This is a genomic window from Streptococcus sp. A22, from assembly GCF_043674215.1.
GTDB lineage: Bacteria > Bacillota > Bacilli > Lactobacillales > Streptococcaceae > Streptococcus > Streptococcus suis_V.
Map to the genome: position 1 here is coordinate 1 of NZ_JBIMJQ010000015.1, position 49264 is coordinate 49264.

Annotated in this window: 48 protein-coding genes and 5 pseudogenes; 8 read left to right on the forward strand and 45 right to left on the reverse strand. The window is 40.7% G+C overall.

Annotated elements, in window-relative coordinates:
• Positions 1-456: 456 nt before the first annotated feature.
• The 16 genes and pseudogenes from ACHBHN_RS07055 to aroA form a co-directional block, all read right to left on the reverse strand.
• On the reverse strand, positions 457-1335 hold the full coding sequence (locus tag ACHBHN_RS07055) for an AraC family transcriptional regulator (RefSeq protein ID WP_024411461.1): 879 nt from the start codon (positions 1333-1335) through the stop codon (positions 457-459).
• 365 nt (positions 1336-1700) lie between these two features.
• Complete coding sequence (locus ACHBHN_RS07060) at positions 1701-2195, reverse strand: nucleotidyltransferase domain-containing protein (RefSeq protein ID WP_024411462.1); 495 nt, start codon at positions 2193-2195, stop codon at positions 1701-1703.
• Positions 2196-2393: 198 nt separating this feature from the next.
• A complete protein-coding gene (locus ACHBHN_RS07065) occupies positions 2394-3032 on the reverse strand; it encodes a Vat family streptogramin A O-acetyltransferase (RefSeq protein WP_024411463.1) in 639 nt (212 codons plus the stop codon).
• A gap of 26 nt (positions 3033-3058) precedes the next feature.
• Positions 3059-3280: pseudogene (locus ACHBHN_RS07070) on the reverse strand (topoisomerase DNA-binding C4 zinc finger domain-containing protein); the annotation flags it as partial.
• 200 nt (positions 3281-3480) lie between these two features.
• Positions 3481-3618 (reverse strand): annotated as a pseudogene (locus ACHBHN_RS07075) (recombinase family protein); the annotation flags it as partial.
• Between the two features lie 23 nt (positions 3619-3641).
• On the reverse strand, positions 3642-4082 hold the full coding sequence (locus tag ACHBHN_RS07080) for an SRPBCC domain-containing protein (protein ID WP_044678192.1): 441 nt from the start codon (positions 4080-4082) through the stop codon (positions 3642-3644).
• 256 nt (positions 4083-4338) lie between these two features.
• Positions 4339-4491, reverse strand: a complete 153-nt coding sequence (locus ACHBHN_RS07085) for a transposon-encoded TnpW family protein (protein WP_079394206.1) — start codon at positions 4489-4491, stop codon at positions 4339-4341.
• Positions 4460-4786 (reverse strand): annotated as a pseudogene (locus ACHBHN_RS07090) (23S rRNA (uracil-5-)-methyltransferase RumA); the annotation flags it as partial. The gene ACHBHN_RS07085 and the pseudogene ACHBHN_RS07090, both read right to left, overlap by 32 nt.
• A gap of 166 nt (positions 4787-4952) precedes the next feature.
• Complete coding sequence (ant(9), locus tag ACHBHN_RS07095; protein WP_027622104.1) at positions 4953-5741, reverse strand: aminoglycoside nucleotidyltransferase ANT(9); 789 nt, start codon at positions 5739-5741, stop codon at positions 4953-4955.
• 131 nt (positions 5742-5872) lie between these two features.
• The gene (locus ACHBHN_RS07100; RefSeq protein ID WP_002294507.1) at positions 5873-6400 is read right to left on the reverse strand and encodes a phosphoribosyltransferase family protein; all 528 of its coding nucleotides are present in this window, start codon (positions 6398-6400) and stop codon (positions 5873-5875) included.
• Between the two features lie 43 nt (positions 6401-6443).
• On the reverse strand, positions 6444-7307 hold the full coding sequence (gene ant(6) / locus ACHBHN_RS07105; protein WP_394733848.1) for an aminoglycoside 6-adenylyltransferase: 864 nt from the start codon (positions 7305-7307) through the stop codon (positions 6444-6446).
• A gap of 24 nt (positions 7308-7331) precedes the next feature.
• A complete protein-coding gene (gene rlmD / locus ACHBHN_RS07110; protein WP_394733849.1) occupies positions 7332-8777 on the reverse strand; it encodes a 23S rRNA (uracil(1939)-C(5))-methyltransferase RlmD in 1446 nt (481 codons plus the stop codon).
• A gap of 86 nt (positions 8778-8863) precedes the next feature.
• On the reverse strand, positions 8864-10171 hold the full coding sequence (locus ACHBHN_RS07115) for an LCP family protein (RefSeq protein WP_394733237.1): 1308 nt from the start codon (positions 10169-10171) through the stop codon (positions 8864-8866).
• A 21-nt stretch (positions 10172-10192) separates the two neighbouring features.
• Positions 10193-11017 carry a prephenate dehydratase gene (gene pheA, locus ACHBHN_RS07120; RefSeq protein WP_105122515.1) on the reverse strand — a complete coding sequence of 275 codons (825 nt, stop codon included), beginning with the start codon at positions 11015-11017 and terminating at the stop codon, positions 10193-10195.
• Positions 11008-11499 carry a shikimate kinase gene (locus ACHBHN_RS07125; protein WP_394731315.1) on the reverse strand — a complete coding sequence of 164 codons (492 nt, stop codon included), beginning with the start codon at positions 11497-11499 and terminating at the stop codon, positions 11008-11010. The genes pheA and ACHBHN_RS07125 overlap by 10 nt, the downstream gene beginning before the upstream one ends.
• A gap of 21 nt (positions 11500-11520) precedes the next feature.
• Complete coding sequence (aroA, locus tag ACHBHN_RS07130; protein ID WP_394733850.1) at positions 11521-12801, reverse strand: 3-phosphoshikimate 1-carboxyvinyltransferase; 1281 nt, start codon at positions 12799-12801, stop codon at positions 11521-11523.
• Between the two features lie 208 nt (positions 12802-13009).
• Here aroA and ACHBHN_RS07135 point away from each other — a divergent pair, with 208 nt between their 5' ends.
• The 5 genes and pseudogenes from ACHBHN_RS07135 to ACHBHN_RS07155 all read left to right on the forward strand — a co-directional run.
• Positions 13010-14029, forward strand: a complete 1020-nt coding sequence (locus ACHBHN_RS07135; protein ID WP_394733851.1) for a 3-deoxy-7-phosphoheptulonate synthase — start codon at positions 13010-13012, stop codon at positions 14027-14029.
• 18 nt (positions 14030-14047) lie between these two features.
• Positions 14048-15073: a 3-deoxy-7-phosphoheptulonate synthase gene (locus ACHBHN_RS07140; protein ID WP_394733852.1), complete on the forward strand. Its 1026-nt coding sequence runs from the start codon at positions 14048-14050 to the stop codon at positions 15071-15073.
• A 27-nt stretch (positions 15074-15100) separates the two neighbouring features.
• Positions 15101-15970: a shikimate dehydrogenase gene (locus ACHBHN_RS07145; protein WP_394733853.1), complete on the forward strand. Its 870-nt coding sequence runs from the start codon at positions 15101-15103 to the stop codon at positions 15968-15970.
• 12 nt (positions 15971-15982) lie between these two features.
• Positions 15983-17050: a 3-dehydroquinate synthase gene (gene aroB, locus ACHBHN_RS07150; RefSeq protein WP_394733854.1), complete on the forward strand. Its 1068-nt coding sequence runs from the start codon at positions 15983-15985 to the stop codon at positions 17048-17050.
• A gap of 131 nt (positions 17051-17181) precedes the next feature.
• A pseudogene (locus ACHBHN_RS07155) lies at positions 17182-17870 on the forward strand (transposase); the annotation flags it as partial.
• Positions 17871-18199: 329 nt separating this feature from the next.
• Here ACHBHN_RS07155 and ACHBHN_RS07160 read toward each other — a convergent pair.
• From ACHBHN_RS07160 to uvrC, 17 genes and pseudogenes are all read right to left on the reverse strand, one after another.
• Positions 18200-18703: a transporter gene (locus ACHBHN_RS07160; RefSeq protein ID WP_105110848.1), complete on the reverse strand. Its 504-nt coding sequence runs from the start codon at positions 18701-18703 to the stop codon at positions 18200-18202.
• Positions 18700-19065 (reverse strand): metalloprotease family protein, encoded by a 366-nt coding sequence (locus ACHBHN_RS07165; RefSeq protein ID WP_105137509.1) that lies wholly within the window; start codon positions 19063-19065, stop codon positions 18700-18702. Before ACHBHN_RS07165 ends, ACHBHN_RS07160 begins: the two co-directional genes overlap by 4 nt.
• Positions 19062-19340, reverse strand: coding sequence for a hypothetical protein (locus ACHBHN_RS07170; RefSeq protein WP_105110846.1), 279 nt, complete (start codon positions 19338-19340; stop codon positions 19062-19064). Before ACHBHN_RS07170 ends, ACHBHN_RS07165 begins: the two co-directional genes overlap by 4 nt.
• 1 nt (position 19341) lies before the next feature.
• Complete coding sequence (locus ACHBHN_RS07175; protein WP_249339006.1) at positions 19342-20769, reverse strand: hypothetical protein; 1428 nt, start codon at positions 20767-20769, stop codon at positions 19342-19344.
• Complete coding sequence (locus tag ACHBHN_RS07180) at positions 20696-21403, reverse strand: ABC transporter ATP-binding protein (RefSeq protein WP_002940085.1); 708 nt, start codon at positions 21401-21403, stop codon at positions 20696-20698. The genes ACHBHN_RS07175 and ACHBHN_RS07180 overlap by 74 nt, the downstream gene beginning before the upstream one ends.
• Positions 21404-21664: 261 nt before the next feature.
• On the reverse strand, positions 21665-21844 hold the full coding sequence (locus ACHBHN_RS07185; RefSeq protein WP_153047868.1) for a hypothetical protein: 180 nt from the start codon (positions 21842-21844) through the stop codon (positions 21665-21667).
• A gap of 169 nt (positions 21845-22013) precedes the next feature.
• Positions 22014-22883, reverse strand: coding sequence for a helix-turn-helix domain-containing protein (locus ACHBHN_RS07190; protein ID WP_105110843.1), 870 nt, complete (start codon positions 22881-22883; stop codon positions 22014-22016).
• Between the two features lie 247 nt (positions 22884-23130).
• A pseudogene (gene tnpA / locus ACHBHN_RS07195) lies at positions 23131-23623 on the reverse strand (IS200/IS605 family transposase).
• A 196-nt stretch (positions 23624-23819) separates the two neighbouring features.
• Positions 23820-24620, reverse strand: a complete 801-nt coding sequence (locus ACHBHN_RS07200; protein WP_105137511.1) for an ABC transporter ATP-binding protein — start codon at positions 24618-24620, stop codon at positions 23820-23822.
• Positions 24621-24629: 9 nt separating this feature from the next.
• Positions 24630-25523: an ABC transporter permease gene (locus ACHBHN_RS07205; protein WP_105137512.1), complete on the reverse strand. Its 894-nt coding sequence runs from the start codon at positions 25521-25523 to the stop codon at positions 24630-24632.
• Positions 25524-25761: 238 nt separating this feature from the next.
• Positions 25762-26736: an ABC transporter substrate binding protein gene (locus ACHBHN_RS07210; RefSeq protein ID WP_394733855.1), complete on the reverse strand. Its 975-nt coding sequence runs from the start codon at positions 26734-26736 to the stop codon at positions 25762-25764.
• A gap of 25 nt (positions 26737-26761) precedes the next feature.
• Positions 26762-27721 (reverse strand): ABC transporter substrate-binding protein, encoded by a 960-nt coding sequence (locus ACHBHN_RS07215; RefSeq protein ID WP_394733856.1) that lies wholly within the window; start codon positions 27719-27721, stop codon positions 26762-26764.
• 438 nt (positions 27722-28159) lie between these two features.
• Positions 28160-28309, reverse strand: coding sequence for a hypothetical protein (locus tag ACHBHN_RS07220; RefSeq protein ID WP_161497988.1), 150 nt, complete (start codon positions 28307-28309; stop codon positions 28160-28162).
• A 177-nt stretch (positions 28310-28486) separates the two neighbouring features.
• Positions 28487-28651, reverse strand: a complete 165-nt coding sequence (locus tag ACHBHN_RS07225; protein ID WP_105101249.1) for a hypothetical protein — start codon at positions 28649-28651, stop codon at positions 28487-28489.
• 142 nt (positions 28652-28793) lie between these two features.
• Entirely contained in the window at positions 28794-30107 is a 1314-nt protein-coding gene (gene obgE, locus ACHBHN_RS07230; protein ID WP_394733857.1) for a GTPase ObgE, read from the reverse strand.
• A gap of 44 nt (positions 30108-30151) precedes the next feature.
• Positions 30152-30280: a DUF4044 domain-containing protein gene (locus tag ACHBHN_RS07235; RefSeq protein ID WP_105137515.1), complete on the reverse strand. Its 129-nt coding sequence runs from the start codon at positions 30278-30280 to the stop codon at positions 30152-30154.
• A gap of 55 nt (positions 30281-30335) precedes the next feature.
• The gene (gene uvrC / locus ACHBHN_RS07240) at positions 30336-32114 is read right to left on the reverse strand and encodes an excinuclease ABC subunit UvrC (protein WP_174852788.1); all 1779 of its coding nucleotides are present in this window, start codon (positions 32112-32114) and stop codon (positions 30336-30338) included.
• 143 nt (positions 32115-32257) lie between these two features.
• Here uvrC and ACHBHN_RS07245 point away from each other — a divergent pair, with 143 nt between their 5' ends.
• Entirely contained in the window at positions 32258-33001 is a 744-nt protein-coding gene (locus tag ACHBHN_RS07245; protein ID WP_174852789.1) for an ABC transporter ATP-binding protein, read from the forward strand.
• Entirely contained in the window at positions 32998-34602 is a 1605-nt protein-coding gene (locus tag ACHBHN_RS07250) for a permease (protein WP_394733858.1), read from the forward strand. Before ACHBHN_RS07245 ends, ACHBHN_RS07250 begins: the two co-directional genes overlap by 4 nt.
• A gap of 48 nt (positions 34603-34650) precedes the next feature.
• On the opposite strand, the gene ACHBHN_RS07255 is transcribed toward ACHBHN_RS07250, so the two are convergent.
• The 8 genes from ACHBHN_RS07255 to ACHBHN_RS07290 form a co-directional block, all read right to left on the reverse strand.
• Positions 34651-35439: an enoyl-CoA hydratase/isomerase family protein gene (locus ACHBHN_RS07255; RefSeq protein WP_105110832.1), complete on the reverse strand. Its 789-nt coding sequence runs from the start codon at positions 35437-35439 to the stop codon at positions 34651-34653.
• 161 nt (positions 35440-35600) lie between these two features.
• Entirely contained in the window at positions 35601-36806 is a 1206-nt protein-coding gene (locus tag ACHBHN_RS07260) for an acyl-CoA dehydrogenase family protein (RefSeq protein WP_105161304.1), read from the reverse strand.
• Between the two features lie 14 nt (positions 36807-36820).
• Positions 36821-37606 (reverse strand): enoyl-CoA hydratase/isomerase family protein, encoded by a 786-nt coding sequence (locus ACHBHN_RS07265; RefSeq protein ID WP_105110830.1) that lies wholly within the window; start codon positions 37604-37606, stop codon positions 36821-36823.
• A 13-nt stretch (positions 37607-37619) separates the two neighbouring features.
• Positions 37620-38846 (reverse strand): CaiB/BaiF CoA transferase family protein, encoded by a 1227-nt coding sequence (locus ACHBHN_RS07270; RefSeq protein WP_394733859.1) that lies wholly within the window; start codon positions 38844-38846, stop codon positions 37620-37622.
• Between the two features lie 102 nt (positions 38847-38948).
• Complete coding sequence (locus tag ACHBHN_RS07275; protein WP_394733860.1) at positions 38949-40256, reverse strand: hypothetical protein; 1308 nt, start codon at positions 40254-40256, stop codon at positions 38949-38951.
• A 21-nt stretch (positions 40257-40277) separates the two neighbouring features.
• Entirely contained in the window at positions 40278-41453 is a 1176-nt protein-coding gene (locus ACHBHN_RS07280) for a thiolase family protein (RefSeq protein WP_105161301.1), read from the reverse strand.
• A 39-nt stretch (positions 41454-41492) separates the two neighbouring features.
• Positions 41493-42353, reverse strand: a complete 861-nt coding sequence (locus ACHBHN_RS07285; protein ID WP_202850082.1) for a 3-hydroxyacyl-CoA dehydrogenase family protein — start codon at positions 42351-42353, stop codon at positions 41493-41495.
• Between the two features lie 79 nt (positions 42354-42432).
• Positions 42433-43590, reverse strand: a complete 1158-nt coding sequence (locus ACHBHN_RS07290; protein WP_105161300.1) for a GntP family permease — start codon at positions 43588-43590, stop codon at positions 42433-42435.
• A 383-nt stretch (positions 43591-43973) separates the two neighbouring features.
• On the opposite strand from ACHBHN_RS07290, the gene ACHBHN_RS07295 reads away from it, so the two are divergent.
• On the forward strand, positions 43974-44912 hold the full coding sequence (locus tag ACHBHN_RS07295; RefSeq protein WP_105161299.1) for a LysR family transcriptional regulator: 939 nt from the start codon (positions 43974-43976) through the stop codon (positions 44910-44912).
• A gap of 59 nt (positions 44913-44971) precedes the next feature.
• Here ACHBHN_RS07295 and ACHBHN_RS07300 read toward each other — a convergent pair whose 3' ends face one another.
• From ACHBHN_RS07300 to ACHBHN_RS07315, 4 genes are all read right to left on the reverse strand, one after another.
• Positions 44972-45421, reverse strand: a complete 450-nt coding sequence (locus ACHBHN_RS07300) for a VOC family protein (protein ID WP_105137519.1) — start codon at positions 45419-45421, stop codon at positions 44972-44974.
• A gap of 229 nt (positions 45422-45650) precedes the next feature.
• Positions 45651-46430 (reverse strand): LD-carboxypeptidase LdcB/DacB, encoded by a 780-nt coding sequence (gene ldcB / locus ACHBHN_RS07305; RefSeq protein WP_394733861.1) that lies wholly within the window; start codon positions 46428-46430, stop codon positions 45651-45653.
• Between the two features lie 11 nt (positions 46431-46441).
• Positions 46442-48028 (reverse strand): hypothetical protein, encoded by a 1587-nt coding sequence (locus ACHBHN_RS07310; RefSeq protein WP_174852792.1) that lies wholly within the window; start codon positions 48026-48028, stop codon positions 46442-46444.
• A gap of 18 nt (positions 48029-48046) precedes the next feature.
• The gene (locus ACHBHN_RS07315; RefSeq protein ID WP_394733862.1) at positions 48047-48949 is read right to left on the reverse strand and encodes a DUF6574 domain-containing protein; all 903 of its coding nucleotides are present in this window, start codon (positions 48947-48949) and stop codon (positions 48047-48049) included.
• Positions 48950-49264: the final 315 nt, after the last annotated feature.

The window sequence follows — 49264 nt, forward strand, 5'->3', positions numbered from 1 at the left end:
CACATCACGATTTGGCGTGATGATTGTTCATACTTTTGCATGAATTCCTCCTGAAAATAAAAAAACGAGAACACTTAGTAAAATGTTCTCGCTGAACTATTATTTTTTATGACGTATCTATTTTTTGTCTACGCAGTCGACATCCAAACAGACATTCACATCAATGTACTTTTTTTGAACCTTTTTTATGTCAAAATCACTCTTTTCAATAAAGACAAAATGCTTGAAAAAGTGCTTAAAATAAAGGATTTTTACCCGTTGCTTCGTTGTAGCAACACTACGCACTCCACATGGCTCGAGAGGACAGAATGAATGTCATATAAGTGTGTCCGTTCTCGGAAACATATCCACTGCGTTTTTGGCACTATCGGTAGACGGGAACATATCCACCAATCGTACCGTTTACGAAAAGGGCACTCTTACTAGGAGCGCCCTCAATAATAAACATTAATGTAATCAATAGTCTTTTTTCTTTACTGGAATCCAGATTTCGCTTCGATACTTTGGATTTCCAGTGTCTGGACTCTCATTCCATAAAATTTCAGGACCTTCAACCGCCTCGTATCCTGAAGATGGAAACCACTCTGAGTATATCCTACCCCACACATTTTGAAGTGTTTCCGGAAATGGTCCAATCGATTCAAATACAGCCCAGGTACTAGCATCAATTTTTAATACATCAAAATCTGCAGTTTCATTACTTGATGTTGCTACCCCGATGTAATGATCTAATTCTCCTTTCTCTTCCATTCTACCTTCTGAAAAATTAGTGGAAGCACTAATAATACCTGTAGGTTCTACATTTGAAATTGCTTTTAATTGATTAATAACATCCATGGTTAAAAGTTCAGTCATTTTTGCAATCTCTGGATTGACACCTTCAAAAATAATTGGAACTCTCTTCTTAAATCCTACTAACTTAAAAGGTCCTTTCTCAACAATACGATAGTTCATTTCGCATCCTCCTTTAATTGATAATTGAAAGGTCATTCGAGGATAAGCTTTTAATTGTGTATTCTCACTCCTTGCCTCAGAAGGGAGAATGCCATGCAGAGAATGAAAAGCACGGGAAAATGAATCAGCCGAATTATAGCCATATTTGACGGCTACATCAATTATTCTCAAATCCCTATCTTTCAAATCAAGTGCAGCCAACGTCAGTCTTCTTCTCCGAATATATTCTGATAAACTTATGCCTGCTAAAAAAGAAAACATCCGCTTGAAATGATACTCTGAACAATATGCGATTTTAGATACTTCAATATAATCAATTTCCTCTGTTAAGTGCTCTTCAATATACTCCAATGCATTATTCATACTTCTTAAAGAATCCATCAAACAACCTCCTTTCATCATCAATATTATCAGAGGATGCATTTATCCATCCGACAATCTGTGCACAGTATTGTCGATTCCCTTACATGTAATTAGTATCGTTAAACTAAATTTATCTTTGGGATGTTTACAACAGGAATCCTTTACTTTTCTTCAGTGTATCTTTCTTGCTGCAAAAATTCCTTTGCTTCGCTAAGGCATAAATCCCAATGACTCTTTCTTCAAAGTCAGCTTCATCTAGCCTTGCATTGCTATCTTCTCTTATTCGTTCCAACAGTTCACTTCCAAATCCAGAAAGGGAATCTTTAATAGAACGTGCCGTATCTTTTCCTCCTCTAAATTCTAATTAAATCGGAATTTGTCAGTTACTTGTATTCACTCGGTACAGGAATATTAAATCTCTCGCACAATAGTTTTACATCATGCATATCATTTTCATCATGCTCATAGCCCAGATGAAATAACACTTGATTTTCAGCATCGATACATCTTACCGTTTTATCGCCTATTTTCCCAATGCCGCTAAAGACTTCTGGAGGATATGCTTCTCCCTCAAAAACAATGTATCCTTGTTCGTTGAATTTAAATATATGAAGATCAATTATCCTACCTTTACTATCCTTATAAACCGTATGAGATGTGGTGGTATATGCTTCGATAACTTCAGCAAAGCCATATTCTTTTAATATTTCAATAAACTTTTTACCATTACTTTCTTCCACAAATAAATCAATATCGTTGTGTACTCTTGTTTCTTCTTCTAATAGAGCATCTACTCCCCAACCACCATCTATCCAAATGTTAATATCATTTTCTTCAGCATATGTTATTATCTCAATGGCATCAGTTTTACTTACCATGTAATCCCTCCGTTCAAATTAAATCTATAAGTGATAAATCTCAAAGCTATTTCTCCTAATAATATAATGTCTATTGTTCCAATCAAAGCTAAAGATGAAGCTTGCCTTCTTTAGCTCGCAATAATTAGAGCTAAATCGAGATTCCAGCACCCCCTAGATTTAAGTTCCCTTTTGTGCCGTGGTAGAAAGGCCCCAAGTCTAGGAATTTTTCATGAATTGCTCTAACCCTGCTTTGGATGTTAACATTTCAAGATTATTAAATATTTCCTCTTCGCTCCAGTTCCACCATTGTAGCTTTAGCAAGAATTCAATCTTTTCGTCACTAAAGCGTTTTTTGATAAACTTAGCTGGATTCCCACCATATATTGTATATGGCTCAACACTTTTCACTACTGTTGAATTAGCGGCAATAATCGCACCATCACCAATTTTAATACCCGGCATAATGGTAACATTTTGACCTATCCATACATCATTGCCAATCACTGTATCTCCCTTAAAAGGAAGTTGTTCAATTGTAGGAGTCACCTTTTCCCATCCATGGCCAAAGATATTAAAGGGATAGGTTGTAATTCCATCCATTCTATGATTTGCACCATTCATAATAAACTTAACACCCTCTGCAATTGCACAGAACTTTCCTATTATAAGTTTATCCCCTAGAAATTCGTAATGGTGCTCTATATTATCATAAAATTTCTCCGGTGTTTTTTTATTATCGCTATAATAGGTATATTCCCCAATCTCCACATTGGGTCTTTTAGGTAGATTGCTTATAAAACAAACCGTCTTTATATTTTCATTTGGATAAAGTTTTTTCTTATCTGGTCCTATCATAAAATATTAGCTCCTTTAATCTTTAATTACTTCATTACCTTGGCATTGTAGGACTTTCTATCTTTCGTTTTGATTCCTTTTACCAGGGTTTCTTTTCCCTCTAGTAATTCTTTTACATTTGTTTTGGTGAGTTTTTTCTTTCTAAAATGTTCAGCTAAAGTGAAGGTACATTCAGGATAATTTGAACAACCATAAAACGATTTTTTTAATACAATATTGTTGCCACACTTAGGACATTTTCCTACAAGGGGTCCCGAGCGCTTAGTGGGAATTTGTACCCCTTATCGATACAAATTCCCCGTAGGCGCTAGGGACCTCTTTAGCTCCTTGGAAGCTGTCAGTAGTATACCTAATAATTTATCTACATTCCCTTTAGTAACGTGTAACTTTCCAAATTTACAAAAGCGACTCATAGAATTATTTCCTCCCGTTAAATAATAGATAACTATTAAAAATAGACAATATTTAAATCTTCATCGATGATAGGAAGTTTAAATGTAATTGATTTTAGCCATTGTCCATTCGGTTGCTTTTCTTCGTAAATTTGAATTTCAGAAATCAAAGCTGTAATTAACTGTCTACGCTCTAATTTATCAATATACGCTTATATTAAAACAAATTTTCCAGTCTTAAAAATGACTGTTTCCAAACCTTTTCAAACCATAAACGTGCCTGTTCCCATTTTTCTCCCTCTCCCCAACCACTATGAATCAAATGAATTTCCGTCTTATTTTCTTTTTCTGCAAAGAATGTAATACATACATGAGTCAGTGGTTTTGCAACATTCATTACATCCGCATATTGTACCGGACCTTTCCAATTGAAGCATAATAGTTTATTCAATTCAAATGCTGTTACTTTGCACCCTAAAGTACTATTATTTTCATTATCATTTTTATCCCAAAAAAGTTCATATTTCCCACCAACCCAAGGTTCTATTTCTGATTTTTCTGTTAGCCAAGTTATAATCTCTTCATTCTTAGTGAATAAACAAAATGCTCTTTCTGATGAACAGTTTAAGAGTGCCTTGCAATGGATTATTTTATTCATAATTTCTCCTTTCGCTTATATTCATTTTAATCTTTCCACCCACAATTATCCCACGCAATAAAAGTATATATCTCAAATGATTGCCCTCCTTAAATTTTACATTGCTTTCGTCTTAATTCTAATTTTTCTCTCTGAATAATCAACAACATTATACCATTTTTAAGCCATTTTTTCTATTGTCAAATTTCCTATTTTCTCCCACATGCAGCACGGATAAAAAGGAACCTAAATGATATATACAAAATTTCTGTTTTCACTATTTCCGTTCCGCTTTCACTACCTTAAACAATTTATCTTGAAATGTATCTTTGCTCTTTTTGTCAAAATATATCTCTGTTATAAAGGTTTTTCCGTTTATCTTTTTTGTTATAACACCATCAGGCTTTTGATGTTGTTCTTTCTGTAAAATGCCTTAACGCATCCATGATAGCTTCTTCTTTCTCAGGTGTACATTGTGGAATAACTTGTTTTTCTTTTTTTGACTTATTATAATTTTCTCTCAACTCTATTCCACATTTCTTTTTAATCTGGGCAATATAGAGTGCTGAAACTTTCAAACCAAATTTTTCTAATATATATTCCTTAATCTGAGCATAAGTAGCTTTGCTCTCCGCACTTGTCAAATCAAGTTCATCTAGCTCTACTTCAACACTTATATGCTTATCGACATTAAGTTTGGACAATAATGCTACCGTCTCCACGTGGCTCGAGTTGATGGCATTGATGTCATATTACTTTGCCCGTCTGTGGAAACATATCAGCAGCATTTTTGGAACTATCGGTAGACGGGAACATATCCAGCGGTTTTTGACCATTTTAAGAAATTTCGGTATGAGAGAACCTATCAATGGAATTCTCAACACCAGCCTTTTAGAGATTAAGGGAAGACTCTATAGACTTCTTCATATTATTAACGAGTTCAGTCACCTCAGAATCCATTCCTTTCCACTTATCAATATACCCTCCTAGATAAGCCTTTCTTGCTTTGTCAAGTAAAATGGCATGCTCATAAGGTAATTGAGGTATTGCCCATTCAGCTGCCAGATCTTTTGATCTGATTTCACCAGTAGATGCTGTCACCCACATTCTGGCTAAAGTTAAAATCACATTGCGTTCGTCACCTTTAATGCTAGTTATCAACCCGGGCAAAGATTCTTTAATTGCTTTTCGAATATCTGTCATTGGCACAGGCTCAATTACTTCTGTTGCCTTTGGTCCCAAAAGGTTAATACTATTTTTTCTTAGTTGTGCTAAAAGTATTGCTAAATCCGGATCATAAGTCGACTCAGGAATTTCTCCCTTTTCAAACTGCTCTCTTAGCCACTCGCCATACATAAATTCATATTTGGGGGGGAAATGCCAAGGGACAATATCCTTTTGATTTATGACCGTAACTTCAAGAGGCCTCATATCTTTTATGTTTCCTATTTTCCCAGATATAAGCATTAACCTATTTGTAAGATTCCTTCGAGTTTTTTCAGATAAACTTTGATTTGTTATTACCAAAATATCTACATCGCTATTCATACGTAAACCACCCATTACTGCCGAACCATACAAATACACCCCAATTAACATATTATCAAGTAGTTCCGCTATAGTTTTTAATGCTTGAATTGCTTCTTTCGGAATTTTTTTGTTACTTAAATCTATACTCAACTTCGATCTCCTTTCGTCTGAAAACTGTTTTTTAACGCCTCTTAAAATTTATAAAAAAAGAGTAAACATCTTTCGTTGTATTGTAAATTAACGCCATCCAAAATTTTGATTCAAGATTTTCTTTCGGTTTATTATATGTTTGAGCCAATATAAGCTACAAAACTGCTGTCTATCCATTTTTGAGTAACCTCATTTATATCAATCCCAATAGTAGCCAACCCAATAATGCTGCAATCCAATTTCTCTAACAAAGCTATTAAAGCCTTCATTTGAGAACCTGTCTCTATCCAATCATCTACAATCAAAACTCTTTTGTTCCTCACAATAGAACTCTTAGATATTTCAAAGCTTTTATCTTGACCTGAATAGTCGGTAAAATGTGTCGAAATAATCTCTTCTTTTGCGTATGGCAGCTTATCACCTTTTCTTACTCCAATAAACCCCACTCCAAGTTCTTTGGCTATGGCAGTGCCTAGTATCCATCCAATTGCTTCTGGGGCAGCCACATAATCTACTTTATTTTGAAAATCCAATGATAGTACTTTTACAATTTTATCAAAAACGGTTTTATGTGTAAAAATAGTTAGTAAATCATATTTTCCAATTGAGTTACGAGGTAATATACCTCTAATCTCATTTATAACATCAGTACTTTCCATACATTTACACCCCTTGCTTATGGTTAATAATCTTTGCTAATCTTTAAAAATAGTCATTTTCAACATATTTTTTATACATGTCCTCGGTATATCTTGTTATGTTCTTACCATACTCTGGATAATCAAACCCCAGTAGTTCTGCTACCTCTTTGGACACTTCCCTGAACAATTGGTGGCATATAAATAATGACTTCCAAATATTTTCATAGGAATCCATCCGGTAGGTGGACAAAAGTTTCTCCCACAAATCCTCGGATATATACCTTTCAATAAACTTATAGTTCTTGCCTACACTTAATTTAAAGCCTGTTTCGATGCCGACCTTCCATGATATCATTCTCAGCAGCTCATGGCGAACAATCTGATTAAAATGATCAATAGCAAATAAAATTTCCTTACGGCACAATCCTTTAATAACATAAGGTGTTACATTCCAAAATTCATTGCAGCAATCATCATACTCCCTTGCGCTTGGCTTTCTTACATGATAATCTATATCAGTCGGAACTATGTCCCTTTTAATTCTACAATCTTTATCAATTAGAACCTTTATTAATTTATCGCCCTTTAGGTAATTATCTAACTCTTCCAAGGGCAATAAGGTAAGATCAATTTTATTGTAATCATCAAATAGCATAAGATAGGAAAATCCCTTTTCTTCAGGTGGGAATAATTCCATATCCTCCGGCTTTTGCATCATTATTATATTCCCAAATTGATTAAGCCAGTCATCATTAGATATAAACGGTTCTATATCACTTACAAAATATGTAATATCATAATCCTGAAATTCATCTTTATGTATATTAATATTTGCGCGTGACCCCTCAAGGGTCACAATTCGAATACGTTCATCCTGTTCTGCTAAAGAAAGTACTAAATCCATCATTTCTTTTTCTGATCTCATTTACATACTCCTCGTTTATTTTTTCTATATTATCTCTGGATATGTTGCGTCTTTTTTTATATTAATGGAACTAAAATCTTCCTCATCAATTTCAATGTTAATATGATGCTCAGCATCAAGTTTGGACAATAGTGCAACAGTCTCGACGTGATGTGTGGTTGGAAAAAGATCTACTGGCCGCACCTTGGTCAATCTATAGCCCAATTCCTCATAAAGCTTAATATCACGCGCCATAGTTGCCGCATTACAAGAGATGTAAACGATTTTCTCTGGAGCTACCGAGCTACTTGCCCTGATGAAGCTTTCTGTCAAACCTTTTCTCGGCGGATCGACAAAGATGACTGTCGGTTTAATACCATCTGCCACCCATTTTTTCATTGCAGATTCGGCACTATCACAGACATAGGTCGCATTGTCAATCCCATTTCGAGCAGCATTTTTCTGACTATCAAGGACAGCCTTTTCCACGACTTCTACACCATAAACATGCTTAACTTGTTTGGCGAAAGACAGGCCGATAGTCCCAATACCTGAATAAGCATCAATGACAATATCATCTGCCGACAATTCTGCGAAATCAATAGCTGTCTGATAGAGTTTTTCCGCCATTTCTGTATTGACTTGATAGAATGACGGAGCTGAAATCTCAAATTCATTACCCAACATGGTGTCGACAATGGTTTCACTGCCATGCAACAGACGAAATTCTTGTCCAAAAATCGCATTGGTATTCTGGTCATTGATATTCTGGATGATAGAAACCAGATTTGGAAACTGGCTTGTCAAACGCTCAATAAGGGTTTCAACACGGAAAATCTTTGGTCTAGTTGTGACCAAAATCAACATCAACTGACCCGAATAATGACCACGACGAACGACGATATTGCGGATCAGTCCTGTCTGTTCTTTCTCATCGTAAGGCTTCAAATCTAACTTTCTGAATAGGTCACGAGTCGCAAGAATCAAGGCATCGATTTCCTTATGCTGGATATAAAAATCTTCAATCGGAACCAAATCATGCGAATTCTTACGGAAAAAACCAGTTTCCAATTGGCCATTAACTCGACGAACAGGAACTGCCGCCTTGTTTCGATAGGCAAGAGGACTGTCCATACCAAGAGTATGTTCTACTTCTATTTCTGAAATGCCCGCAATCTTGCGTAGACTATTTTCAACTTGCTTTTTCTTAAATTCAAGCTGGGCTGGGTAATTCAAATGCCCCAAATCTGCAATACCCGTTCTCAGATAGGTCAAATCCAGGTCTTGATTACGGTCTGGTGAGAAGCTCTGCCATTCTTCCACCTTACCAAAACCTATATTCTTTTTTAGCTTTAGAACTTTCATCTTGATACGCTCACCTGGTAGGGCATTATCCACGAAAAAGACAAATCCATCTAGCTTGGCAACTCCTTGCCCCTCGTGGGTCAGGTCCACAATTTCCACTTCAACAATTTGATTTTTTTCTAACATTGTTCTACTTTCTAAATGAGGTCACGAAAAAAGTGACCGAAGTCACTTTTAAGTATAGCACATTTCACAAGAAAACTGGCGCATTCTTACCTTAGACCCAGTTCTCTCAGCACTTCTTGGTATTTATAGAAGTCAATTTTTAGTCCCATACCACCATAATTATCATACTCATCAATCCAATCGTGGTTTTCTGGTATGGTTACTCGTTCAATTCCATTAGGTGCATCCAGCAAAATACCTGGACCACGAAGCAACGGAAATGCTAGTGGGACATTGGTAGAGGTCATAGAGTAAATTTTTCCAAGCGCCTCAGCACCAGAGAAGAGCTTTGTGGGATCTTGTGCCTGCTGAATAATTGCATCCAAAACCTCTTGTTGCCGCCTTGTCCGACCGAAGTCTCCTTCGTCATCCGAACGAAAACGAGCATAGTTGAGCAAGGTTTTCCCGTCCATCTGCTGTGGACCGACCTGAATGGTTTGATAAGCTGGTGCATTTTCCTCCAGACGCAGGTCGTTGGGTGCATCAACAGAAGACACCGTTTCACCATCAATCGTTGAAAATTGAGCATCAATGGCCACACCTGATGGAAAGAGCGTATCAATAGCAGATGCAAAACTCGCAAAATCAACAAGGGCATAGTATTGAATATCAATATCAAAATTTTCCTTCAAAACCTGCCGAACATTTTCAGCCCCAAGACCACCATTTTGCTCACCAAAAGTGTAGGCAGAATTGAGTTTGTAGTCACCTTCTCCACCGATAGTAACCAGCGTATCCCGCATAAAGCTGACTAGTTTTATCTTATTGCTACTATTATTGACATTCAGGACTATAACAGTATCCGTTCGAGTTTCACCGGTACTTTGTCCAACTCGACCATCTGTTCCTAAGATTAAAATATTGATGCCATCCTGTGTCGCCTGACCAGCAAATTGTTCGGTAGCAGGCTTGTTATCCACGCTAATCATCCCTTTGACAAACATAGCGCCCAAGGCAAGCAGCAATATCAGTAATCCCCAGAAGACAAAACTTAAAAGTCGTTTGAAAAAAGGTTTCTTGGGTGGCTGACTACTACTATCTTCAGTTACTGAAGTCGCCTTATTTTTCTTAGATTTTTTTAACCTTTCTTTTCGACTCAAGGTCGGATAGGCTGGTAAGAGCTCCTCTTCCTCTACAAGGGGCACAACCTCTCTCCAAGAATCCTCAAGTGAAAACTCTGGAAGATTAGAAGCCTCCTCCTCAAGTGGCGAAGGCGCAATAACTTGCTCCTCACCCTTTTTAAGATACTCTAAGTAATCCAGCTCCGTCTTTTCCTTCTCGTTTAAGTAGTGAATATTTTTACGCAGGTAGTCCAAGCGTAGCTCTTCATGATGTGATAAGGGATGTTTCGCCATATTCACTCCTTTCTAAGGTTATTACACACTATAAACCTTATAATTTCCTAAAATCTTATAAAAAATCCCTAAACTTTTCAATTCCTCCAAAGAATAGCCAACTAATTCATCTGAATTATTCTCAATATCTAAGATAAAGAAATACTCACCCAGCGCCGTTTTCAGCGGCCGACTTTCAATCTTGGTCAAACCGATTCCTCTCCACGAAAAGACCGACATAGCCTTATAGAGGGCACCTGGCAGATTATCTGGTAGCGTCAGGGCCAAAGAAACCTTCCGATCTGTTTTCCGCAATCCCAATTCAGGCGCAGTATGTCCCAAAATCCAAAAACGAGTGAAATTCTCCGCGATTTCTTGGATGTCTTGGGCAATGACCTGCAGGCCGTACTCTTCAGCCGCAGCGTGCGGTGCAATAGCCGCAAAAGGCTGATCCGCATGCTCCGCTACAAATCGGGCTGCGTAGGCCGTGCTTGCTGTCAACTCCAAACGAGCCTTCGGAAAATGCTCCTGAACATATTTTTTCCCCTGCGCAATGGCCTGCGGATGAGAATAGATGACCTCGATTTCCTTATGAGGCGTCGTCGCTAGCAATTGCTGGGCGATGGGCTGAACCACTTCTGCCACCGCATGGATTTCCGCCTGATGAAAAAGGTAGTCAATGGTCTCGTGAACACTACCTTCAATCGAATTCTCAACCGGAATAACCGAATAGGTCACCAAGCCAGTCTCATAGGCCTTGACGACCTCCGTAATGGTACCAAAAGCCTGCAAATCCGCCTCCGGAAAGGCCTGCTGGGCAACTTGGTGAGTAAAGGACCCCCGCGGGCCCAAATAAGCTACTTGCATAGAATCTTCCTTGCTACTTGTTCCGGACTGAGTTGGTCTGTGTCAATGACCAGGTCAGCTAGTCCTTCATATAAAGCCATTCGTTCTTGGTAAATGGCCTCAAACTCCTCTCGGCTGTGCTGTAAAAATAAGGGACGTTGCGACTGATGATCTTGATTAATCCGCTCATATGCCACTGGAAAGGAGGCAGTCAAAAGAACATTATTGGGTTTATTTTTGAGCAAAATCTCCCTGTTTTTGGCGGATTTGACCACACCACCGCCCGTTGAAACCAAGTAATCATTGGGCAAGTCCATCAACTCTTCCAAGACTTGGGTTTCCAACTGGCGAAAGGCATCTTCACCCTCTGATTGGAAGAAATCCGCAATGGACATGCCAATCCGTTCTTCCATGATTTGGTCCATGTCATAGAGTGGCATATCCAAGAGTTTAGCAGTCGTGGTCTTTCCAACTCCCATAAAACCAAGTAATACGATTGGCATTCTCTCTCCTCCTTACTGAGCTTATTTTTCTAGACTTTCAAGATGGTCAAAGAAGGCTGGGTAGCTGGTATTAATGGCCTCAGCGCGCTCAAGAACAACCTCGCCATCTTGTGCCAAGAGGGCTGCGATAGCTGTCATCATACCAATACGGTGGTCGCCAAAGGTATTAACCGTCGCACCGTGCAAAGGCGTTGGGCCCTCGATAATCATACCATCAGCAGTCGGCTCAATCTTAGCTCCCATGCTATTCAAGGCATCTGCCACCACTTGAATACGGTCTGTTTCCTTAACCTTCAACTCCTCAGCATCGCGAATAATAGTTGTGCCATTGGCTTGCGTCGCCAAGAGAGCAATAATCGGCAATTCGTCAATTAAGCGCGGAATCAAATCACCAGCAATCTCCGTTCCCTGCAAGCTAGAATACTCAACCGTAATGGTCGCTGATTTGGCAATCTCATCCACATTGGACAAGGTCATCTTGCCACCCATAGCCTTGATGACGTCCAAAATCCCCGTCCGTGTTTCATTGACGCCGACGTTTTCAAGGGTAATTTTTGAACCAGGCACAACTAGTCCAGCCACCAACCAGAAGGCCGCACTGGAAATATCTCCAGGGACAACAATTTCTTGCGCTGTAAATTCCTGCCCACCTGTGATACGGATCTCCTTGCCATCAACAGACAAATGACCCCCAAATTGGACAATCATATCCTCCGTGTGGTTACGAGTGATTTCTTTTTCGATAATAACAGACTCACCTTCTGCCTGCAAAGCTGCAAATAAGAGAGCAGATTTTACCTGAGCAGATGCTACTGGCAATTGATAGGAAATCGGCTTGAGGGACTTGGTACCTTTGATGGTCAAAGGTGGCAAATCACGGTCTGTCTGACCAGAAACGGTTACACCCATTTGGCTGAGCGGCACCGTCACACGATCCATAGGACGCTTTGACAGCGAATCATCGCCAAACATGGTCGCTTCAAACTCTTGACCAGCCAAGACACCTGAAATCAAACGAATAGATGTCCCTGAATTCCCCATATCAAGGGCATTTTTAGGAGCCTGCAAGCCATCAAAGCCAACACCGTGAACCTCAACCACATCCCCATTATCCTCAATCGTCACGCCTAAATCACGAAAAACCTGCATGGTCGAGAGGACATCCTCACCACGCAAAATATCATGAACACGAGTTACGCCTTTTGCCAAGGATCCAAAAATAATGGAACGGTGGCTGATGGATTTATCACCCGGAACGCGTATCGTACCTTCTAAGGCTCTTGCATTTGTTCTTAATTTCATTTCCATACCTCACATAGTTTCCCTTTCATTCTACCACATTTGCAGAATATTTTCAGATTTTTATGCCATTTTATCTTTGAAAATACCTATATTTGATAAAATTTTCAGAATTTACTGTAAATTTTTCGAAAAACATAGATATGGTTTTAATAATAGCTGCTTTCATGGTATAATAAAAAGAAATTTTATCAATCAAGGAGATTATCTAGTGTTTACACCAATTAGCGAAAAAATTGATATTCAGGATGTAAGAGACCATTCAAAATTATCCCCAGAAACCTTAGCCAAAAAAGGAGCGCGCGACCGTGAGTTAGAGGCTATTTTAAAAGGCGAAGACGACCGTCTGCTCTTGGTCATCGGACCTTGCTCTTCTGACAATGAAGAGGCTGTTTTAGACTATGCTTATCGTTTAGCCAAGCTTCAAGAAGAAGTCAAGGACAAAATCTTTATGGTCATGCGTGTCTACACGGCTAAGCCCCGTACCAATGGCGACGGCTACAAGGGTCTCATGCACCAGCCCAAGACCGATGCAGCACCTAGTCTCATCAACGGTATCAAGGCTGTCCGCAACCTCCACTACCGTGTCATTACCGAGACTGGTTTGACGACGGCCGACGAGATGCTTTATCCTGAAAACCTGCCACTTGTTGATGATTTGGTATCTTATATTGCCGTTGGTGCCCGTTCGGTTGAAAATCAGCAACACCGTTTTGTGGCGTCTGGAATTGATGTGCCAACTGGCTTGAAAAACCCTACATCTGGTAACCTCAAGGTCATGTTTAACGGTATTTTCGCGGCTCAGAAAAAGCAGTCCTTCCTCTTCAACAACACAGAGGTTGAAACATCTGGAAATCCGCTGGCTCACGTTATCCTGCGTGGTGCAGTGACAGAAAGTGGCAAATACCTGCCAAACTACTACTACGATAATCTCTTGGAAACCATTGACCTCTACAAACAATTCGGTTTGGCTAATCCATTTATTATCATTGATACCAACCACGATAATTCTGGTAAAAATTATTTGGAACAAATCCGCATTGTTCGTCAAACCCTGATTAACCGCGATTGGAATCAAGAAATCCGTGACTACGTCCGCGGCTTCATGATTGAGTCCTATCTGGAAGATGGACGTCAGGACAACGCCGAAGTTTACGGAAAATCCATTACCGACCCTTGCCTTGGTTGGGACAAAACTGAGGAACTCATTCGAGAAATTTACAACAGATAAACAGATAGGAAACAAGCTATGGGAATTCATCAGCGCAGCACACGCATCAACATTGAACAAGTCAAAGAATTATCTAAACTAGAAGGAGACTTCCTAGTTGCTAAAGAAAAGCGTGACGAGGAACTAAAAAAAGTCATCCGCGGTGAGGATGACCGCCTCTTATTGGTCATCGGCCCATGTTCTTCGGATAACGAAGAGGCCGTTTTGGAATATGCCCGCCGTCTGTCTAAATTGCAAGACGAGGTCAAAGATAAGATTTTCATGGTCATGCGGGTTTATACGGCTAAGCCCCGTACCAATGGCGAAGGCTACAAGGGGCTGGTTCACCAGCCAGATACCTCAAAATTGCCTGATTTGATTAACGGTATTGCGGCCGTACGCAATTTGCACTACCGTGTCATCACAGAAACAGGCTTGACCACTGCAGATGAAATGCTTTACTCGGCTAACTTCCCCTTGGTGGAAGACTTGGTGTCCTACCATGCTATCGGTGCCCGTTCGGTCGAAGATCAGGAACACCGCTTTGTGGCCTCTGGTATTGACATGCCGACTGGAATGAAAAATCCTACTTCTGGCAATTTGACTGTCATGTTCAATGCCATTTACGCTGCGCAAAACAAGCAGAATTTCATCTACCGTGATGCGGAAGTCGATACAGATGGCAATCCGCTGGCTCATGCTATTCTTCGTGGTGCTAGTACAGAACAAGGCATCAACGAACCCAACTACTACTACGATATTCTCTTAAAAACTATCAAGCAATACCAGAACTTTGGTTTCAAAAATCCTTTCATCGTCATCGACACCAACCATGATAATTCTGGCAAAAATTATCTGGAACAAATCCGCATTGTCCGTCAAACCCTGATTAACCGCGATTGGAACGACGATATTCGCAAGTATGTTCGTGGCTTTATGATTGAATCTTACTTAGAAGATGGTCGTCAGGATAGCCCAGAAACCTTTGGTAAATCCATTACCGACCCTTGCCTTGGTTGGGATAAAACTGAAGCACTGATTCGTGAAATCCACGAAACCATCTAATCTGCTGATACATTTGAGAGGTCTCACATGACGATTGACGGCTATACGCGCCTGGCTGCTGTGGTAGCCAAACCCATTAAACACTCCATTTCTCCCTTCATTCACAATCTTGCCTTTGAAGAGACTGGGGTCAATGGGGTCTACGTGGCTTGGGAAATAGCAGAGCAAGACCTACCAGTCACACTTGACAACATTAAGCGCTACGACATGTTTGGTATCAATCTCTCCATGCCCTACAAGCAGGCGGTTATTCCCTACCTAGACGAATTGACAGAGTCTGCTCGCTTAATCGGCGCGGTCAATACGGTCATTCACCGCCATGGCCAATTGATTGGGCACAATACAGACGGCATCGGATTTTTTAAGAGTTTGGAAAAACAACTGAACTTCCATGTAGCAGATAAAAGACTGACCATTCTGGGCGGAGGCGGTGCTGCTACAGCTATCATTGCCCAGGCTGCTTTGGATGGTGCCAAGGGAATCACAATTTTCTGTCGCCAACAAAGTCTGGACAGAACGCAGGCTACTGCTAACCGTATTGCCCAAGCAACCGGTCGCTCCATTCTGGTATTACCGATTGACAATCAGGACTTGGTTCAGGAGCATGTTACAAAGTCTGACTTGCTCGTCAATGGAACCAGCGTCGGCATGGATGGTCAGTCTCTGCCAATTCAGAAAACTATTGTATTTCCAAATAACAGTTTAGTGGCTGACGTGATTTACCAACCTTTTGAGACGCCCTTGCTCAAACTAGCCAAGGAACAAGGTATTCCAAGCATCAATGGTCTAGGTATGCTACTCTTTCAAGCTGCTGAGGCTTTTGAGGCTTGGACAGGCAAAGAAATGCCGACGGACTTGATTTGGAAACAATTAGTCGAAAAATATGACATCAACTAGAGAGGACACAGCATGAAACTAACTGTCAATCTTCCCCAAAATCCCTATGATATTCTTATCGAAAAAGGAAGCTTAGCGCAGGTCGGTGCTTGGGCAAGCTCGCTCTGGAAGCCACAAAAAATTGCGATTATTACGGATGACCATGTTGCCTCACTCTATCTGGAAACGGCCAGAGCTAGTCTTGAAACAGCTGGTTTTGAAACCATCGCATTTGCCTTTCCAGAAGGTGAAGCATCCAAAAATCTGGATACGGTCAATCAAGCCTATGAATTTCTTGTTCAAGGAGGCATGACCCGAAGTGACGGCATCTTGGCCCTTGGTGGCGGTGTGGTCGGTGATTTGGCTGGCTTTGTGGCTTCAACCTATATGCGGGGCATTCATTTCCTCCAAGTCCCAACTAGCCTGACCGCTCAGGTTGATTCGTCTATCGGTGGAAAAACTGGGGTCAACACGCCCTTTGCCAAAAACATGGTCGGCACCTTCTGCCAACCTGATGGTGTTCTCATTGACCCTAACACCCTCGAAACCCTGGGCACACGCGAATTGATTGAGGGCATGGGTGAGGTTATCAAATACGGTTTGATTGATGATGTCGAACTCTGGGATCTCTTGTCAGACATGGATGCTTCTACTGAGAGTATTTTGGCCCATGCTGAAACCATCATCTATCGCTCTTGTGACGTTAAGCGCAAGGTCGTTGTCGAGGATGAATTGGATAATGGCGTCCGACTCTATTTGAACTTTGGTCATACCATTGGTCACGCTATCGAGGCGACTGCTGGTTACGGTCAAGTTATGCACGGCGAGGCTGTTGCTATCGGAATGGTCCAGCTATCGCGCGTTGCTGAAGAAAAAGGCCTCATGTCTGCTGGCATTACCGACCTAATTATCGCTATGTGCCAAAAATTTGGACTGCCGACCAGCCATCAACCTTGGAATAGTGAGGAGCTCTACGCAGCCTTGACTCGCGACAAGAAAGCTCGTGGCAAATCCATCAAGCTGGTTATTGTCCCAACATTAGGACAGGCAGCTATTCACCAAATTCCGATGGAAGAAATGCTAGAATTTTTACAACCATAAGAAAAAAGACTACTGACTTGCATGAAATCAGTAGTCTATTTTTGGCTCTATAATTTCTGTAGTGGCTAAACCCTTCGCTCTCCAATTTCTAGGCTCAGGCCGAAACAGTCTATTCCCAGACTGTTTCACTCCCAAATGCCAAGATAGTACTTGACCGCTTTCATATCGTGCAACACCTTAGTCGTGCTATAAACCGCTTCGCATTCAAATCATGAATCAACTCGATAGAAAATCGCAGGAATACCGAGCCTTGAAACGCTACTGGAAACCTCGCTTTCTTATTTCTAGGCTCAGGCTAAATCAGTCCACCGGACTGATTTACTTCAACAAGATAGCCGTAAACTCAGCGATAAACGATTTTATCACCCTATGTTTCGCATGCATTTGACTAACAAGGAAATACTGGAAAAACTCCTGTCTTACTCCGAGGAACTCTGACAGCACCATGAACTCTATCAATTTCTCTTATTCCATTTCCAAGAGAAAAACTCAGTTCATTTCTTTGACCTTATCGAACAGGAAATAGCCAATGTTAATCCTATTTTCCAGACTGTATTTAAGACATTTCTAAAGGATAAAGACAAGGTTTTAAACGCCATGGAATTGCCATATTCCAACGCCAAACTGGAAGCTACCAATAATCTCATCAAAGTCATTAAAAGAAATGCCTTTGGTTTCAGGAAGATGAAAACTTTAAAAAATAGATTTTGATCGCTTTGAACAGTGAAAAGGGCTGGGAAGAGCCCTTTTCAGCCTATCTCCTAAAAACAAGAAAGAGATAAAGAAAGAGAGAACGAAGTTCGTCCTCTCTAGGTGTTAGCTGACATCAACCCACTACAGTGACAAAGAGCCCAAAAATACATCGAGCATGACCTCAATGTATTTTTTCTTATATTTTAGTGAACTCCATGCTGAATCATTGAGTCAGACAAGTTCTAAAATCCTGAAATTCAAACTAATGCCACGTCACCGTCTCGTCTTTAAAACAATGTGGGATAGGGACAGTTTTCTTATGAAATGGATGGTTTTGTATATCATAGGCGTTTTCCTACAATTCCAGTAATCTTTTTAATGCTTTTCGTCATAACAAAGTCTTCATTTCATTTTATACTAAAATTAACAATTGCAACATGATAATCAAATATACGTTCATTGAAGCATGCCCACTAATAATTGTTTTAACTCCTTTTTCTGCCCGTCCGTTAGTTTTTCCTTGTGAGCATCATGGTTTTCTACTGTTCCTACGTGTGTTTGAACTGAACCATCCTCTGCAATAACTACTAAAAATGGGACAGATAGTTCATCATCATGATGTTTCTCATATACTTTTTTCAATCGACTACGAAGAGTATCTGTGAAACCTTTACTCCTTGTATCTACAACATAAGCCTTCTGATTAGTTGTCACCAACGCATCATCTAGAATCGGAATTAATTCTACGCACCAAGGACATGCTGCAAAACCAAAGTAATAAATCCCTTCTTCTCCATCTTCGATTTTATTGATTACACTCTCTGGTTCTTCATGAATAAATTGTGCTGTATTCGTATTATATTCAGGAGCCTTATCAGCACCTATAGCCCATTGATATCCTACTATGAAGCACACTAACACTGCAACACCAACTAGCATAATTTTAAAGAATCTCTTCATGCCTTTCCTCCTTTTCTCACTATATTCAGTAATGATAATAGAATAACTTGCCCATCTGTACAAAACGGAAAAATGTGTAAAACATTCAAGAAACAAACTATTCTTGCTAAAGCCAAAAAAGCATTATTATCTGGTATTAGAAGTCCAATCAGTACCATACCAACAGGAGCAACTAATGCTATCATAAAATTATCAATATCTCTGCCCTTATTTAAAAACTTCACTGAGGGAACAAGAAATTTTTCAAATTCAAATTTAGGATTATATCCAAGAAAATACGCAGTCAAGTAGTGTAATAGCTCATGAACGACCACGGTTAGTAAAACTAGTGGAAGTTGTACTATGATTTCCCAAACTGTCATACTGGATTCTCTCTTAATTTTCTTTTATTTAAGAGATAGCCTGTTAGTAAGAATACTGCCATAGTCACAATATAGGAGATAATCAATCTATGGTGTAGTAAAAAAGTCGTATTTAATTCACTTGGAGTAATTCTACTAATAATTTTTACTCCAAAAAGTGTCAAAACTGTTCCACTTTCATTAATTTGAAAAAGTTCTACAATTAAATCAATAGCCACTAAAAATAGATAAGCGATATTTCCCCATTTGAAGTAATTGAGTAATTTTTTGTTCATTTCAATACCTTCTTTCTTTTGCTAGAAATACACTCAGTATGAGTAATAACACTACTAATATAGCCGATGAAAGATAAACATTATCATTCCTTAAAACAAGATAGAGTACTATGGATAGAAAGACTGTGGTAGTTGTTGATGCTGTCTCGTTAAGATTACCCTGAGTAGTTGGAAAAAGAAGCCCCGCTATCAAAGCGCATAAATAAATTGCCATGGACATGAAAAATGGTAACATCGATCCTTTCAGGTAAACTGCGATAACTAAAGGCGCCGCAGATAGTATTATTCCTCCCAACACCAATGAAATTACTTCTTCAATCAGACCAACCCTATAAAAATCATAGTATTTTCTAATTCTAGCTGTTGCATCCGCATAGCTTATAGCAGAGAATACCAGAAGGGAATTTAAATTAGCGAGTGTCTCTAATCCGCTTCTTAAACCTAATTGGTAAGTAATAATAAGTGAAAAAATTGTGATTAATGTTAATGAATGAATAAAACTTTTATGTCGATAAATAGCTGGAAAAGTTGTACTCAAATTAAGTTTAATCATTGGCAATCTAATCAAACCATAGGACAACTTCTTATACTCTTGAATATTTAAAGTAAATTTATAACTCAAAAACATCACAATAATGAGAATAATAAGAGCTATTAAAAGCATGATCACAATTAGATCTGTAAGGGCAATTGAGATTCTTCCTACATATGTGTCTATACCTATTTTGAAATATACCAGATATGTTGCACAAAATAATGTAAAAAATATGTCTAAAACAAATAACACTGAAGCAACTGAAAATTTAGCGAATTTTGTCGCTACCTTTGCAAAAATAGCATACAATGCATCCATTATTGAAAAAATAGCTACAAAAATACTATGAAACAATAATAGCAACATCAATTGATCACTTACTTTGATAATAGGTAATTGTCCAAATAGTGGGAATACTAAGAGCAAAATCGACTCATAACCTACTAGTGCTACTCCTATTTTGAATAATTTTTGAGCAACTAATATCTCTCTTCTACTGTAAGGGAGTATATTCGTTATATAGACTGAGCTTTTAGTTAATGTTATGATTGAATTTACAAAAACAAACAGAGCAACTGATAGAATGATGCACATATTGACATAACTCATAATTGTTATACGAGTTAGTTCTGTAAATGTTTCTAAATCCAACCCTCTAGCACCCTCACCTAAACGTCCAATCTCACGGACATTAGATAAGAAATACCAAAAATATAGGACAAAACCAATAATGGCTACGAGGAATTGATTTCTCTTTTTTTTGAAAAATGGCCTGTTCAAAAAACCTTTTAAAGCATCATTATAATAAAATGACACCAGATCAAATGAGTTCTTTAATTTTTTGAAGTTTTTCAGCAATTTTCCCTTGCTGATAGATGTATTCAGAAAGTTCATCTGCTGTACCCTTAAACTCCGTTAGTTTCCCTTTCCTCATTAATAAGATATCATTGGAAAATTGGTTTATAATATTCCGCTCATGAGAAACGAGCAAGACCTTGTGTTTCTTGGCATACAGTCCAAATAACTCTTGGGTAAGAATAACTGTTTCTAAATCTAGTCCACTAAAAACTTCATCAGCAAGAAGATACCCCACATTCAATGAAAGTCCCAAAGCAATTTGAAGTTTCTTTTTCATACCAAATGAGTAAGACTCTATTGCTTTTTCCAACGCTTCAGTCATATCTAAAAGGCAAGATATCTCAGAAAAGATGGACTTACTTGAGTTTTCATATCGTGACTGGACAAAATCTGCATATTCATTGCCAGTTAAATATTCTGGTAGATAGGAGTCAGAAGGAATGTAAAAAATGTTCTTTTTGAAAGTATCACTTCCATTAGAATTACCATCCAATAACACCTCACCACTATCGTACTGAATAATTCCTGATACCGAATTTAGAAAAACAGTCTTTCCAGAGCCATTTAAACCTACAATAACTGTGATACCTGTTTTTCCAAATGTTATCGATAGGCTATCTAAAACACAATGGCTACCAAATGATTTACATAATTCTTTTACTTCAAGCATACTACCTCCAAAAATGATGACTAACAATTTGAAGAATTAGAACTGGACTCTCTAAAAGTTAAAAGCGGATAAACTATATTCTTCTCTAGAACATAGTTTATCCGCCTCACTGTCTAATTAAACTACAATCTAGAAAATCAAACATCAAGATTTATTTGTAGCAACCAATACTAACACCACCATTAAAGAAGTTAGCCATTCCAGAGAATGTATAGCCTCGACTAGTGCAGTAAAATGCATATGCATTGTACAATCCTTATTTTAAATATTTACAGTATATAATTCACCTGGATCAAAGCCTAAAGGGGCTGGAGTGGTATTACCAGATGGTTTACCAACAATAACCAATAAACCCACCAATAAAACTGCGACAATAAACTTTTTAGTTGCCTTTTTCATAATCTGCAACCCCTTTCCTTTTTCTTGATTATATTTTATCATTTGAATATATTATTCGTCAACTATTTTTATAAATATTTTTATATTTTCTGTTTTTTATTTTTAAACGAATAAAATATGATTGAATTAAAAGGTGTTATACCCTATAATGACTGTACAAGAAAAGCAACCCGTTGAACACTGAGTTGCTTGGACAATTTTATTTTATATATCATTGAAAGGTCTCGCTAATGAATCGTTCAATTTCTAAAGCCATCTTATCATTTCTCTCAAGCTGATATATATTTTGAGCGGTCACAAAGTATTCTTTTACTTTATCAGTCCTTGAAAAACCTTCACTAACATTTCCAAGTAAGCAGTAAAGATTAGCTAAACAATAGAAACTATTGTTCTTGAGACAAATATCAATTGTTTCAAGTGTTTCACTTATCGCTCTCTCTGCTTGTTTGTTTAACCATAGGTATCGACAAAAGTTATACCGACATTTAATCAATATCTCTAACTGCTCAATCGTTCGGGCCTTAACACTTTTAAAAAGTGAAGTCATATGACTATAAACTTCTTCAAATTTTGAGTTATTGGCTGTTTTGAAGTAGAAATGCAACAAACTATTTGAAATATTCAAGTATTCCCAATCATATTCACTGTATTTCGACAAGATAGTTTCAAGTTTTTTTATGGCTTCATCCTGCTTGTGATCATAATTAAACAGAACAATAGCTTCAATCCATTGAAGATATAACTGATCTGAGAGCGGTAGTTTCACCATCTTTGCAGTTTCCAACTCATAGATATATTTTAACGACTCAAAATCTCGTCTCTCTAAAAACTTTTTAGACACGCTACGAAATTGAGTCAAAAAGTCTGACTCAACATGAATTTCCTCATCAAAAAAGTAATCCATTGTTACATTCAACTTTTTAGCTAGGGCATATACCACATCAGCTCCAGGACTATAGTCTATGTCGCGTTCGATTTTACTAATCTGTCCCTGCTCACAAATTCCGGAAGCCAACTCAACCTGAGATAAGCCTAACTCTTTTCTCCGACTACGCATTCGAGTTGCTAATAATTTACCCATATTGATTCCCCTACTCTAAATAAAGTCTATTCTCATACCCCAAATTATATCACTACGATTATTTATTTTCAATTATTAATATTTTGATATTTATTCACATTTATAAAAAGTCATAACCACCCGTGAGAACGGGTGGCTTGTACACCGGCTATAAGCTGTTTCTCTCCAGCGACGTCTAAAGACGTTCGCTGAACTTCGTTCAGGTTAGTGCTATAATTACTTGACTAATGCCCGTAACAACGGGCTTTTATCTTGTTCTAAAACTGCCATCTGAAAATGGAGCTTCATACTCTTTGACACTCAAGAATCAAGTGCAATGTCATTGAACAACTAATCTCCCAGATTAGTTGTTTGCTCGCGAATGTATTTCGCAACTGTCTTTTCGTTCAGCCCAACCGTACTAACATAGTAGCCTCTAGCCCAAAACTTACGATTCCCGTACTTATATTTCAAATTAGCGTGTTTATCAAATACCATTAGAGCACTTTTACTTTTCAAATATCCCATAAAATCGGAAATTGCAAGTTTTGGGGGTATCAAGACAAGCATATGAACATGGTCTGGCATCAGATGACCTTCGATAATTTCAACACCTTTATAACTACACAATCGTCGAAATATCTCTCCAAGACTACTTCGATATTGATTGTAGATAATTTTTCGTCTATACTTAGGGGTGAAGACAATGTGGTAGAACATAGCCACTTTGTATGTGATAAACTATGTGCCTTCTGCGCCATATTTTTCTCCTTTCGCTTTACAATAGGCTTGAACACCTTTATTGTATCGCGTTTGGAGTTTTTTGGTATAACCTTCGTCGCGCACCCGCATAGCGGGTGGTTTATTTGTCACGTACCTTACGGAGCGTGACGGACTAAAAGTCATATAATCAGAAAAATGAGGTTGGACTTTATGCCCAACCTCATTTTTCTGTCTTTACAAAATCATTTCGTCGTCAGCAATCTTTTCACCGCTGTTTTTATAGAAGAGGTCCATGAGGTGCTGCACGGTCAGGGTCTTCTTCTCCTCACCTTGGACATCGACAACAATCTGTCCCCGATGGAGCATGACCAGACGATTTCCGTACTGGATGGCATTTTCCATATTGTGGGTAATCATGAGGGCTGTCAATTTTTGACCTTCAACAATTTTCTTGGTCAAGTCCATCACCATATCACTGGTCTTAGGATCGAGGGCCGCCGTATGCTCATCCAAAAGTAGGACTTTGGGCTTAACCAGCGATGCCATCATGAGTGTCAAGGCTTGACGTTGACCACCCGATAGGAATTGCGTGTCGACCTTCATCCGATTTTCAAGTCCAAGACCAAGTTCTTTGAGAGCTTCTTTAAAGATAGCGCGTTCACTTTCTTTGACACCCCAACCCAGGCCACGAGACAATCCACGACGGTAGGCAATGGCCATATTTTCCTCAATGGTCAAACGAGAAGCAGTTCCCATTTTCGGATCTTGGAAAACACGACTAATGTCTTTTGAACGCTTAGCTGCTGGCACATGCTTAATGGACTTGCCTTCCAGCAAAATGTCGCCAGAATCCACCGTCAAAGCACCAGCAAGTGAATTCATGAACGTTGACTTCCCTGCTCCATTACCACCGATAATGGAAATAAAATCACCTTCTTGAACATCAAGAGACAGACCACGCAGAACATGGTTCTCATTGACTGTACCCGCCTCGAAGGTCTTATGAATATTTTCTATTGATAAAATTGTACTCATCTGAACCTCCTATGCAGTTCCGTTTAATTTTGGACGGCGAATATTGAGCTTCTTCTGCAATTCTGGCACATACAGGACAACTGCCAACAAAATCGCTGAGAAGAGTTTGACAAGGTCCGCATCCATGCCCGGAATTTCCAAAATCGCAAGGATAATCAAGCGATAGATAACCGAACCCAGAGCCACAGATGCCAGACGCCATCCCAAACGCAAGTTCCGCAAAACAACTTCTGCGATAATCACCGATGCCAATCCGATAACAATGGTTCCTGTTCCAGAGTTCAAATCCGCATAGCCATTGTTTTGGGTCAAAAGCGCACCACAGAGTGCTATCAGACCATTGGACAACATGTATCCGTAAATCTTCATCTTGTCCACATTGATACCGTTGGCTTCACTCATGGGAATATTGTCCCCTGTCGAACGAATGGCCAGACCAATTTGCGTGTTGAACAAGAGCGTCAACAGCAGAATGACTGCCATAACAAAGACCGCACCAATCAAGAGAACCGCATTTATCTTAGACAAGCCTAAGTCCTGCAATTGCGTCACCAAGGTCACTTGTTTCAAGAGAGCAACGTTGGCTTTGCCGAGGATTTTCAGGTTAATCGAATACAAACCTGTCAAGGTCACGATACCTGTCAACAGGGCTGGAATTTTCATTTTAGTATGCAAGAGTCCAGAAACCAAGCCTGCAATCATACCTGCAAACAAGGCAAGGAAGGTCGATACAAGAGGATTTAGCCCATTGACAATCCCTGTCGCACAAACTGCAGCACCCAGAGGATAGGCACCTTCTGCCGTCAAATCAGCAATATCTAAAATTCTAAACGTCAAGTAAACACCTATCGCCATAATGGACCACAGTAGCCCTTGCGATATACTTGATAAAATTATATCCACAATTTTCTCCTTAAAAGTTTCATGTTAAATAAGCGCTGAGCATCCACTGCTATTCATACAACATCTCAGCGCAGTGGTTGATTGGCTTTCACAGTTTGGGGAACTGTGAAAGGTTGGAGATAAGGATTGCTTAGCAAGCCATAACAACAGGCGATTTGCGCTCCGAACCTGCCCTAATCAACTGTGCGGGGGCATGACAACGGACTAGCGATGCTAGGTCCTGTCATGCTCCCATTTTTTACTCAGAAACGGATAGTTTTGAGGTGTCAATTCCCAGTTTTTGCGCCATTTCTTCATTGACATGAAGATTGACCGCTTCTGGATATTCTACAGGAATCTCGGTAACTTCTTTCTCGCCTTCGATAATCTTAATGGCCATTTTGGCTGTCTGACGTCCAAGCGCCTCATAGTTGGTACCGTATGTCAAAAGACCACCTTGGTCAACCATGTCTGTTGAACCACCGATAACTGGAACCTTGTGCTCAGCTGACAATTCACCAATCATAGACATGGTCGCAGCAACAGTATTGTCCGTTGGCACAAATACAGCATCCACATCCTTCATCAAGCTCGTTGTCGCATCTTGTACTTCGTTGGAGCTGGTAATTCCTTTCAGTACAACCTTGTAGCCAGCCTCCTTGAGCAATTTCTCAGCTTGTTCTACTTGGACTTCCGAATTGCGTTCGCTCGTCGTGTACAGAATGCCGACTGTTTTAGCATCGGGAACTGCTTGGCCCAACAATTCAACCTGTTTATCAATTGGAGCCTGATCAGAAGTACCTGTCAACAAGCCACCCGGCTTTTCAAGGCTTTCCACCAAGTCTGCTGAAATCGGATCCGTCACCGCGGTAAATAAAATCGGTGTTTCAGTCGATACCGTTGCCAAACTTTGCGCTGCCGGTGTTGCAATGGCCAAGACAAGGTCATTACCGTCAATCAATTGCTCTGAAATAGTTTGCAAGTTGGCCTGATCACCCTGAGCATTTTGGTAATCCAAGACCAATTTGTCACCCTCTTTGTAGCCATTATCAGCCAGTTCTGCCACAAATCCTTCGCGTGCCGCCGTCAAAGATTCATGTTCCATGTACTGAAGGACACCAACCTTAACGGCACCTTCTGTCGATTTTTCCTCCGAGCCAGATGAACAAGCTGCCAAAGCCAACAAGCCTGCACCCACCAAGGTTATACTTGTCAATTTTTTTACTAATTTCATTCTCTCTTCCCTACCTTACACGTTTTTACTTTTCTAATGCTTTAATGGTTTCTGGGTCAATCCCTACTGCTACAGCCATTTCTTCGTTGATAGCGATAGCTGCAGTTTGTGGTTTTTGAACAGGCAAATCAGCCGGTTTTTCTCCGTCCAAGATTTTGGCAGCCAATTCACCTGCCTGAACACCGATTGCATGGTAATCCACACCGTAAGTGAAGAGAACCCCTTCCAAGTAAGCAGCATCACTTCCGATAGACGGAACTTTTGCCACCTTGAGCACCTCACCAATAGTTGACGCAGTTGACGCTACAGTATTATCCGTCGGCAGGTAAATGGCATCGACCTTACCAGCTAATGAAGTAATAGCCTGTTGCACATCATTGGTTGTCGTAACAGTTGCGACTTCAACCTTAACCCCCTTGGCCTCCAAAGCTTTCTTAGCTTGCTTAGCCTGTACTTCTGAATTCACTTCGCTTGAATTATAAAAAATACCAACTGTTTTCGCTGACGGTACGACCTTGAGCAACATATCAATCTGCCCTTCTACATCCGTCGCGTCAATCGAACCCGTCATACTTCCACCGGGTGCATCAAGCGACTCAACCAAACCTGCCTCAACAGGATCTGTAACAGCTGTAAAGACGCTCGGAGTCTCACTGTCAGCATTCAACATAGCCTGAGCTGCTGGTGTTGCAATAGCAAAGTTGAGGTCATTCTTCCCAGCCAATTGCTCGACCATGGTCTGCAAGTTAGCTTGGTCACCTTGCGAATTTTGCAGGTCAATGGTCAGGTTTTCACCTTCCTTATAACCCGCTGCAGCAAGTGCCTCCACAAAGCCCTTACGTGCACCGGTCAAAGCCTCATGCTCTGCGTATTGAATAATGCCGACTTTTGTCGTCTGGTCATCTGAACCATTTGCGCTACAAGCAGCAAGAGTCACGGCAGATAAAACTGCCACTGAACTAAGAATCAACTTTTTAAATCTCATGATTTATCTCCTTTTAATAATTATACAATGAAGCAATCAAACCAGAAAAAGACCGCCTAGAATCACTCTAAACGGTCCCCACTATTCAACTGCATTTAGAAAACAAGATGAATGCTGCGTGCCGTTTAGATGTATCATCTATGGGCACAGGTCAAAACAACTACAGCCACATAGATACAAACCTTACGATTTTGTGTTTGCATCCATGTCTACCATGTCTACAAACACTATCTAAAATAGCCGTAGAAATAAGTATGAGCAAGCATAGTCATGCGACCCTTTTTCAGCATAGCTTGTTTCCTTTCACTGTTTATTTTGTAACTATCATACCTGTTTTCAAGACTTTTGTCAATAGAGAACTGCATAATTTTTCATCATTATATCATCTTTTTCCAATAAAATTGATAAAAGCTATGTAAGGTATGATTTTAATATTTCTTATGCAGTTTGCAAACGCAAAACAGCAACTTCTTCCTCAGTCAGAGACAAAAGAGGCGCAACTTCTTCATTTGTCATATTTGTGTCAAATAGACGTTGGATAAATTCTGAACGATTAGTTTCAGAGATTTGATTGAATGTTGATGTCATTGTTTATACCTTAACTTTCCATTGGAATGAACCAATAGTATCACACGACATAGAAAATGTAAAACGAAACTGTGAAAATATCCTATAAGTTTTCTTTATATGTTGGAATATTTTCAAGAAAATTTACAAAAATAGAAGTAAGAAACAACCTGCCAACAGATATTGGCAGGTAATATTTTATGATTCCGTAGTTTCCTTGGCCAATCGCTCGCGTTCCAAACGAAGTTTACGATTGGGGTTGAGTTTATTGAAAAGCTCTTCCAATTTTTCAGCATTCCAAACATCGGCTGCCGAAACAAAATTTCCATCCTTATCTTTGAAGGATATTGGTTTATCACCCATTGCATACCTCCTTGAGGAATAAAATGTAGTCCTGAAACACAAGCTCAGGTTGATGATTGTTGAATAATAGCGGGACAGTCAGTCTTATGGTCGCCTTCCAGTTTCTGGGATACCAGCTGAAACAGTCCACTGGACTTTTTCACTAATCAACAAATTCAAATTCAAATTTGCCGATGCGGACAGTGTCACCGTCCTTGGCACCACGCGTACGGAGGGCTTCATCAACACCCATTCCACGCAACTGACGGGCGAATTTCATGACAGATTCGTCGCGGTCAAAGTTGGTCATGGTAAAGAGTTTTTCTAGCTTATCGCCAGACAAGATCCAGCTGGCATCATCCGCACGGCTGATGTCAAATTCAGGTTCATCTGGATTGAAACCATAGTAAGCTTCTTCCTCTTGGAAATCAGAATCTTCATACAGCAAGAATTCTGGCGTTTTCTCAAGCAATTCTGCTGTCGCCTCCAGCAAGTTTTCCAATCCTTGATGAGCAATACCGGAAATCGGGAAAATCTGTGGCAGTTCGTCAAACTCATCATAGTTAGCGGCCAATTTCTTCTTGAATTCTTTCAAATTCTCTTCCGCATCTGGCATGTCCATCTTATTGGCAACAATAATCTGCGGACGTTCCATGAGACGAAGATTGTAGGTTTCCAATTCATTGTTAATGGCCACATAGTCCTCATAGGGATCACGGCCTTCGCTGGCTGACATGTCCAGAACGTGCAAGATAACACGCGTCCGTTCAATATGACGGAGGAATTGCGTCCCCAGGCCGACACCTTGACTAGCTCCCTCAATCAAGCCTGGCAGATCGGCAACCGCAAAGGATTCGCCTGATTTAGTTCGCACCATTCCCAAATTCGGTACAATGGTTGTAAAATGGTAGGCACCAATTTTTGGCTTGGCAGCTGTAATAACACTGAGGAGAGTGGATTTCCCAACAGATGGGAAACCAACCAGACCAACGTCCGCCAGAACTTTTAGTTCTAATTCCAGATTGCGTTCCTCACCTGGTTCACCATTCTCAGCAATTTCAGGCGCAGGATTTTTCGGCGTGGCAAAGCGGATATTTCCACGGCCACCACGACCACCGTGGGCAATGACGAACTCCTGACCATGCTCCACCAAGTCGGTGATAACCTTGCCAGTCTCCGCATCACGAACGGTTGTTCCCTGTGGCACGCGCACAATCAAATCTTCCGCACCACGACCGTGCATGCCCTTGGTCATACCTTTTTCACCGGCATCCGCCTTGAAAATGCGGTTGTAACGAAAATCCATGAGGGTACGCAAGCCTTCGTCTACCTTGAAAATAACGTGACCGCCATGACCACCGTCACCACCCCACGGACCTCCGTTGGGAACGTATTTTTCACGACGGAAGGCAACCATCCCGTCGCCACCCTTACCTGCCTTGACCTTAATCTTGGCAGTATCTAAAAACATACTCATAATCTACCTAATCTTTCTCTGAAAAAGACGCTAAAAAGCGCCTTTTAGTTCATTAATGCATTGATTGCAGGGAAAATTAAACCAGCGATCGTGGCAACCACCATAATAATAACAATCAATAATGTAAAGCGTTCAAATAAAGTTTTCTTGTGTTTTTCTTCTCCAAAAGCCATTGCTTTCTCCTTCTACAGTCATTATCTTTTATTTTACCATAAAATGGCAGAGCGTTCAATTTTCATTGTTCAACTTCTCCTTGACCTTCTCCGCTACCTTATAAGGCACACCTGCTTCGGCGATTTCTTGTATGTTTGCTGCTTGGATATTGCCAATGGATTTGAAATGTTTCATCAGAGCCTGCTTGCGCTTTGGTCCTAAACCCTCAATACCATCCAATTTTGAAGAGAAAGAATTTTTCGAACGAACCTGACGGTGAAACTCAATGGCAAAGCGGTGTACCTCGTCCTGAATGCGTTGCAGGAGGAAAAATTCTTGCGAGTTACGAGGCAGTTCAACCACTTCAAGCGGATTTCCAAACAGCAATTCGTGGGTCTGGTGCTTGTCATTCTTCTGCAAGCCCGCAATCGGAATGGTCATACCCAACTCACGCTCGATAATCTCCTTGGCCACATTGACCTGTCCCTGGCCACCGTCAATGATAATCAAATCGGGTGGCACCAAGCCTTCTCTGAGGACGCGACTATAACGGCGGCGCAAGACTTCCCGCATAGAGGCATAATCATCCGGCCCCTCAACTGTCTTAATCTTGTACTTGCGGTACTCCTTCTTATTGGGCACCCCATTTTCAAAAACGACCATGGCCGACACGGGACTGGTTCCCATGATATTGGAGTTATCAAAAGCCTCGATACGAACCGGCGTCGGAATCCCCAAGAGCTGGCCAATATTTTCAATAGCACCGTAGGTTTTCTCCAGATTTTTCTCCAAAAGATTAAATTTCTGCTCCAGACTGACACGCGCATTTTTCGTCGCCAAATTCACCAGCTGCTTCTTCTCACCACGCTGGGGCTTGATGACCTTTGTGGCGACCAAAGCTTCGACTGCTTCTTGGTCAATGTCCTGCGGTATCAAAACCTCAGACGGTATTAAATGTTGCTGGTCCCTGTAAAACTGGCCTATATAGGTCAAGAAATCCTCATCCGCATCATTATAGTAAGGAAAGAGATTGACATTCCGCTCAATCAGTTTCCCCTGACGAACGAAGAATACCTGCACACACATCCAGCCCTTGTCCACATAATAACCAAAGACATCACGGTTTTGCAGGTCATGGGCCATGACCCGTTGCTTGGTCCGCAAGGTGGCAATGGATTGGAGGAGATCACGGTATTCCGCAGCCCGCTCGAATTCCAGATTGCCAGCCGCCACCTTCATCTTTTCCTGCAAATCAGTGACAATCTTATCATCATGCCCTGTCAAGAACTGGGCTACTTCCTTGGCCATACTATCATAGTCAGCAATACTGGGCATATTGTCGCCATGCGCCAAACATTGTCCCAAATGATAATAGAGACAGAACTGATTTTCAGGTAATTTACACTTGCGAAATGGATAGAGTCGATCCAACAACTTGAGGGTCTGATTGGCAGCTCCGACATCAGGATAGGGACCAAAATACTGACCTCCGTCCTTCTTAATCTGACGAGTAATCATCAAGCGTGGATGCCGTTCCTTAGTGATTTTGATGAAAGGATAGGACTTATCATCCTTGAGCATGATATTATAGCGAGGCTTGTTTTCTTGTATCAGATTGATTTCCAGCAGGAGCGCCTCAATATTGGAATCGGTCACGATGAACTCGAAGTCAGCAATTTCCGCTACGAGAGCCTCTGTCTTGGTATCATGGGCACCACGAAAATAAGACCGAACCCGATTGCGCAGATTTTTGGCCTTGCCCACATAGATAATCTTTCCGTATCTGTTTTTATGGAGATAGCAACCCGGACTATCCGGCAGCAGCTCCAACTTGTGTTTAATGGTATCGTTCATAGGTCTAGTATAGCAGTTTTGGCCAAAATTTCATAAAGAAAAAATGTGATTTTTTTACATTTTCTCTCTAGAAACTCTTGTTTTTGTCCTAAGACAGTAGTATAATAAGTCTATATATCATTTGAACAATTAAGGAGGAACTTATGATTACATTCGACCACATTACCAAGGCTTACGGTGACAATCTTGCCTTGGATGACTTGAATTTGACCATTGAATCGGGTGAGATTTTTGGGCTGATTGGCCACAACGGTGCCGGAAAAACCACGACCATTAGTCTTCTGACCTCCATTATTGAGGCGACGGAAGGTCATATTTTGGTGGACAATCTCACTCTGGCTGAGCATCGGGATGAGATTAAAAAGCGGATTGCCTACGTTCCAGACTCGCCAGATATCTTCCTCAATCTGACAGCATTTGAATACTGGCACTTCCTCGGCAAGGTCTATGGTGTGCCGAAGGAGGACGTAGACCAGCGCATCGAGACCCTGTCAACTCTTTTCGACATGACCGCCCGCCAGCACGAGCCTATCGATAGTTTCTCCCACGGTATGCGGCAGAAGACCATTATTATCGGCGCTCTGATACCCAATCCAGATATTTGGATTTTGGATGAGCCCTTGACTGGACTGGATCCGCAAGCCTCCTTTGATCTCAAACAGATGATGAAGGAACATGCCAGAGGTGGCAATACGGTTCTCTTTTCAACGCACGTTTTGTCCGTTGCTGAGCAACTGTGTGACCGCATTGGCATTCTGAGAAAGGGTCGTCTGATTTTCGTAGGTAGCCTGGAAGAATTAAAATCCCAGTATCCTGATAAGGACCTGGAAACTATCTACCTGGAATTGGCTGGCCGCCAGCAGGAAAAGGTAGGTGAGGAGGCATGAACAAGTCTGTCATCTGGGAATTGGTGAAAATCAATATCCTCAACTCCAATCCGCAATTGCTGGCCCAGGTCAAGAAAAAGCAAAGCAAGCGCAAGGATGCCTCCTTTTCAGCCTACAAGAGTATCCTCTGGCAACAGGGATTTATGGTAGTGGGCTTTGCCGTCCTCTACACTGTCTTTTTCCTTGGAATTGACTATAGTCGCTCGGTTGGTTTCTTCTCCATGCAGCTGGGAATCTTTACGGTCATGGCTATCCTATATGGATTTACAGGATTTTTCTCCGTCTTCTATGACAGCAAGGACACAAAACTCTATCTGACCCTACCCGTCAAAGCCAGTGAGGTTTTTGTAGCCAAGGTTCTGTCGGCTCAAGGAATGGTTCTGCCCTTTCTCATGCCCAACCTGACTCTACTGGGTGTGACCTATTATCAAATCGGAGGACTGACCCTGCTGCCACTTGCCCTGCTTTCCTTTGCCATCCTCTGGCTCCTGGTCAATGTGGTCAACCTAATCATGGTACATTTTATCGGAACTATTCTGACAAAAAGTCCTCGTAAGACCTTGATTTCAACCATCTTGACAACTGGAGCGTCCCTGATTTCTGTTGGGGCCATGATGTACATCCAAAGCCAACAAGTACGGTCGTTTGATACAGATGGCTTTGTGGAATTTCCGACCATTCCGGTCTTTGTTGGTTTCCACTATCTAGTCAGCAAGACCTTGTCGCTGGCTACGCTCCTACATTTTGCTCTTCCAATCTTGGTCATGCTCGGTCTGATTTATTATGCGACCAAGACAGTTATTCCTAATTATTTCAATCAAATGCTAGTCATTGATAGCATTTCCAGTAATAAGAGCAGGAAAAAATCTGGCAAACTTCCTAGCAATCTCAAGCAGGCCCTGGTTAAACACCACCTGGCTACGCTTAACGACAGCAATCTCCTGGTTCAATCCTTCCTGCAGCCAATTATCATGGGTGTAGCCCTCTTTCCAAGTTTCTCACAATTTATGGATGGTGATTCCTTTAGTCAATTCGGAGTAGATTATTTCGGTATTTTTCTGCTGGCTGGAGCTATTCTGGGCAGTATGTTTGCAGGGGCTACAACCTTTATTGGGGTGGCCATGTCGCTGGAAAAGGAAAATTATCACTTTATCAAGACACTACCTATCAACTTTAAGCAGTTTACTATTCAGAAATTCTGGGTTATCTCGGCAGTCCAATTTCTGCCACCAGCCTTGCTCTATTTAGTCCTGGCAATCGCATTGCTCAAGGTAAACCCAATTTTGGCCCTCGCCTTTACAATTGGTAACCTAGTAACAGCAATTTTAGTTGGACAGATTTTCTATTGGCGGGATCAGCGACTCCTCATGCTTAACTGGCAAAATTCTAATCAGCTCTTCGGTCGCGGCGCTGGCCAGTGGCTGATTGCAGGCTCAATTTTTGCAACCATGATTCTGGGGACCATTCTCTTTGTGATTGCAACAATCCTGACGAACACTATCGGTCCAATCTATGTTAGCTCAGGAATATTCACACTCGTTCTGGTCTTAGCTGCTAGCTTGCAGTATTACCTCTATAAGGTCTACTGGAAGAAATTATGATATAAAAGTAAAGAGTTTGGAAAACAGTTCCAAACTCTTTTTCCTTGTTTAATTGACCCTTGTAAAATCTGGTTTTTCCTTGCGTAAAAAGGCTCCTACTGCTTCAAACAGAGCCTGTTCCTTAGAAGACAAATGGGTCTGCATAGCTTCTAATTCGAGAGCAGCTTCCAAATCAGGATAGAAGAATCGATTGAGCCAATCTTTTTGAATTGAAAGGACTTTAAGAGGCGTATTCAATAGGAAGTTAGCAAAATCTAGTGCTTCTTTATCCAAATGCTCATCATCTACAGATTTAGTGATAATTCCTAAATCCATAGCTTCTTCTGCACGGATAATCTGATTCGTTGTAAAATATTGAAATAGTTTTGATGGTCCTATTTGTTTGCCCAAGAGATAAAATAGCCCATTATCCCCGGGTAAACCGATACCATTAAAGGCTGGAACTAACTTGGTTTTCTTTCCAATGATACGGTAGTCACAAGCCATCGCTAGCCCAAATCCTGCTCCAGCCGCTGAACCTTGTACGACAGCAATAACAGGCTTAGGATTATTACGGATTGCCATAACTAGTCGACCAGGATTCAGAGTGTGATTCAAGTCAAACGGCTCCCGAGTTTCAAGTAGCTTATTAAATTTGTTTATGTCACCTCCACCGGAAAAAATTTTTCCATTTGCGCGTAAGATGATGATTTTCACTCTTTCATCGTCTGCCAAATTATGAAATGTTTGGATTGTCTCTTCAAACATTGTTTTATCAAATGAATTACCGAATCCCGGCCGATTCAGCGAGATTGTCGCAATAGAATCATGAATGTCTAATTCTATAGTTTTATACATATTTTACCTTTCTAACCTAATATTATATAAACAGGAGGCTGGCAGAACCAACCTCCGACTAGTTATTGATTTAGAAAAATGGTAGTTAGTGATGAAGAGGTAGACCAATAACTAGACTTTGTAAATGAAGGAGAAATAATCTTGGTATCCAATTGATAGGATTAGTTGAAGGCAGCTTCGCCTGTCAGTGAACGTCCGACAATCAAAGAGTTCATTTCATGCGTACCTTCATAAGTATAGATTGCTTCAGCATCTGCAAAGAAGCGGGCAATATCGTAATCAGCTACAATACCATTACCACCGCAAGCTGAACGACCAAGTGCAACGGCTTCGCGCAACATTTCAGCATTATTCAATTTACCGATAGAGGTTGCCACTTCATTGTAATCACCTTTTTCTTGCAGGCGAACAATCGATGCACAAAGTGCCATTGCTGTCGTAAGGTTGGATTTCATCTTAGCTAGCTTTTGTTGAGTCAATTGAAATTGAGACAACTTCTTGCCAAATTGCGCGCGACCATTGACATATTTCAAGGTAGCTTCTAGGGCACCCGCAATTGCACCCGTCGCCATGAAGGATACTCCAGCTCTAGTCGTATAAAGAATACGAGCGATATCTTTGAATGAATTGATTTTTTGTAGACGTTCACTCTCTTCCACCACAACATCTGTCAAAGTAATATCGCAGTTTGGTACAATGCGCAAGGCAATTTTATTTTGGATGACAGAAACTTCTACACCTGGTTGATCTCTGCGAACAATAAAGGCTCTTGGCTTACCAGTCTCAACATCACGCGCATAGACTGGAATGACATCTGCCACATTTGCACCACCAATCCAGCGTTTAGCGCCATTGATAATCCACTTGTCTCCCTCGCGACGAGCAGTTGTTTGCAATCCCCAAGCAACATCAGAACCATGGTCAGGCTCTGTGAGGGCAAAACAGGTTCTCAGTTCATGGTTGGCCAATTTCTTAATATATTTTTCTTTTTGGGCATCGTCTCCACCGTAAAGGAATGAGTAGAAACCAAGCCCTGAGTGAACACCGTTTAGCGTTGCAAGGGATGGGTCGAAACGGGCCATCGTATAGGCGAAGAAGAATTGGAAGATGAGACTTGGAGTATCTGCACCCTCGCGGCCTTCATACAATAGTGGACTATATTTGTATTCCAGTGTTCCCATATCTTCGAAAAATCCTTCTGGTACTGTACAATTCGACCAATGGGTATTCAAATCCTTACGGTATTTAGACTCCAAGAGTTCATAAAGGTTTTCCAAAATTGTCAGTTCACCTTCACTCAAATCTTCTGAGATGCGCAATACATCTTCTGGAAATAGTTTTTTTAACCGTTCTTCTTTAGTTGCCATAGTGATTACTCCTTTTATTCTGATTTAAATTCTGCTTTACGTTTTTCAAGAAAGGCATTGATACCTTCAACCTTATCATTGGTATCAAGTAGGACAGAGAAAGCTAAATTTTCAAATAACAAACCTGAATGAATATCCACATCATTTGCGGAGTTGATGACACGTTTAGCCAGCATAACCGCAATTGGTCCCTTAGCCGTTACCCGTTTTGCTACTTTTTCAGCTACAGTCAATAATTCTGCAGGATCAGCTACTTGCATAATCAATCCACTTGCCACACCTTCTTCGGCTGAAAGAATTCGCCCTCCCAAAATAACCTGTTTTGCAATCGATTCATTGGTCAAGCGCACCAATTTTTGTGTACCACCAGCACCTGGTAAAAGTCCCAAGTTAGTTTCTGGCAAACCGAGCAAGGCAGTTGTAGAAGCAATGCGGATATCACAGAACATTGACAATTCTAAACCTCCACCAAAGGCATAGCCATTGATGGCTGCAATGAAGACTAGGCGTGAATTTTGCATTCCCAATAAGAAGTCGCGAGCAAAGGATGAAAGATTTTCCTTCCCTTTTTTAACCAAGAGATTTTTTACATCTGCACCTGCTGCAAAGGCCTTATCCCCTGCCCCTGTCAAGATGACAGCACGAATGTCTTCTTGATGATTGAGATAATCTACAGTTGCTTTTAGCTCTCTCCAAACTTCTGTAGACAAGGCATTCATAGCCTCTGGACGATTGATAGTCACAATAGCTGTATTGCCTTTTTCTTCCAATAGTAAATATTCTAATTGTGGTTTAGACATAGTTCTTACCCTCCTAAAGTGTTACATTTGAATCAATAAAGGCTTTGAATTCTTCGTCAGAATATCCCAAAGCTTTCAGTATTTCTTCTGAATCACGACCAATCCGACCAGTCGGTTGATAAGAATCAAAGGTATCATATTCTGAGAATGATACTGGAAGATTAGGCATAATAGCTGTATTTCCCGATTCAAAGGTAACTTCACGAAGATAATTATTAGCCCAGGCTTGTTCATCTTTAGAAACATCTGCATTGTGTTTCAATACTTCGTAAACAATATCTGCCTCATCAAATAAAGCAGTCCATTCAGCCATTGTCTTGGTTCTAAAGACTTGATAAAGTTTTTCCATCAATTCCTTCAGGGTATCCGGATGAGCTTGCAAGATAGCAATCGTCTCTGTATCTGGATGCTCTGCGTACTCATCTAATCCTAGCAAACGGTAGAAGCCAGGGGCCTGACGTTCATAATTACCGAGGGTAATGATAACCCACTGATCATCTGAAGATTGATAGATATGATTCGTAGGGGAACCTGGGGCCATTTTATGTTTTGGATACTCTGCGCCATACCGCTCTTGTGTGGCCACAACACCTGTAGCATTGTACCAAATACCTGTACCGTACAAGGAAGATGTTAAGAATGTTCCTTTGCCACTAACAGTTCTTCCATACAAAGCACCCATGATTCCCAAGGCGATAACAGATGCGACCGTTGAATCTCCAAAGCCGCCTAAAGGCTTAATAGGAAAGTCGCCTTTTGAGCCCCAGTCAACCATTGCACCCGTTCTTGCCCAGAAGGCTGCCATATCAAAACCTGGTCTGCTTGCTGCTGGCCCTTCATAACCATATCCTGTGAAATGAGCATAAATAATCTTTTTATTGACTGCTTTTACTGTTTCATAAGAAATGTTCATTTTCTCAAGAGATTTCAAACGAACATTCGTAATGAAAACATCTGCTTCTTTAATCAAATCAAATAGAATTTTCAGACCTTCCTTGGTTTTCAAATTCAAAGCCAAGAGTTTTTTGTTTGCGTTTTGAACGGTAAAAAGTGGGTTTTCATCATCAGCTTTTGGTGTTCGGAAACCTGGACCTATGTGACGCCAATCATCTCCTTGCAAACCCTCAATTTTGATAACTTCTGCACCCCAGTCAGCCAGCCATCTGGTTGCCGTAGGAACGGCTATAAATGTTCCTAATTCAACGACTTTTATACCCTCTAAAGGTTTTTTCAAACTCATTATATGTACTCCTTTCAATACATTTTTTTATCCTGTCGAATGTAGAAATATCGACAGACCTGCACAATCACATGTCAAGATTTTTCCAATTGTTATTTAACATCAGACAAATATTCCTAATTTGATAAGAATCATTGCGACGATAATAGAGATAACACCACCCAGAAGCCCTGTCCTAAGGTAGACTACAATCCCTTTGCGATATTCTAATTTTGCTAATTCCATGGCATTATTTACACCTGGCGAATGAGCCGAAATAGATGTAGATGCCGCTATGGCCATAAGACGATGGGAGGTTGCTGCCGTCAGACCAGCTTGCTCAGTAAACATAGTATTTACCTCTGCACCAAAAGAGTTGATAGCACCTGCTCCTGTTGCTGTAATAAAGGATACTAGCGAGATTAGAAGCACACCCTTGGTCATTGGAGAAAAGATATCCAAGCCAGCAGTTACCAAGGCAAATCCAGGAACAACTTTGATAACTGAACCTATAGCTGACGTGGCAGCGACACCAAAAATTGGTGCGTAGGCGGACGATAGAGCTCCTGTAATTGTCTTATCCAAGGCTTTGTAGCGCTTGAAGAAAAGAATGACACAAAGGATACAGCCAGCTGTAATCGAATACAGTACATCAACTTTAAGGAAACCCGCCAAAGCAATCATGACAACAATTGGAAGAATTGACAACGATACAGAAGGTAAATCTTCATCCGCACTGCTATTTCCAAGTCCTGCATAGAAATTAGCACCAGTTTCATCAAATCCTTCACCACGCTTCTCCGCAACTTTTAAATCATAAACGATAAAGAAAGCTTGATAGGCATAGAAAACTAGTGCACAGATTAGGGAAAGTCCCGTACCAGCTGTAATAGGCTGACCTGTAAATTGAGAGGGTGTAATATTGGTCAATTGGAGAGACCCACCGATAAAGAGAGCGCCAATAACAGCCGATCCACCATTGGTATAAAGCCTCCAAGGAATATTAAATTTCTTGAACAGTTCTGCCGATACGTCAATGACCGTATAGACAATGACTAAGCCTGAAACTCCAACATAGGATAGGATGGCATACATAACAGGTACAAACGCAACTGCCCAGAACTTTTGATTCTTCTTCAATTTAGAGATAGCTCTGTAGATGCCCATAGCGATAGACTTTGATGCTCCACCGTCATTGAGCAAACGACCAAAAATGGCACCAGCGGCAAAAATAAGAAAGAAGTTTTGAATAAAGGAAGCAAACCCTGGTGCCCAGGCAGTTTTGAGCAATTCCAACATAGGTAAGCCTGATGTCAGAATAATGATAAAAGCGGAGAGTAGTGCTGATAGTACTAGATTAAATCCTTTCACACATAAGAAAATGAAGAATCCAATCCCAAACAGCATTCCGATAAGACTGATTAGTTCCATAGCACACACACTTTCTAGAAACTAGGTCTCATCTTCGATTAGTTCAATCAGACCAGCAGCGCCCATTCCGCCACCGATACACATGGTAATCAATCCAAGTTTGCCTTTTGTTCGTTTCAATTCTGAAATTGTTTTTGAAATCAAGATAGCACCTGTTGCACCAAGTGGGTGACCAAGGGCGATTGCTCCACCATTAGGATTGACCTTAGCTGGATCAAAGCCCAGAGTATCGATGATTGGAAGGGCTTGAGCTGCGAAGGCTTCGTTCAATTCAATAACATCAATATCGTCTACTTTGACATCCAAGCGATTTAACAAACGTGGTACTGCCTCTATTGGACCAATTCCCATGATATTTGGATCTACCCCTGCAACATTGAAACCAAGGAATTTGGCAACCGGTTTAATGTTTAATTCCTCTGCCCGCTTACGAGACATAAGAACTACAAATCCTGCACCGTCTGAAACTTGCGATGCCTGTCCAGCTGTTACAGTACCATTTTCTTTAAAGACAGGATTCAAAGCACCTAAAGCTTCAATGGTCGAACCATAACGAATACCTTGGTCATCTTTGAATTCAAACTCATTGCCCTCTAGGTCATTTCCAATCACTGGGATAATTTCGTCAACAAACTTACCAGCTTTTTGAGCAGCCTCTGCACGGTGGTGACTTTCAACAGCGAAAGCATCCATTTGTTCACGGGTCACACCATATTTTTCTGCTACATTTTCTGCTGTAATTCCCATTGGCGTATAAAGACCAGGTTCATTATCTGAAATCCATTGATCACGGGTAGCAGGATTTCCTGCCATTGGCAGTTTGGACATGGATTCCACACCACCAGCTACTACTACATCTGCCTCACCGGACCAAATCATATTTGCTGCTGTAGAAACCGATTGTAGACCTGATGAACAGAAACGGTTAATCGTTTGAGCAGATACACTGTACGGTAAACCAGCTCTCAGAGCAATGAGACGAGCGACGTTGTTCCCTTGTTCCGCTTCTGGTTTGGCTGTTCCGACAACAACGTCATAGATTTCTTCCTTTGGAAGATTCGGTACTTTTGCTAACACCCCTTCCAAAACCTTGCCGGCAAAATCAACCGGATGTTGTAGGCGCAAGAACCCCTTCTTTCCCGCTTTAGCAACAGCTGAGCGACCATAGGCAACAATCACTACTTCTTGTTGAGACATGAATATGTTCCTCCATTTTTAAAATATATTTTTTAAATTTTATTTAGTATATTTATAGAAACCTTCGCCTGTTTTACGGCCCCATTTTTTCTCATTGTACATTTTCTCCAACAACTCAATACCTGGACGACGCTCTCCAGTTTCATCTTGCTGACGTTTGGCAGCTAGATAGGCTAGGTCAATACCGGTCAAGTCCATCAGGCGGAATGGGCCCATCGGATAATTGAGACCTTTTTCGACAGCTGTATCAATATCTTGATATGATGCGATGCCTTCATCATAGAGTTCCATGGCTTTACGAGAAACAGCACGGAGTACTGAGTTCGCTAAGAATCCATCATTTTCTTTCATAACAAAGACAGGGTCCTTACCAGTATTGCGGGCAAAATCCATTAATCGTTCAACAGTTTCCATAGAAGTGTGTTCGCCTTTGACTACTTCAACCAATTTCATTACCAAAGCTGGATTAAAGTAATGGAAATTAGCCAACAATTCTGGTTCTCTAACAGCATCTTTGAACAAGGAAGACACCATGAAACTAGAGTTTGTAGCAAGAATAGTACCTGGTTTTACCAATTCAGTCACTTCTTTGAAGAAATCAAACTTAATCTGGCGATCCTCAATAATGGCTTCAATGACTAAATCTACATCCTCTACTGCTAATTTTATATCTGGTTCAAAGAATAAAACCTTATTGACATCATCGATATGCTCTTGGGTTAACTTCCCTTTGGCAATGCGTCCATTAAGATAATCGACTGTCCACTCTTTTGCTTTTTCTAAAGCTTCTTCATTCTTATCATTCAAAAAGACTGTATAGCCATAGAGGGCTGAATTCAGGGCAATTTGACGCCCCATTAAGCCTGAACCGATGACAGCAACACGTTTAATTTCACTCATTTTTATTTTCCTCCTAAAGATTGGAAGGTATTTTCACACCCTTCAAGTTTCTCTGAATGTCTAAATAATTTGGTAAAAGTTACCATATACCCATTTGATAAAGTATTGCACCAACAAAGGCACAAATAATTGGAATCACAACTGATGTTACAAAGGTATTTAGATAAGATTCCTTGTGAGTCAAGCGCATAACAGCTAAGGAATTGATAACAACTCCGTTATGCGGTAAAGAATCTAGGCCACCAGCAGAGACAACTGCTAGGCGATGAATGACCGGAGCCGGAATTCCCTGATCAAGAAAGCGCTGACCAAAGACCTGCAAGCCAACTCCCAATCCACCTGCTGATGATCCGGTAATTGCGGAAGCAATGTTAACTGCAATGACCAACTGGACTACAGGCGGACCAGGAATCTTATCCAGACCGGAAATGATGTACTGAAAGGCCGGTAGAGCCGCCACCACTGTACCAAAACCAACCACTGAACAAGTAGCTCCTACTGCATTCAAAGTGTTTGTGGTCGCTTTTTGAATAGTAGCAAAAATTCCTTTCAAGTGCTTGTAGAACAGCAGGTAAGTCACTGTAATAGTAATGAGTAGACTAATAGGTGGCGAGAATTTCAAGATATTCATAAAAAGGAACAAGACAATCGAAGGCAAGAAACAAAGCCATAATGGAATATTAGGAATATCTGTCTCAGTTTTGATATCTGACTCTGCAATCCTATAACCAGTCTTATAAAATCCTTCTCCCCTTTTTTGAGCCTGCCTCAAACGAAATTCGATATAGCCGACACCCATTATCAAAGCCAAGACGGCAAGAATTAAGCCAAGTATAGGGGCGGCCATCGTCGTAGTCCCCAGATACTCCGTAGGCATAATATTTTGAATCGAGGGTGTTCCAGGTATCATCGACATAGTAATAACTCCAGCAGCTAATCCATTACAAGTGTACATGTGCCAAGGGATATCTAGCTCTTGAAATATTTCCTTAGAAATAGCCACCATTGTAAAGACCAAGACATAGACCGAGATGCCACCATATGATAAGGTCGATGAAATAAAAATCAGGGTCAAAATTGCAACTAGTTGCTCCTTACCTGGAAATTTCCGAGCAAATCCTGCAAATGTATAAGCAATCACTTTTGCTGCTCCAGAATCTCCCATCATCTGACCGAATACTGCTGAGAAGAAGAAAATGAGCCAGTTTCGCTGAGCAAAATTTGCAAAGCCAGTCATATAATTTTCCTGTATCAGCTCGTTTATATTTCCGCCAGATAAAAGAATCATCGGCAACATACTGATAATACTTAGAAAAAGTATTGGAAAGCCCTTATAAGCAAGGTAAATAAGAAGACTTAACGATAGGAGAACCCCTATCAGACTAATAAGTCCAGGATCCATTGATTTCCTCCATGTTCTAAAAAATAAGTTTATACGTTTCTATAATTGTTAGTTTGTGAATTCTTATTTTTTTGGAAGCGCTTCATTTACTTTATAGACAAATTATAATACGATATAGTAACTTTGTGAAATGCCAAAACAGAATGCTTTCCATAACAAAATCATTATGGTAAAATGTTAATATATTTTAAAACAATTACAAAAATGGAGGTATATAAATGTCGAGTATTTCTAAAAAAAGTATCATTGAATCCATCATTTCCTTAGGAAGTATCACTGCTGCTGCCGAATCACTCTATGTAACACAGCCCTATATTTCGAGAATATTAAAAGAAATTGAAGAGGAGTTAGGAGCTAAACTATTTGAACGCCGCTATCGTGAAATGAAATTAACTCAGGCTGGTGAAATTTATTTAGCCTTCTTAGAAAAAGTGGACGTACTTCACAGCGTTATGTTGGATCAATTATCCTCTATTGCCAAAGAAAAAAAGGGACTGTTGCGTATCGGCATCAACCCCATGTTATCTCCTATTTTTCTACCAGCTATTTATCCTATCGTTACAAATACAATGGACAAGGTAGAATTTAAATTCGTTGAAAATACTTCAAAAGTCCTTCTAAATATGCTAAATGAAGGCGATTTAGACCTCCTATTTGGTATCGGAAATGAGGACAGCAACTTTGAAACAATCCACGTTTTTGACTCCAGCATGTGTCTCATCGCTTCCGAATCATCCTCTCTCTTCCAACCAACTAGACAGCGCGAGCTACTAAAAAATTCATTGGATATGAAACAACTTCATAACTTGCCTGTCATATTATTGAATGAACATTATGTTTTTAGAAAAATTATTGATACTGCGTATTTTCAAGAAAATATATCAATCAATTGTATCCATGAAACCTCAAATACGTACACTGCAATTGGCATGGTCAAAAAAGGAATTGGGAATATATTTCTACCAAAGGTTGTAACTATACCTAGTAACTTTAACAAATGCAGCATTTATGAAATTGCTGAGCCATCCTTCACTATTGAATTTGTCTTTTATCGAAACCCAACTATCCAATCACCGTCCTACCTTGATGAGTTTATTGAGCAAGCTGGCAGGACTCTACATGAACATTATACTCAACCAGTTATGGTTAATCGCTAGTTATTGATAATATATAAACCAAAAAAATTCGGAACATTTGCTCCGAACTTTTTGTGTGTTTAGTTTTCTTCTGCGTAGTATTCCGCCCCATAGCCTTCAACTTCTGCGTTGAATTGCCACGTGATGCCGAATTTGTCCGTAACATTTCCGTAGGCTGGTGACCATGGCACTGCCTGCAACTCCATGTTGATGGCTTTAGCATCTACTGACAATTTGTCGTAGAAATCCTTAGCTGTTTCAGCATCATCAGTGATAAGGGCAACGGTGATGTTGTCGCCTACTGAGTAAGGCATTTCTGGGTTGTTATCAGAAAGCATAAAACGTTGACCGTTTGGCAAGCGGAATTGTGCATTCATCACATGATTTTCCAATTCAGCTGGACAATCCGGCAAGAAATCCTTGAACAAATTTACTTGCTCAACTGTTGCACCGAGGGCGTTTTTGTAAAATTCGATGGCTTCCAATCCGTTACCATTGGTTACCAAATATACTTCCATTGCTTTAAACATTATGTTCCTCCAATTATCGTCATATGGTTTATCTTTTATTACTTCGTTAACTCGTCTTGCCTAACTTCAGTTATGCCTGCGACTATTGACGCAGAATACATCTGCTGTATCATTATACCCTTCAACAGTCTCCCAGACTGTTGAAGCAAGTACTAAAAGTATACTAAACGACTTTATAAGATAAACCATCATATCACATCTGATTTGTATGGTCAAGTACTTTTTTCTATTATTGATAACCGCCGCCAGCAACGCCGAAATACTCTTCCAGGGTCAGGCCAGAATTGTAAATGTCAGTCGCTTCTTGGCCAATATAACGCAGGTGCCAGGCTTCAGCCATGTAGCCTGTGATGGCTTCTTTTCCAGGCTGATACCGAACGATAAAGCCATAGTTGTGGGCGTTTTTAGCTACCCAGTTGGCTGCGGTCGGCTCTTCTAAGAGATTGCCAGCGCTGTCCATGAGGTCAAATGCTAAGCCTGTCTGATGCTCACTATAGCCTGGACGGGCTGAATAGGTATCGGCAGCAACCTGACCATCACGATTGACATAGGACTGATAGAGCCCAGCCTGGGTCTCGTAAGAACGGAAACCACTATAGGAATGCGATACAGCGAATCCTTGTGCCTGCATGTCTGCAATAAGGCTCTGGAAGGCTGCCAAAGCTTGCGGGTCCTCACCTGGAGCGTAGGAAGCTGCCAGAGGATGCTTTTTATTGGCAATGACAACTGGTCCGTATTTCCCTTGGACACTGTAATAAGAGCCGTTGTAGTTTGCATCTGTAGCAATGGTCTCCTCGGCCTGTTCAGACGACGAACTAATATCGCTACTGTTTTCTGACCCTTCAGCAGTTTCGCTGGTTTCTGATGACACTTCAGTCTTGGTTTGCGCTGTCTTGCTTGAATGACTGGTGTCATTTGATTTACTTGATTCTACCTTGCTTTCTGATTGGCCGCATGCTGTTAAGAGCAGAGCGGAGAGCAAGAGAAAACTCAAGCTTTTTTTATTCATCATTATTTGCCTCACGTTTCACTTACTCCATAAATCAAGAAGGAATCACCGTTTTGTCTCAGATTAAAGACTTGTTTTTTCGTCAAAGTACTCGATTTACCATTGAGATAAACTTCTCTAAATTGATTATGAACGGTCACGACGTAGTTGTCTCCATCTTTCTTGACATCCGTCACAGTATAATCAATCGTCGTTTGGTAATCGATATTGGCTCTGGCAACACCGCCACCCTCAATATAGTTTACATATATACGATAGACCTCACTTGAAGTATCGAAATATCTGTCAAACTGAACGGTACGGTGGGTAATAGAAGACCGCATTGACTCGATATAGTCATTCATGAAGGTCTGGATTTTTTCCTTGGTTTCCTGCTCCTCTTTGGCCTGAGCTTCCTTGCTTTCCTTAGCTTTTTGAGCGTCCATCAACTTCTTGCTTTCCTCAGAAGACATGGTCAAATCCGCATAAATTTCGCCAACTGCTGGATCGACCAGAACCTTGGTAGATTCCGTTGTAAATGTTGCGCCCTCAAAATTAAAGCTAACCTTCAAATCAAGATGTTGATTGTCTAGAACTTCAACGCTTTCTGACAGTGATTTGGCAATTTCCTTATCACCAGAGAAGACCTTGATGTCCTTGATAGAGCCGTTATCGACCGGCAGGTGTAGGTTGAGCGTTTTCTGAACAGGCGATAGGGTCATGACAATCCTGTTTTCTTCAGCTTGACTGAGATTCGGCTGCAAGCTGGTTTCAAAGTCTCCAGATTTGGTTTTGCCCTTAGCCTTGAATTCTTTATTGGCAAAATGATGTTCACCCAAAGATGTTTCTTTGTTGGCTTCAATCTTTTGGTCATCAATAGATAATTCAGACAGGTCACTGTTGACAAGAATTTCAACCGGATAACTGGTCACTTGGTATTCTGGAAAAAGACCCAATTTACGTCCTTTTTCACGTAATCCGAGCAACTTATTTCCACGTTGGTCGTAAAAAGTATTTTTTCCGCCAGATGCTTCAATGGCATCTAGCTCACTCTTGATATCGACGCCTTCAGAGTTCAAATATTGGATAAAATCCTTAGCCTCTGACTTGGTCCACTTGTCATCATTAGAAGATAGGAGGGTCGCAATCTGGTCGTAATCATTGCTGTCAACTGCTGTTTGGAATTCATCAACAGCGATGTCCATTCCAGTCACAGAATCCATATAGTAGTAGCCCGCGCCGAGTGCAAGTAGGGCCACCGCACCCAAGCCAAAGAGAATCTTCTTTTTCTTGCTCTGTGGCTTGGTTTGATAAGTGGTAAAGACAGGTTGCTCCACAAGGACCTGCTCCACCTCTTGAACAGGCTGGGCTGGCGCTACAGGTACTGCTTCCGCTACTGGCTGTACAGGCTGGGTTGCTTGAACTGCTTCTGCCACAGTCTCTGCACTAGTCTCAGCCACATTTTCTGCAGCTACTTGTTGGTCGCTGTCCAATCCTGCTATGGCCTTGATTTGCTTTAAGTCAAAGTCAACTTCCTTGGCCTTAACAAATTCAGCAGGGGTTGGCTTTCTACCAATAACCTTTTCAAATAAATCGATCCATTTTTCTTTCGTTGCCATATTTCAACTCCTATTTGATTAAAAGAGGCTTGACCAGAACATTTGTCCTACGATAGAGGCTGCAATAATTCCTGATACAAAGATAATCAGACCATTTACCAAAATAGCAATAAAGTAGCGATACAAGGAGTCCAACTGTGATGAATTAGTAAAGTTAGCAAGGGCATAGACGCTGGCTGAACCCACAGCAAAGAGGGCTAAAGAGGTCGCAACACCAACCAGAGAGAAAATTCCCAAAACAGCTGACAAGGCCGCAATTGCATAAAGCAATACGTTTACCGCAAACAAACGACCATAATATTCAAGAGTGTAGGCAAATGTATATTGCTGTTCTTTGTAGATAAAACGTTTCACCACAAATCCTGCCAGGACAATTGAAAAAATAATCAGAGCAATTCCGATAAAGGTCTTAAACAAGATATCCAGTCCAACACTTACTGCAGATGCGGAAGAACCATAAGCATCGTAGCCATTAGCGCCCTCAAACAGACCACCGAGTTCTGAAGTCAGACTATTTGTAAAGCTATTGACACTGTTTGCCGTCTTAACCATTGGGAAATAAATAGTCAGGGCTGCGAAAAAGGCGATGAGCAAGAGAGAGGTCAAACCGTTGTATTTGTGGGTATGGCTGGCAATTGAAGTTGGTTTCTTCCAAGCAGACACAATCCACTCTCTAAACTGCTTGAAGAAGAGACCGAATGCTGATGGTGCAGCTGGCGCTTGTTGTAAGGCCTGCGGATTTACCTGCTGTACCGTTGGCTGTGGCTGTACTTGTTGCGCTTGAGCATTGGTTTGCTGAGCGAAGGCTTGAGCTGGTTCCTGAACTGGTTGCTGGGAAGGAATGTCTACTGGAGCTGAAACAGACTCTACAGTGGACTCTGCATCAACTTTTTCTTCTTGAACAACTTCTTCTGTAGGTATATTTTGATGGCCATCCTCTTAAAATTCTCCAGCGGCAAGAGCAGCTTCAATCTCATGAGCTTCTGACGAACGACCATTGATAGCTTCAAAATATTCAATCCAATCAATCTTTTTCATATTGTTTCTCCTTTTGTTTTGATAGATTGTGCAGAATACACTAGTTTAGTATAGCATATTTATTGCATTTTTAAAACTATTTATACAAGATTGTTACAAGAATTTTAAGATTTGAAAAAATCGAAAGTTCTATAATGAAGTTAGCCACCCCAACCTAGCCAAAAAACAGCTGTTTCAACTGGTTCAGCTGTCTGTTCT

What these genes read in the sequence shown, in the direction of transcription:
- obgE (WP_394733857.1), bottom strand. Translation starts at nt 30,107, where the DNA reads ATGAGTATGTTTTTAGATACTGCCAAGATTAAGGTCAAGGCAGGTAAG.
- ACHBHN_RS07290 (WP_105161300.1), bottom strand. Translation starts at nt 43,590, where the DNA reads ATGACTGGCTTTGCAAATTTTGCTCAGCGAAACTGGCTCATTTTCTTC.
- ACHBHN_RS07255 (WP_105110832.1), bottom strand. Translation starts at nt 35,439, where the DNA reads ATGTATAAAACTATAGAATTAGACATTCATGATTCTATTGCGACAATC.
- ACHBHN_RS07080 (WP_044678192.1), bottom strand. Translation starts at nt 4,082, where the DNA reads ATGAATAAAATAATCCATTGCAAGGCACTCTTAAACTGTTCATCAGAA.
- ACHBHN_RS07215 (WP_394733856.1), bottom strand. Translation starts at nt 27,721, where the DNA reads ATGAGATTTAAAAAGTTGATTCTTAGTTCAGTGGCAGTTTTATCTGCC.
- ACHBHN_RS07140 (WP_394733852.1), top strand. Translation starts at nt 14,048, where the DNA reads ATGGGAATTCATCAGCGCAGCACACGCATCAACATTGAACAAGTCAAA.
- ACHBHN_RS07250 (WP_394733858.1), top strand. Translation starts at nt 32,998, where the DNA reads ATGAACAAGTCTGTCATCTGGGAATTGGTGAAAATCAATATCCTCAAC.
- ACHBHN_RS07100 (WP_002294507.1), bottom strand. Translation starts at nt 6,400, where the DNA reads ATGGAAAGTACTGATGTTATAAATGAGATTAGAGGTATATTACCTCGT.
- ACHBHN_RS07285 (WP_202850082.1), bottom strand. Translation starts at nt 42,353, where the DNA reads ATGAGTGAAATTAAACGTGTTGCTGTCATCGGTTCAGGCTTAATGGGG.
- ACHBHN_RS07175 (WP_249339006.1), bottom strand. Translation starts at nt 20,769, where the DNA reads ATGAACTTTCTGAATACATCTATCAGCAAGGGAAAATTGCTGAAAAAC.
- ldcB (WP_394733861.1), bottom strand. Translation starts at nt 46,430, where the DNA reads ATGAATAAAAAAAGCTTGAGTTTTCTCTTGCTCTCCGCTCTGCTCTTA.
- ACHBHN_RS07260 (WP_105161304.1), bottom strand. Translation starts at nt 36,806, where the DNA reads ATGGCAACTAAAGAAGAACGGTTAAAAAAACTATTTCCAGAAGATGTA.
- ACHBHN_RS07300 (WP_105137519.1), bottom strand. Translation starts at nt 45,421, where the DNA reads ATGTTTAAAGCAATGGAAGTATATTTGGTAACCAATGGTAACGGATTG.
- ACHBHN_RS07270 (WP_394733859.1), bottom strand. Translation starts at nt 38,846, where the DNA reads ATGAGTTTGAAAAAACCTTTAGAGGGTATAAAAGTCGTTGAATTAGGA.
- ACHBHN_RS07280 (WP_105161301.1), bottom strand. Translation starts at nt 41,453, where the DNA reads ATGTCTCAACAAGAAGTAGTGATTGTTGCCTATGGTCGCTCAGCTGTT.
- ACHBHN_RS07210 (WP_394733855.1), bottom strand. Translation starts at nt 26,736, where the DNA reads ATGAAATTAGTAAAAAAATTGACAAGTATAACCTTGGTGGGTGCAGGC.
- ACHBHN_RS07145 (WP_394733853.1), top strand. Translation starts at nt 15,101, where the DNA reads ATGACGATTGACGGCTATACGCGCCTGGCTGCTGTGGTAGCCAAACCC.
- uvrC (WP_174852788.1), bottom strand. Translation starts at nt 32,114, where the DNA reads ATGAACGATACCATTAAACACAAGTTGGAGCTGCTGCCGGATAGTCCG.
- pheA (WP_105122515.1), bottom strand. Translation starts at nt 11,017, where the DNA reads ATGCAAGTAGCTTATTTGGGCCCGCGGGGGTCCTTTACTCACCAAGTT.
- ACHBHN_RS07170 (WP_105110846.1), bottom strand. Translation starts at nt 19,340, where the DNA reads ATGAACAAAAAATTACTCAATTACTTCAAATGGGGAAATATCGCTTAT.
- ACHBHN_RS07180 (WP_002940085.1), bottom strand. Translation starts at nt 21,403, where the DNA reads ATGCTTGAAGTAAAAGAATTATGTAAATCATTTGGTAGCCATTGTGTT.
- ACHBHN_RS07220 (WP_161497988.1), bottom strand. Translation starts at nt 28,309, where the DNA reads ATGACATCAACATTCAATCAAATCTCTGAAACTAATCGTTCAGAATTT.
- ACHBHN_RS07065 (WP_024411463.1), bottom strand. Translation starts at nt 3,032, where the DNA reads ATGATAGGACCAGATAAGAAAAAACTTTATCCAAATGAAAATATAAAG.
- ACHBHN_RS07115 (WP_394733237.1), bottom strand. Translation starts at nt 10,171, where the DNA reads ATGGCGAAACATCCCTTATCACATCATGAAGAGCTACGCTTGGACTAC.
- ACHBHN_RS07225 (WP_105101249.1), bottom strand. Translation starts at nt 28,651, where the DNA reads ATGGGTGATAAACCAATATCCTTCAAAGATAAGGATGGAAATTTTGTT.
- ACHBHN_RS07275 (WP_394733860.1), bottom strand. Translation starts at nt 40,256, where the DNA reads ATGGAACTAATCAGTCTTATCGGAATGCTGTTTGGGATTGGATTCTTC.
- aroA (WP_394733850.1), bottom strand. Translation starts at nt 12,801, where the DNA reads ATGAAATTAAGAACAAATGCAAGAGCCTTAGAAGGTACGATACGCGTT.
- ACHBHN_RS07185 (WP_153047868.1), bottom strand. Translation starts at nt 21,844, where the DNA reads ATGATAAAATATAATCAAGAAAAAGGAAAGGGGTTGCAGATTATGAAA.
- rlmD (WP_394733849.1), bottom strand. Translation starts at nt 8,777, where the DNA reads ATGTTAGAAAAAAATCAAATTGTTGAAGTGGAAATTGTGGACCTGACC.
- ACHBHN_RS07310 (WP_174852792.1), bottom strand. Translation starts at nt 48,028, where the DNA reads ATGGCAACGAAAGAAAAATGGATCGATTTATTTGAAAAGGTTATTGGT.
- ACHBHN_RS07055 (WP_024411461.1), bottom strand. Translation starts at nt 1,335, where the DNA reads ATGGATTCTTTAAGAAGTATGAATAATGCATTGGAGTATATTGAAGAG.
- ACHBHN_RS07125 (WP_394731315.1), bottom strand. Translation starts at nt 11,499, where the DNA reads ATGCCAATCGTATTACTTGGTTTTATGGGAGTTGGAAAGACCACGACT.
- ACHBHN_RS07190 (WP_105110843.1), bottom strand. Translation starts at nt 22,883, where the DNA reads ATGGGTAAATTATTAGCAACTCGAATGCGTAGTCGGAGAAAAGAGTTA.
- aroB (WP_394733854.1), top strand. Translation starts at nt 15,983, where the DNA reads ATGAAACTAACTGTCAATCTTCCCCAAAATCCCTATGATATTCTTATC.
- ACHBHN_RS07200 (WP_105137511.1), bottom strand. Translation starts at nt 24,620, where the DNA reads ATGAGTACAATTTTATCAATAGAAAATATTCATAAGACCTTCGAGGCG.
- ACHBHN_RS07060 (WP_024411462.1), bottom strand. Translation starts at nt 2,195, where the DNA reads ATGGTAAGTAAAACTGATGCCATTGAGATAATAACATATGCTGAAGAA.
- ACHBHN_RS07160 (WP_105110848.1), bottom strand. Translation starts at nt 18,703, where the DNA reads ATGAAGAGATTCTTTAAAATTATGCTAGTTGGTGTTGCAGTGTTAGTG.
- ACHBHN_RS07235 (WP_105137515.1), bottom strand. Translation starts at nt 30,280, where the DNA reads ATGGCTTTTGGAGAAGAAAAACACAAGAAAACTTTATTTGAACGCTTT.
- ACHBHN_RS07265 (WP_105110830.1), bottom strand. Translation starts at nt 37,606, where the DNA reads ATGTCTAAACCACAATTAGAATATTTACTATTGGAAGAAAAAGGCAAT.
- ACHBHN_RS07165 (WP_105137509.1), bottom strand. Translation starts at nt 19,065, where the DNA reads ATGACAGTTTGGGAAATCATAGTACAACTTCCACTAGTTTTACTAACC.
- ACHBHN_RS07295 (WP_105161299.1), top strand. Translation starts at nt 43,974, where the DNA reads ATGTCGAGTATTTCTAAAAAAAGTATCATTGAATCCATCATTTCCTTA.
- ACHBHN_RS07245 (WP_174852789.1), top strand. Translation starts at nt 32,258, where the DNA reads ATGATTACATTCGACCACATTACCAAGGCTTACGGTGACAATCTTGCC.